54 protein-coding genes and 1 pseudogene (1 of these 55 running past the window's edge) are annotated in these 57,671 nt (G+C 43.3%); 41 read left to right on the top strand and 14 right to left on the bottom strand.

The window, feature by feature from the left end:
• The 5 genes from ACKI4H_RS06925 to ACKI4H_RS06905 form a co-directional block, all read left to right on the top strand.
• On the top strand, positions 1–314 hold the end of the coding sequence (locus tag ACKI4H_RS06925; protein ID WP_407304717.1) for a cysteine hydrolase family protein. 319 nt of this gene lie to the left of the window's left edge; the window shows 314 of its 633 coding nt (coding positions 320–633); its start codon lies beyond the left edge, outside the window; the stop codon is at positions 312–314.
• Between the two features lie 96 nt (positions 315–410).
• A complete protein-coding gene (locus ACKI4H_RS06920) occupies positions 411–1,436 on the top strand; it encodes an ABC transporter substrate-binding protein (protein ID WP_407304716.1) in 1,026 nt (341 codons plus the stop codon).
• A 902-nt stretch (positions 1,437–2,338) separates the two neighbouring features.
• Positions 2,339–2,779, top strand: coding sequence for a CopG family ribbon-helix-helix protein (locus ACKI4H_RS06915; protein WP_407304714.1), 441 nt, complete (start codon positions 2,339–2,341; stop codon positions 2,777–2,779).
• A 12-nt stretch (positions 2,780–2,791) separates the two neighbouring features.
• Positions 2,792–4,603, top strand: a complete 1,812-nt coding sequence (gene atzF, locus ACKI4H_RS06910) for an allophanate hydrolase (RefSeq protein WP_407304712.1) — start codon at positions 2,792–2,794, stop codon at positions 4,601–4,603.
• Entirely contained in the window at positions 4,600–5,622 is a 1,023-nt protein-coding gene (locus ACKI4H_RS06905; protein WP_407304711.1) for an ABC transporter substrate-binding protein, read from the top strand. Before atzF ends, ACKI4H_RS06905 begins: the two co-directional genes overlap by 4 nt.
• Before the next feature lie 74 nt (positions 5,623–5,696).
• On the opposite strand, the gene ACKI4H_RS06900 is transcribed toward ACKI4H_RS06905, so the two are convergent.
• From ACKI4H_RS06900 to ACKI4H_RS06880, 5 genes are all read right to left on the bottom strand, one after another.
• A complete protein-coding gene (locus ACKI4H_RS06900) occupies positions 5,697–6,026 on the bottom strand; it encodes a DMT family transporter (protein ID WP_407304710.1) in 330 nt (109 codons plus the stop codon).
• Positions 6,027–6,033: 7 nt separating this feature from the next.
• Complete coding sequence (locus ACKI4H_RS06895; RefSeq protein WP_131269028.1) at positions 6,034–6,921, bottom strand: hypothetical protein; 888 nt, start codon at positions 6,919–6,921, stop codon at positions 6,034–6,036.
• Positions 6,918–7,925 (bottom strand): isopenicillin N synthase family dioxygenase, encoded by a 1,008-nt coding sequence (locus ACKI4H_RS06890; RefSeq protein WP_407304709.1) that lies wholly within the window; start codon positions 7,923–7,925, stop codon positions 6,918–6,920. Before ACKI4H_RS06890 ends, ACKI4H_RS06895 begins: the two co-directional genes overlap by 4 nt.
• 72 nt (positions 7,926–7,997) lie before the next feature.
• On the bottom strand, positions 7,998–8,891 hold the full coding sequence (locus tag ACKI4H_RS06885) for an ABC transporter ATP-binding protein (protein ID WP_407304708.1): 894 nt from the start codon (positions 8,889–8,891) through the stop codon (positions 7,998–8,000).
• The gene (locus tag ACKI4H_RS06880; RefSeq protein ID WP_407304706.1) at positions 8,891–9,835 is read right to left on the bottom strand and encodes an ABC transporter permease; all 945 of its coding nucleotides are present in this window, start codon (positions 9,833–9,835) and stop codon (positions 8,891–8,893) included. Before ACKI4H_RS06880 ends, ACKI4H_RS06885 begins: the two co-directional genes overlap by 1 nt.
• A 377-nt stretch (positions 9,836–10,212) precedes the next feature.
• Here ACKI4H_RS06880 and ACKI4H_RS06875 point away from each other — a divergent pair, with 377 nt between their 5' ends.
• From ACKI4H_RS06875 to ACKI4H_RS06865, 3 genes are read left to right on the top strand one after another with little or no spacing between them, the layout of a single operon-like run.
• Positions 10,213–11,457 carry an efflux RND transporter periplasmic adaptor subunit gene (locus ACKI4H_RS06875; protein ID WP_407304704.1) on the top strand — a complete coding sequence of 415 codons (1,245 nt, stop codon included), beginning with the start codon at positions 10,213–10,215 and terminating at the stop codon, positions 11,455–11,457.
• Complete coding sequence (locus ACKI4H_RS06870; protein WP_407304702.1) at positions 11,454–12,677, top strand: ABC transporter permease; 1,224 nt, start codon at positions 11,454–11,456, stop codon at positions 12,675–12,677. Before ACKI4H_RS06875 ends, ACKI4H_RS06870 begins: the two co-directional genes overlap by 4 nt.
• The gene (locus tag ACKI4H_RS06865) at positions 12,670–13,377 is read left to right on the top strand and encodes an ABC transporter ATP-binding protein (RefSeq protein ID WP_407304701.1); all 708 of its coding nucleotides are present in this window, start codon (positions 12,670–12,672) and stop codon (positions 13,375–13,377) included. Before ACKI4H_RS06870 ends, ACKI4H_RS06865 begins: the two co-directional genes overlap by 8 nt.
• Before the next feature lie 357 nt (positions 13,378–13,734).
• Here the strand turns inward: ACKI4H_RS06865 and ACKI4H_RS06860 are convergent, their stop codons facing one another.
• Both ACKI4H_RS06860 and paaZ read right to left on the bottom strand, forming a co-directional pair.
• Positions 13,735–15,204, bottom strand: a complete 1,470-nt coding sequence (locus ACKI4H_RS06860; protein WP_407304699.1) for a spinster family MFS transporter — start codon at positions 15,202–15,204, stop codon at positions 13,735–13,737.
• Positions 15,205–15,393: 189 nt separating this feature from the next.
• Entirely contained in the window at positions 15,394–17,508 is a 2,115-nt protein-coding gene (paaZ, locus tag ACKI4H_RS06855) for a phenylacetic acid degradation bifunctional protein PaaZ (RefSeq protein WP_407304697.1), read from the bottom strand.
• Between the two features lie 261 nt (positions 17,509–17,769).
• Between paaZ and paaA the strand changes: the two genes are divergently transcribed.
• The 12 genes from paaA to ACKI4H_RS06795 all read left to right on the top strand — a co-directional run bounded on the left by paaA (position 17,770) and on the right by ACKI4H_RS06795 (position 28,844).
• Positions 17,770–18,714 carry a 1,2-phenylacetyl-CoA epoxidase subunit PaaA gene (paaA, locus tag ACKI4H_RS06850; RefSeq protein WP_407304696.1) on the top strand — a complete coding sequence of 315 codons (945 nt, stop codon included), beginning with the start codon at positions 17,770–17,772 and terminating at the stop codon, positions 18,712–18,714.
• Between the two features lie 32 nt (positions 18,715–18,746).
• Positions 18,747–19,037, top strand: coding sequence for a 1,2-phenylacetyl-CoA epoxidase subunit PaaB (gene paaB / locus ACKI4H_RS06845; protein WP_284067908.1), 291 nt, complete (start codon positions 18,747–18,749; stop codon positions 19,035–19,037).
• 17 nt (positions 19,038–19,054) lie between these two features.
• On the top strand, positions 19,055–19,810 hold the full coding sequence (gene paaC / locus ACKI4H_RS06840) for a 1,2-phenylacetyl-CoA epoxidase subunit PaaC (protein ID WP_407304695.1): 756 nt from the start codon (positions 19,055–19,057) through the stop codon (positions 19,808–19,810).
• 28 nt (positions 19,811–19,838) lie between these two features.
• Positions 19,839–20,339: a 1,2-phenylacetyl-CoA epoxidase subunit PaaD gene (gene paaD / locus ACKI4H_RS06835; protein ID WP_131269247.1), complete on the top strand. Its 501-nt coding sequence runs from the start codon at positions 19,839–19,841 to the stop codon at positions 20,337–20,339.
• A gap of 65 nt (positions 20,340–20,404) precedes the next feature.
• A complete protein-coding gene (locus tag ACKI4H_RS06830; RefSeq protein ID WP_407304694.1) occupies positions 20,405–21,463 on the top strand; it encodes a 2Fe-2S iron-sulfur cluster-binding protein in 1,059 nt (352 codons plus the stop codon).
• Between the two features lie 38 nt (positions 21,464–21,501).
• Positions 21,502–22,272, top strand: coding sequence for an enoyl-CoA hydratase-related protein (locus ACKI4H_RS06825; protein WP_407304693.1), 771 nt, complete (start codon positions 21,502–21,504; stop codon positions 22,270–22,272).
• The gene (gene paaG / locus ACKI4H_RS06820) at positions 22,272–23,063 is read left to right on the top strand and encodes a 2-(1,2-epoxy-1,2-dihydrophenyl)acetyl-CoA isomerase PaaG (RefSeq protein ID WP_407304692.1); all 792 of its coding nucleotides are present in this window, start codon (positions 22,272–22,274) and stop codon (positions 23,061–23,063) included. The genes ACKI4H_RS06825 and paaG overlap by 1 nt, the downstream gene beginning before the upstream one ends.
• A 3-nt stretch (positions 23,064–23,066) precedes the next feature.
• Entirely contained in the window at positions 23,067–24,620 is a 1,554-nt protein-coding gene (locus ACKI4H_RS06815) for a 3-hydroxyacyl-CoA dehydrogenase (protein ID WP_407304691.1), read from the top strand.
• 11 nt (positions 24,621–24,631) lie between these two features.
• A complete protein-coding gene (gene pcaF / locus ACKI4H_RS06810) occupies positions 24,632–25,843 on the top strand; it encodes a 3-oxoadipyl-CoA thiolase (protein WP_407304690.1) in 1,212 nt (403 codons plus the stop codon).
• Positions 25,844–25,903: 60 nt separating this feature from the next.
• A complete protein-coding gene (paaK, locus tag ACKI4H_RS06805) occupies positions 25,904–27,196 on the top strand; it encodes a phenylacetate--CoA ligase PaaK (protein WP_407304689.1) in 1,293 nt (430 codons plus the stop codon).
• Between the two features lie 62 nt (positions 27,197–27,258).
• On the top strand, positions 27,259–28,200 hold the full coding sequence (locus ACKI4H_RS06800; RefSeq protein ID WP_407304688.1) for a PaaX family transcriptional regulator C-terminal domain-containing protein: 942 nt from the start codon (positions 27,259–27,261) through the stop codon (positions 28,198–28,200).
• A gap of 44 nt (positions 28,201–28,244) precedes the next feature.
• Positions 28,245–28,844, top strand: coding sequence for a gamma carbonic anhydrase family protein (locus ACKI4H_RS06795; protein WP_407304687.1), 600 nt, complete (start codon positions 28,245–28,247; stop codon positions 28,842–28,844).
• A 317-nt stretch (positions 28,845–29,161) separates the two neighbouring features.
• Here ACKI4H_RS06795 and ACKI4H_RS06790 read toward each other — a convergent pair whose 3' ends face one another.
• Positions 29,162–30,097 carry a LysR family transcriptional regulator gene (locus tag ACKI4H_RS06790; protein ID WP_407304686.1) on the bottom strand — a complete coding sequence of 312 codons (936 nt, stop codon included), beginning with the start codon at positions 30,095–30,097 and terminating at the stop codon, positions 29,162–29,164.
• Positions 30,098–30,217: 120 nt separating this feature from the next.
• Between ACKI4H_RS06790 and ACKI4H_RS06785 the strand changes: the two genes are divergently transcribed.
• The 12 genes from ACKI4H_RS06785 to ACKI4H_RS06730 all read left to right on the top strand — a co-directional run bounded on the left by ACKI4H_RS06785 (position 30,218) and on the right by ACKI4H_RS06730 (position 42,012).
• Positions 30,218–31,546: an MFS transporter gene (locus tag ACKI4H_RS06785; RefSeq protein ID WP_407304685.1), complete on the top strand. Its 1,329-nt coding sequence runs from the start codon at positions 30,218–30,220 to the stop codon at positions 31,544–31,546.
• 33 nt (positions 31,547–31,579) lie between these two features.
• Positions 31,580–33,109: a M81 family metallopeptidase gene (locus ACKI4H_RS06780; protein WP_407304684.1), complete on the top strand. Its 1,530-nt coding sequence runs from the start codon at positions 31,580–31,582 to the stop codon at positions 33,107–33,109.
• 618 nt (positions 33,110–33,727) lie between these two features.
• Positions 33,728–34,612, top strand: a complete 885-nt coding sequence (locus ACKI4H_RS06775) for a transporter (protein ID WP_407304683.1) — start codon at positions 33,728–33,730, stop codon at positions 34,610–34,612.
• Between the two features lie 28 nt (positions 34,613–34,640).
• Complete coding sequence (locus tag ACKI4H_RS06770) at positions 34,641–35,975, top strand: acetamidase/formamidase family protein (protein WP_407304682.1); 1,335 nt, start codon at positions 34,641–34,643, stop codon at positions 35,973–35,975.
• Between the two features lie 61 nt (positions 35,976–36,036).
• A complete protein-coding gene (locus ACKI4H_RS06765) occupies positions 36,037–37,239 on the top strand; it encodes an aromatic ring-hydroxylating oxygenase subunit alpha (protein WP_407304681.1) in 1,203 nt (400 codons plus the stop codon).
• Between the two features lie 11 nt (positions 37,240–37,250).
• A complete protein-coding gene (locus ACKI4H_RS06760; protein ID WP_407304680.1) occupies positions 37,251–37,604 on the top strand; it encodes a hypothetical protein in 354 nt (117 codons plus the stop codon).
• Positions 37,605–37,616: 12 nt separating this feature from the next.
• Positions 37,617–38,090, top strand: a complete 474-nt coding sequence (locus tag ACKI4H_RS06755; RefSeq protein WP_407304679.1) for a nuclear transport factor 2 family protein — start codon at positions 37,617–37,619, stop codon at positions 38,088–38,090.
• A gap of 45 nt (positions 38,091–38,135) precedes the next feature.
• Positions 38,136–39,407 (top strand): styrene monooxygenase/indole monooxygenase family protein, encoded by a 1,272-nt coding sequence (locus tag ACKI4H_RS06750; RefSeq protein WP_407304677.1) that lies wholly within the window; start codon positions 38,136–38,138, stop codon positions 39,405–39,407.
• A complete protein-coding gene (locus tag ACKI4H_RS06745; RefSeq protein ID WP_407304676.1) occupies positions 39,394–39,918 on the top strand; it encodes a flavin reductase family protein in 525 nt (174 codons plus the stop codon). Before ACKI4H_RS06750 ends, ACKI4H_RS06745 begins: the two co-directional genes overlap by 14 nt.
• Positions 39,915–40,685 carry an SDR family oxidoreductase gene (locus ACKI4H_RS06740; protein ID WP_407304675.1) on the top strand — a complete coding sequence of 257 codons (771 nt, stop codon included), beginning with the start codon at positions 39,915–39,917 and terminating at the stop codon, positions 40,683–40,685. Before ACKI4H_RS06745 ends, ACKI4H_RS06740 begins: the two co-directional genes overlap by 4 nt.
• A complete protein-coding gene (locus tag ACKI4H_RS06735) occupies positions 40,682–41,014 on the top strand; it encodes a non-heme iron oxygenase ferredoxin subunit (protein WP_407304674.1) in 333 nt (110 codons plus the stop codon). Before ACKI4H_RS06740 ends, ACKI4H_RS06735 begins: the two co-directional genes overlap by 4 nt.
• 5 nt (positions 41,015–41,019) lie before the next feature.
• On the top strand, positions 41,020–42,012 hold the full coding sequence (locus ACKI4H_RS06730; protein WP_407304673.1) for a 2Fe-2S iron-sulfur cluster-binding protein: 993 nt from the start codon (positions 41,020–41,022) through the stop codon (positions 42,010–42,012).
• Between the two features lie 37 nt (positions 42,013–42,049).
• Here ACKI4H_RS06730 and ACKI4H_RS06725 read toward each other — a convergent pair whose 3' ends face one another.
• Both ACKI4H_RS06725 and ACKI4H_RS06720 read right to left on the bottom strand, forming a co-directional pair.
• Entirely contained in the window at positions 42,050–42,697 is a 648-nt protein-coding gene (locus ACKI4H_RS06725; RefSeq protein ID WP_407304672.1) for a response regulator transcription factor, read from the bottom strand.
• Positions 42,688–44,169, bottom strand: coding sequence for a PAS domain S-box protein (locus ACKI4H_RS06720; protein ID WP_407304671.1), 1,482 nt, complete (start codon positions 44,167–44,169; stop codon positions 42,688–42,690). The genes ACKI4H_RS06725 and ACKI4H_RS06720 overlap by 10 nt, the downstream gene beginning before the upstream one ends.
• Before the next feature lie 406 nt (positions 44,170–44,575).
• Between ACKI4H_RS06720 and ACKI4H_RS06715 the strand changes: the two genes are divergently transcribed.
• The 3 genes and pseudogenes from ACKI4H_RS06715 to ACKI4H_RS06705 all read left to right on the top strand — a co-directional run bounded on the left by ACKI4H_RS06715 (position 44,576) and on the right by ACKI4H_RS06705 (position 47,431).
• Complete coding sequence (locus ACKI4H_RS06715) at positions 44,576–45,349, top strand: glucose 1-dehydrogenase (RefSeq protein ID WP_407304670.1); 774 nt, start codon at positions 44,576–44,578, stop codon at positions 45,347–45,349.
• A 335-nt stretch (positions 45,350–45,684) separates the two neighbouring features.
• Positions 45,685–46,318, top strand: a pseudogene (locus ACKI4H_RS06710) (carboxymuconolactone decarboxylase family protein).
• A gap of 60 nt (positions 46,319–46,378) precedes the next feature.
• A complete protein-coding gene (locus tag ACKI4H_RS06705) occupies positions 46,379–47,431 on the top strand; it encodes an NAD(P)-dependent alcohol dehydrogenase (RefSeq protein ID WP_407304668.1) in 1,053 nt (350 codons plus the stop codon).
• Between the two features lie 131 nt (positions 47,432–47,562).
• Here the strand turns inward: ACKI4H_RS06705 and ACKI4H_RS06700 are convergent, their stop codons facing one another.
• A complete protein-coding gene (locus tag ACKI4H_RS06700; protein ID WP_407304667.1) occupies positions 47,563–48,030 on the bottom strand; it encodes a DMT family transporter in 468 nt (155 codons plus the stop codon).
• Between the two features lie 11 nt (positions 48,031–48,041).
• On the bottom strand, positions 48,042–48,470 hold the full coding sequence (locus ACKI4H_RS06695; RefSeq protein ID WP_407304666.1) for a DMT family transporter: 429 nt from the start codon (positions 48,468–48,470) through the stop codon (positions 48,042–48,044).
• A gap of 134 nt (positions 48,471–48,604) precedes the next feature.
• On the opposite strand from ACKI4H_RS06695, the gene ACKI4H_RS06690 reads away from it, so the two are divergent.
• Entirely contained in the window at positions 48,605–49,537 is a 933-nt protein-coding gene (locus ACKI4H_RS06690; protein ID WP_407304665.1) for a LysR substrate-binding domain-containing protein, read from the top strand.
• Positions 49,538–49,827: 290 nt separating this feature from the next.
• Here ACKI4H_RS06690 and ACKI4H_RS06685 read toward each other — a convergent pair whose 3' ends face one another.
• Entirely contained in the window at positions 49,828–50,829 is a 1,002-nt protein-coding gene (locus tag ACKI4H_RS06685; RefSeq protein ID WP_407304664.1) for an NADP-dependent oxidoreductase, read from the bottom strand.
• 1,072 nt (positions 50,830–51,901) lie between these two features.
• Entirely contained in the window at positions 51,902–52,945 is a 1,044-nt protein-coding gene (locus ACKI4H_RS06680) for an AraC family transcriptional regulator ligand-binding domain-containing protein (RefSeq protein ID WP_407304662.1), read from the bottom strand.
• Between the two features lie 195 nt (positions 52,946–53,140).
• Here ACKI4H_RS06680 and ACKI4H_RS06675 point away from each other — a divergent pair, with 195 nt between their 5' ends.
• From ACKI4H_RS06675 to ACKI4H_RS06655, 5 genes are all read left to right on the top strand, one after another.
• Entirely contained in the window at positions 53,141–53,461 is a 321-nt protein-coding gene (locus tag ACKI4H_RS06675) for a 2Fe-2S iron-sulfur cluster-binding protein (protein WP_407304661.1), read from the top strand.
• A gap of 76 nt (positions 53,462–53,537) precedes the next feature.
• On the top strand, positions 53,538–54,944 hold the full coding sequence (locus ACKI4H_RS06670; protein WP_407304660.1) for a cytochrome P450: 1,407 nt from the start codon (positions 53,538–53,540) through the stop codon (positions 54,942–54,944).
• Positions 54,945–54,977: 33 nt separating this feature from the next.
• Entirely contained in the window at positions 54,978–56,198 is a 1,221-nt protein-coding gene (locus tag ACKI4H_RS06665; RefSeq protein WP_407304659.1) for an NAD(P)/FAD-dependent oxidoreductase, read from the top strand.
• 20 nt (positions 56,199–56,218) lie between these two features.
• Positions 56,219–57,001 carry an acyl-CoA thioesterase gene (locus ACKI4H_RS06660; RefSeq protein WP_407304658.1) on the top strand — a complete coding sequence of 261 codons (783 nt, stop codon included), beginning with the start codon at positions 56,219–56,221 and terminating at the stop codon, positions 56,999–57,001.
• A 346-nt stretch (positions 57,002–57,347) separates the two neighbouring features.
• The coding region (locus ACKI4H_RS06655) for an NAD(P)-binding protein (protein ID WP_407304656.1) at positions 57,348–57,671 on the top strand (324 nt) is incomplete at its 3' end.

Here is a 57,671-nt window from a genome sequence, read left to right as displayed (position 1 = left end):
AAATTAAACCCATTTCTGGAGAGCCTATTATTGATAAGCCAGGGTATTCGGCATTTGCTTATACAGATTTGGAACTAATATTAAAAAACCGTGATATTAAAAATTTAATGATTACAGGTGTGACGACGGAAGTTTGTGTGTCGAGCACCTTTAGGCAAGCGACCGATTTAGGTTTTTATTGCATCACCGTTCAAGATGCATGTGCTTCGGCAAATGAAGATTTACATCAGGCTGCACTCAAAATGATTGAAGTCGAAAATGGAATATTTGGGCAGGTAATGGCTACTGAAAATATTCTGAATTTTTCCCATTAAAATTAATTTAAATTAAAACAGGTTGTGGAATAGATTTTGCTTAAATCAATATTACGAATTTTAAATAAAGTAATATTGATTTAAGGGGTTGTAAGTATGTCTAAGGCAAAATCTATTTTATTCTCTGTTCTTGCAAGTATCTTACTTGTTGCGTGTGATAGCGGTAATAAACAAAATCTCCCAAGTGAAGCGGCTAACAAATCAGCTGCTGAAGTTAGCCCTAAAATTAAAATTGGCTATAGTGATTATCCAGGCTGGGTGGCATGGCAGATTGCCATTGATAAGGGTTGGTTCAAAGAAGAAGGACTGGATGTCGATTTTGAATGGTTTGATTATTCTGCTTCGTTAAATGCTTTTAGTGCCAAACAAATTGATGCTGTAACGATCGCACATGGTGATAACTTAATGGTTGCAGCAAGTGGTGTGAATGGTATTCTTGTCTTAGCGACTGACTTAGGTAAGACCAATGATTTAATCATTGCAAAACCGGGTGTTGAGCTTAAAGATTTAAAAGGAAAGAAAATTGCTGTAGAAAAGGGTCTTGTAGATCATTTACTCTTAGACAGTGCACTAAAAGATTTAAATATTAAAAATACAGAAGTGAATTTGGTGAATACTGCCACCAATGAAATTCCACAAGTATTTACCTCTCCTGATGTACAGGTTGCTGCATTATGGCAGCCAAGTGCGAATCAGGCGTTGAAAAATGTACCTGGCTCTAAAATTATCTATTCTGCTGCAAATAAACCGGGCATTATTTATGGCGCATTAACTGTTAATTCTGAAAACCTAATGCGTAATCAGAAAGAATGGAAAAAAATCATACAGATTTGGGATCGTGTAGTTGCCTATATCGAAGATCCAAAGACACGTGATGAAGCTATTCAAATTATGGCAAATAAAGCAGGTGTGTCTGCAAAACAATATAGTGAATATGTGAATGGTACAGATTTCTTAAATATTAAAGAGAATCAGGAAGTATTCAAAAAAGGTGAGAACCTAACTTCAATATATGGCTCTAGTTATCATGTAAATCAATTTAATTTAGAACAGGGAGCCTATACGAAGCAATTGGAAGTAGATAGCTTAATTAGCCCAGTTTTACTTGACCAAAAAGAGTAAATATTTAAATAGGTTGTTATCCAATTAAAAGACTGTTTTTTAACGGTCTTTTAATACTTCAATTATTTTTTACCAATTATCCAAATCACCAACGCTACCATAGCCGGAATTAAAGCTCCCAAACTCATTGGCAAAGCACTATGACTACCACCCAAATCCATAGCTCGACGCTAGAAAAGCTAAACCAAACTGACAAATACCAGCAGTGCCGCCCCCCATACCCGCGTGTTCACGCGCTGCACCCATTGCCAGTGACATTCCATTTGCACAAAGCAAACTTACAAAACTAATAGTAATAAACCAAAGCGGAATAAAATATAGCCACGCTTTGATGCACTAGTGAACCTGAATGGTGCAATGGAGTACAATTTTTAGGCACTTTTGAGCGATGAAAATAGCCCTCATTCTTTCCAATCTCGCTTCGGTGGGGCTTTTTATATGCCATTGTGACTTAATTCACTTAATTTTATATTTTGGCATGCTTTCTGCTTTTATTTATATACAACATAATAGAGGAGAGCCATTCATTTGATCACTCAACTACAATCATCGGTTAACCCATCATGTATAAAAGAATTAAAGTACATGAACAATAAAATGAAATAACCGGTGAGTTAATCAACTCAGCTTAATTCCAAGCAAGCCCCAGCTCAGCGTAGTGGGGCTTTTTTTTTGCCATTTTATCCAAGTTTTCCATTCCAATAATAAAAGCCAAAACTGGCACGCTTTCTGCATTTCATTAAGTAATACAAAACGAAGTTTTGGTAATACCCCACAGGAGATGCACATGAACGCTACCAAACAGAAAAAAGCCTTGCATCCATGGAAACAATTTTTAATTGAACTTTTAACGGCACGCGCCGGTTTATACGTGAAACAGGATCACCCGAGAGGATAACACTGTGCCAAAACAGAAACTGGCACGCATCAGTATTACCGTGCCTGAACAAACGCTGAGTGCTCTCGATCAAAAATTTGTAGAGCAGCATTATGAAAGCCGTTCACAAGCCATTGTCGACATGATCAATAAGCATTTAATTGCCGATCATATCCAACATAACGCGGTGATGGTCGGCACCTTGACCTTACTTTATGACGTGAGCCTAAAGCCCTTGCGTACACAACTGATTGACCTGCAACAACAGTTTTTATCCCAAGTCATTAGTTCACTGCATATTCAGCTCGATGACGAAAAAATTTTACAAGTGATGCTGATGCAGGGTGTCAGTGATCAACTACAGCACATCAGCCAACAGTTTATTGCTTTAAAAGGGGTCATCAAAGGGCATTTGGAGATGATGGATGCCGTGATGCCGCCCATTCCACAAAATGATGAAAAATAAGGAAGACTGACCATGTCAAAGTTATGGACCCTTCAGGATTGGAAAACCGCGTATTTAACGCAAAAGATGCAACTCAGCGATTTAATTCAGTATGTCGAAACATTTAATAACGATGATCATGCCTGGATTGAAATTGCTTCAGCCGCACATATTCAGGCACAAATTGATGCCTTAAAAGATCAATCTGCACAAAATTTACCACTCTACGGTATTCCTTTTGCTGTCAAAGACAATATTGATGTTGCAGGTTTTCATACCACTGCCGCCTGTAAAGAAGCCGCTTATTTGGCAACAGCAGATGCCAGTGTGGTCGCTCGCTTAAAAGCCGCCGGGGCAATTGTGGTGGGTAAAACCAATCTCGATCAATTTGCCACAGGTTTAGTCGGTGTACGTTCACCTTTTGGTGCAGTAAAAAACAGTTTTAATCCGGAATATATCAGTGGCGGTTCAAGCTCAGGATCTTCTGTGGCAGTGGCCAATGGTCAGGTGCCATTTAGTTTAGGCACAGACACCGCAGGTTCAGGTCGTGTCCCGGCCGGACACAACAATATTGTCGGACTAAAGCCAACCAAAGGCTGGTTCTCAACGACAGGTTTAATTCCGGCTTGCCGTAGCATTGATGTAATTTCGATTTTTGCATTGACTGTCGATGATGCATGGCAAGTTGCTCAAGTCATGCAAGGTTATGACGAAACCGATGAATATTCCCGGGTACATCCTCAGAATGTATCGAGCCAGTTTTCAAAAAGAAAAATTGCCATTCCGGCACAACTTGAATTTTATGGTGATGTCGACAGCCAAAAAGCTTTTGAACTGGCTGTAAAACACGCCCAATCATTGGGTTATGCAGTTGAAGCAATTGATTTTAGTGTTTTTAATCAACTGGCATCCGCACTGTATAACAAAGCCTGGGTGGCTGAGCGTACCAGTGCCGTAGAAAAAATGGTGCCACGTGAACAGGCACATCCTGTGATTGCCCAAATCATTGCTCAGGCAGATCAGTTTACTGCTGTAGATATGATTGAGGCTGAATATGAACGGGCGCAATTGGCGCGCCAGATTAATCTGGTGTTATCAGATTTTGATGCCTTGATGGTGCCCACTGCACCGACCATCTATACCATTGCTGAGGTTGAAGCCCATCCAATTGTGAAAAACTCACATATGGGTGCCTATACCAACTTTGTGAATTTCGCAGATCTTTCTGCCTTAGCTTTACCCAATGTAATTCGAGAAGATGGCTTACCCAGCGGTGTCACCTTTATTGCTCAGGCATGGATGGATCAGGCTCTGGCGCATTTTGGTCAAACCTGGCAACAGGCGCTAAATCTACCACTGGGCACATCCAATCTGCACTATGAAAAAATTCAAAATATAGCTTCTCAACATTCAGTCAAACTGGCAGTCGTGGGTGCCCATCTTAGTGGTATGCCGCTGAATTTTCAGCTCAGCAGCCGCGGTGGCACTTTATTGCAGAAAACCAAAACGGCATCCAACTACAAACTGTATGCACTAAAAAATACCACGCCGCCAAAACCAGGCTTGCAATGCACTCAAAAGGGCAGTCAAGCCATTGAAGTTGAGGTCTGGGATATTCCGTTTGCCTTATTTGGACAAATTGTGGCGGAAGTGCCTGCACCACTGGGCATTGGGAATGTGCAACTGACGGATGGAACTTGGGTGAAAGGCTTTATTTGCGAGGGTTATGCCTTGGCAGATGCAACAGATATCAGTCATTTCGGCGGATGGCGTGACTATATTCAATCGGTCAAAATGACCAACACCAAATTTAAATGCACTTGTATCGGGGAAGTATCACAATGATTAAAAAATCTTTTATTTCAGTTGCCGTACTGAGCACTGTATTTTTTACCGGCTGCGACAACACTGCAAAAATTCCTGTATCTCAAGCCAACGCTGAAGGTAGTGTGAACACTAAACCGATTACCATTGGTTATAGTGACTGGCCGGGTTGGGTGGCTTGGCAAGTCGCGATTGAAAAGGGCTGGTTGAAGGAGGCAGGTGTCAATGCAGACTTCAAATGGTTTGATTACTCGGCGTCACTGGCTGCTTTTGCAGCGAATCAACTGGATGCAGTCATGGTCACCAACGGCGATAACTTGGTCACAGGTTCTGGGGGCACCAAAGGCGTGATGATCATGGCAACGGATTATTCTTCGGGAAATGATGTCATCATTGCGAAAAATGGCATTAACTCCATTCAGGATTTAAAAGGCAAAACCATTGCCACTGAAAAAGGCTTAGTCGATCACTTGCTATTATCGACCGCTTTAGATGATGCAAAAATTAGTTTAAAGGATGTAAAACTGGTCAATACCATGACCAATGAATTGCCTCAGGTCTTTGCCACAGGGGATATTGATGCGATTGCAGTTTGGCAACCGGTTGCCAATCAGGCGTTGGGCGCAGTGGCAGGTGGCAAAGTAATTTTTAGCTCTAAAGATAAACCGGGTTTAATTTACGATACCTTAACGGTCAATCCTTCACACTTAGAAGCCAATAAAGAACAATGGAAAAAAATCATCCAGATATGGGATAAAACCGTTAAATATATTAACGACCCCGCAACGCGTGCGGATGCGGCTGCAATTATGTCTAAACGGGTCGGTGTAGATGCAAAAGTCTATGAACAATTTATTAATGGCACGCACTTGCTCGACCTGGAAGCAAACAAAAAAGTATTTACCCCGGGAACCGGATTTGATTCAATTTATGGCTCAAGTTATCACGTCAATAAATTCAACGTCAGCAATGGTATTTACACCACCGAAATGAATGTTGACAGCCTGATTGTGCCCACTTTGGTGCAAGAACTGAAATAGGCATGACCTGAAGCCTTAAGTGCTTGAGCTAAAAAATCCCCGATCCGGGGATTTTTTTTATTTACATAAAAAGCTTAGAGTTGTGTACTTTTGGAAAAGACATTAATAATGATAATGCCCACAATCATAAAAGCCAAACCAATGAAGGCAGGAATATCAAGGTGTTGCTTATAGACCAGCAAACCTACTGTCGAGATTAAAATAATGCCGGCACCTGACCAGATGGCATAGGCGATACCCATTGGAATGGTTTTCATGGTTAAAGACAGGAAAAACAGGGCGATGGCATAACCAATAATCGTGGCCATCGCAGGCCAGAAAATGCTAAATCCATTCGATGCTTTTAATGCAGACGTTGCAATGACTTCTGCAATAATCGCAATAGATAAATAAATAAAAGACATAGGCCACCTACAGGGTTAATTTAGCATGATGCAAAAGGTGACTTTGTTCCGACTTTAACCAGTGTTCACTGTCGGGTGTAGTGAGGGTCTGCTTTTGAAACAGGTAATTTGACTGATAGAGATCAATGTCAAAAATCAAATCAATTTGACGTCCGTTTAACCAGATACCTTGCTTTAAAGTTGAATCATCGATGCAGTCAAAACCGTCAAAGTTAAATGGCTGATCGCTTTGCCCGGATGAGGTTGAATAAGATTTTGTGTGACCATCGGTGCCTATAGACACTTCAAAGCTTTCAATCTGTTCAATAGTATGGGTTTCCAGACCATCTGCAGCTAGATCCAAATGACACACAATGTTTTGTATTTCCGGCAAACGTGTCAGCGTATAAGCCACATGCTGATCGCAAATGATCAAGCCCCCATCCATTTTGAGCTGTTGACCTGTTTCAACATCAACTGCCGTTTTTAATCTTAAGCCTAAATACAGACCTGAATGGACTTGCTGACGCCAGTCTTCCACATATACATTGCTGGGTGAAAACTCCAAAATACAGTTGCCAATAGCATGTAACCTAGCTGGCTCAGGCCATTGCACATGGTTCTGGTAATTTGAGCTGTCAGCGACCTGCCATAAAAGCAGGGCTTGCGCCTCATCCCAGAGCGTATTACCAATCCAGCCCTGACGTTCATGGACAGGGGTTTCGGTACGATGTTTTAAGCGTAAATCGATGGTGAAACTGCGTGATTGAAACCAATATACCAAGGTGTCTTCATCAGTCAGGCCATTAAAAAAACTAATACTCTTCCGTCTGAATGCCCCATATAGGTAAGCTGGGATTGGGCCACCAGTCATTTGGCTTTCAGGTATGTGTTGCAAAATTTCGAACAGGTTCATGCCATTTGCTCCGCTTTTTCATCTAAACCGAATGAAGACAGCGGTACTGCATTTTTTAATACCAGTTCACCCGAGGCAATCCGTTGCTTCAAATATTGAAAGGTTTGCGCCGTTTGATTAAATAAATGCTCACCCCCAATTAAAGCGGAATATCGAGGAACATCTGTTTCCACAATAGGCTCAATCACGGTGTCGTAATTGCAGGCACAAAACAGCGGGAAGGAATAACGCTCTTCACCGACTTTTTTAACCCGATGCTTGGTGGCCAAATATTTACCATTGGACAAAATTTCCATCATGTCGCCAATATTCATCACCAGGGTATTTTCAATGAGCGGAATATCCAGCCATTCACCTTGTTTATTCAATACTTGTAAACCCGGCGCCGTCGGTAAAAGCAAGGTAAAGCACTCATAATCGGTATGTGCCCCAATTCCTGCGGCATCCTTGATCTCGGGATTGTAGGGATAATGAATTAAGCGCAACTGGCTCGGCGCATCAGTAATTTTGGCATCAAAGAAATCTTCATTGACACCCAATGCTAAAGCAAAACTGCGGAAAATCTGTTGGCTAATACCCCGTAAATGCTGGTAATACTGACTCACGATGCACTTAAATTGTGCATTATCGGGCCAAAGGGTAGGCCCGAGTAGTGGACAGTCGCTTTTTGCACCTTGATAATCATAATTAACATCAAAGGCTTCCTTTAAATCATAACTCTGGCCAGAGAACTGTTCTTCTCCAATCGGTACATAACCGCTATGATTTTCCGATAAACCAATATAACGCTGCATTTTAACTTCAAGATCTTGCTTAAAATACGCTTTAGCCATCTGAATTAAATCTTGAGCATATTCAAAATTAAACTGTTCACCCGTTAAATATAAAAAACCGGTGTCTTTACAGGCTTTATCCAGAGCTGCCGCGACTTCAAGCCGATCGGAGCGTGCAGAACTTTGCAGTTTTGATATATCAACAAGGGGGAGTACATAGTGCGTTTGCATCGCAATCACCTCAATTGTTGGTCGTCCAACACAGCGTGAAAACCTTTGGGTCGTCCCATAGGCCTTGAAGATTTATTTTGTGGTGCTAACTTTGGTCATACGTGGAATAACCGGTAAATCTTCCAGTGCAGGATCAAGTTGTTCTTCTTGTGCATGCACCAGAAAGTCGACACGTTCACGTAAGCGTTTAAATTCTGGGGTAAGTAACAGTTCGGGCGAACGCGGACGCGGTAAATCCACTTCAATGATTTCCTTGATTTCACCCGGATTAGCTTTGAGCGCTACAATACGGTCAGCCAGTAAAATCGCTTCATCCATATCGTGGGTGACAAAAATAATGGTGATGTCGATGTTTTGCCAAAGATCCATTAAATGACGTTGCATTTTTTGCCGTGTATGCGGGTCAAGTGCACCAAAAGGTTCATCCATTAATAAAATCTTCGGTTCATTGACCAAAGCACGGGCAATCGCAACCCGTTGTTTCATTCCGCCAGACAGTGCATTCGGATAATGGTTTTCATATTTTTCCAGACCAATAATATTGATCCATTCGCGTGCGCGCGCTTCAGCACTAGCATAACTTTGACCTTTCATCTCCGGGCCAAACATGACATTTTCTTTTACCGTTTTCCATGGAAAGAGCGTGTAGCCCTGAAAGACCATGCCACGCTCTGGACTTGGACCATGAATCGGCTGGCCATCGACCAAAAGTTCACCACTGCTATAGTCATCAAGCCCCGCCACGACACGGCTAAAGGTTGATTTTCCGCAGCCCGATGGCCCAATCACACAAATAAATTCGCGCTTATGAATCTTTAAATCGAGTTGATTTAAAACAGTGCGCTTTGCTTTAGCTGTTCCAAACACTTGGCTGAGTTTTTTTGCTTCTAAAATAACCGGGCGGGCATAGATGCGCTCGAAATATTGCTGTGCATCAAATTGTTGTGACTTTAATTCTGTTGTCATTATTTTGCTCCCGCTTTCCACTTAAACATGCGTTGTCCGAGTTTCATTAAAATCACATCGCATAACAGTCCAATCACCCCAATAATCAAAATCGCAGCATAGACATTGGCGAAGTTTTGATAACGTGCTTGTTGGGTAATAAACCAGGTGATCCCTGAAGTTGTACCAATCAGCTCAGATACAATCAGGTAGGTCCATGCCCATCCCAAAAGCACGCGTAAATCTCGGTAAATATCAGGTAATGCAGCAGGAATCACCACATGAAATAGACTTTTAAGTTTATTGGTTCCTAAAGTATATCCGGCTTCAATCAGACCCCGATCGACCATCCTTGTTGTATTGGCAATAATTAAAATTTGCTGGAATAAAGTTCCAATCACAATGATGGCAATTTTTGGTGCATCGTTGATCCCTAAAATGGCAACGGCCAAGGCACCAAAAGCGGGAGCAGGCAAATAACGGAAAAATTCAACAAAGGGTTCGGTCAGCTGTGAAATAGTGGATGAAAAACCGCATAAAATTCCCAGTGGAATACCAATCAATGAGGCAATAAAAAAAGCAGTAAAGACAATTTTAATACTGTGCCATAAGCTTTGATAAAACCAGGGAGCATCCGCTTGTAGTGGTGGTGTAACAAATGCAGTGACTAAGGCTTTGGCAACTTCATGGGGTGCAGGTAAATAAATTGGGTTGACCAATTTTCCTTGTGGTGGGGCTAATCCGGCATTCACTGCATTTTGCGCTTCACTATAGAAAGTGTTTTTATCGACACGACTGCCCACTTGTAAATAGGTCACGCTGCCTGAATCGGTAATCTGTACCTGTGGATGCCAAATAAACGGTAAATAGCTGACGGCACACCAAATCAAAATGGGTATCAGGAAAGAACACAAGCCGAGTAAAAGCTTGTTCCTTTGACTGAGTTCTCTTGCAACATAACTCATCTATATTTGCCCCAATATTACTATTTTTGTAAAACGTAATATTGTTAAGCAAAATGAATGCCAGAATAGTGATTTCACTGCTGAGCTATTTTAATTTACTGTTTGATTGAGTAGTATATAAAAGATATTCGATGTCCCTAAGAATGGGTTTTCAAGCGTGATGAATTTATCGTACTATCTCATCATTTAAAGCGTAGTTGAGTAAACCCTGTATTCTGAGACAGGAAGTAGGCTGGATTTAAATTAAAAAAACAGAGCTGAAACTTAGGGGGTGACAAAGCCCTAGAAAACGAATAAGAAAATTTTAGGTCTTTATTAAAGTATAAAAGTATAGGATACAGCTGCTCTGCCAATTATTGCAGTATGATGCTTTTAAAATGAACTGGAGAGGCTCGTTGCGCATTGTTCACTATAAATCTGTGGTTATTATCCTGTTGCTCATACTTGCAGTGGGATTTGCTCTGTTTCGATGGTGGCAGGGACCGCTCTTGCCGGCTTATACCATAGCGTCGACGCCCCTGGTGCAAACCGTGGTGGCAACCGGACGAGTAACGACAGTGTCACGTGCGCAGATTGGCAGTGAAATTACCGGTGTGGTCCTTGAGCGGCTTGTGCAGGAAGGAGATCAGGTTTCACCAGATGACCTGTTGGTGGTGCTGAAATCGGATGAGCTACTTGCCCAGGTACGAGAGGCCGAGGTCGCACTGACCGAACTGGCAACCAGCAGACGTCCACAGGCAGAGGCAGAATTGGCCACTGCCAAAGCACAGCTAGAACAAGCCAGCCGAGAAGCAGCACGTAGACGTAATTTAGAGGTTGGAGTACTGTCAGCTGAAGAAATAGAGCAGGCAGTAGAAGCGGCACGAGTTGCCCGAAATAATTTCGAGTTAGCAAGTTTAAAAGCAGCAGTCCTGGCACCGGGTCAAGTCGAGGAAGCAAAGCTTCGTGAGCAACTTGTGGCAGCACAAGCTCAACTAGCCAAAACCAAAATACGTGCTGAAATTGCAGGTATGGTACTGACACGCGATGTAGAGCCGGGCGATTTGGTACAGCCCGGCCGGACATTATTTAGCATTGCACTCAATGGCAATACAGAAATTCGAGTGCCGCTAGATGAAAGAAATTTATCACAGCTTGCCTTGCAGCAAAATGCAGCAGTGATTGCCGATTCTTACCCGGATCAATCTTTTCCTGCCCGTATTAATTTTATTGCGCCGAGTATTGATCCACAGCGAGGTACGGTAGACGTAAGATTAACGGTCGACCCGGTACCTGATTTTCTGCGACAGGACATGACAGTGTCGGTAAATATCGAAACTGCCAGGCGTGATCGAGCATTAACCATTCCCAATGACGCTTTAAGCAGCATAAAAGACAATAAGGCCATGGTACTGTTGGTGCGTGATGGGAAAATACACCATCAGCAAGTCACCTTAGGTTTACGTGGTCTGGCCATGTCACAAGTTGTTTCAGGTTTGAGTCAGGGTGACCATGTACTGGCTGATACCGAATCCTCATTAAAAGAGGGAGCGCGGGTCCGCTTAAAACTGCAAAAAACAGTATCGAATAATCAGACGGACGATACAGACAGCAAAAATGAATTGCCGGTGAACTTCGATTGAAAAACTTTTTCGGGCGGCTTTGGACAGAATGGACAATCGCAATCAGTTTTTTGCGCGAGGGTCGTGCACAGTCCATCATGATCACTGTGGGCGTCGCAGTGGGTGTCGCGGTAATCGTATTTATTACCGCTTTAATTCAGGGATTACAGTCGAATATTATCGAACGTACTTTAGGCACTCAGGCGCATATCCGTTTGCTGTCACCGGATGAGGTGAACCAGATTGTGCGGCCTGCAGCCGGGACTGTACAGCTACTGCAGGAAGATAAACGGGCACAGCGGCTACGCTCGATCAACAATTGGCAGCAGATTGCCAAGACCTTGGATCAGTTACCGGTATTGACTGCCGTATCTCCCGTGGTGTCCGGTCCTGCTTTTGTCCAGCGCGGTGATGCAGTCGAATCGGTCTCACTGGTCGGTATCAATCTAGAGCGTTACCAACAGATCATTCCACTGAAAGAATATTTACAGAGTGGCCAGTTACGCGTGGGCGCTGACGATGTCCTGATTGGCAGTCAGTTGGCCAAAGATCTGGGGGTACAAGTCGGGAGTAAGTTACGGCTGGATACCGGTCAGGAGAACAGTGCAGTGGTCAATATCTCCGGAATATTTGAACTGGGGGTACGTGAACTGGATGCGCGCTACGTCTATCTAGACTTGAAACAGGCCCAATCGTTACTCAATCTGCCAGGCGGTATCACAGTTATCGACCTGACCATCCCAGATATTTTTGAGGCAGATGACATTGCTGCACAGATCGGACGCTTGACCTCATTAAAAGCCGAAAGCTGGATTGAAACCAATGCCCAGCTCATGAATGCAATTACAGCCCAGAGCCTTTCGACCAACATGATCATTGTTTTTGTGGCGATTTCGGTAGCCTTTGGGATTGCCAGTGTGATGTCGGTCAGTGTGGTGCAGCGCACCCGTGAAATTGGTATTATGCGTGCGACGGGTGCGACCCAATCACAAATCTTACGAATTTTCTTGTTCCAGGGTGCAATATTTGGCTTGCTCGGTTCGGTTCTAGGTAGTGCGGTGAGTTATGTGCTGGTCTGGGTATTTAATACTTTTGGTCCAGGATTGTTTCATATTCCTATGTCTAGCGAGCTGGTGCTGCTGGCAGTGTTACTGGCTACAGTGACTGGGGTTCTGGCTGCGGCCGTCCCATCGCGTCGGGCAGCAGCACTCGATCCTGTGGAGGCAATTCGTCATGTCTGATCAGTCTCAGGAAGTATTGCGTCTAGAGGCGCTACGTAAATCTTATAATATTGGCCAGCCCAATGAGGTGGAAGTGTTACATGGGATTGATCTGTGTATTGAGCGCAACGACTTTGCCGCGCTCATCGGGCCGTCTGGTTCGGGTAAAAGTACCTTGTTGAATATTCTTGGCTTGCTGGACAAACCTAGCAGCGGGGAGCTTTATTTACTGGGTCATGCGACAAGTAGGATGGATGATGTCGGACGCACAGCGCTACGCGGCAATAGTATCGGTTTTGTATTTCAGTTCCACCATCTGATTCAGGCTTTTACTGCCTTAAATAATGTTCTCATGCCGTTAATGCTGACCCAGGGTAAGCCGAATAAACAAGCCTTAGATCGAGCACATGAATTACTGGCTGCGGTGGGGCTGGATAAGTTCGCTGACCGTAAACCCAATGAACTTTCGGGTGGTCAGCAACAGCGGGTGGCCATTGCCCGGGCACTGGTCACTGAGCCGGCATTACTGTTAGCCGATGAACCCACCGGGAATCTGGATACCCAGACCGCGGCTGAAATGTTTGAACTGTTCCGTAAAGTACATCGCGAACGCAATTGTGCAGTGCTGCTGGTGACCCATGATCCTCGCCTGTCTGCGACCTGTGATCGCACCATTAATCTGGTGGATGGTCTGATTCAAAGTGATTCGCTGAATAATTAAACCAGATTTATTCTCCTCATAAGGTCAAAGGCGAATTTAAAGTGAGTGATCTGTAAAAAGTAAATTATCACAAAGATTATCTATCGCTAAATACCGAATAAGCTGAGTTCAACACAAAAAGTTAAGTAAAGAAAAAGCCTTTGAAGTTGCAAGATTTTGTTATAAAACAAAACCTGCAACAACAAAGGCTTTTCTGAGGTTACATTACTGAAATATTCTATTTAATTGATGTGTCTGCAAAAATTTTGAGTCCAGATTAAAAATTGCCCCCTGATCTCCGATCACACGCTAAAGCCTTTGACTGATCTGACATCAGGCCTAGCACTGTACTGTGCCACCAATCAGGGTTCAGATTCTTCAAGCATTATTACAATCGGATGATTCAACTTTTTGGGTTGGGTTTTCCAACTCCATACTCTCTCTGTAATACTGGCATCCCTTATACAACAAGAAGATACCGATCACACCTGCAACCGCATTCACAATTGAAATGGAATTTCCCACCATGGTGGTATTCTGGAAATATTTATCCGTAATTAAAGCAACAGCTGTAGTTCCTACACCCAGGGCAATCATATTTGAAACAAGCAGGAATTTGGCGGAAACTTGTGCACGTAGCTGATTCGGGGTCAGCATTTGGGTGGCTGCCGCAGAGGCTGGAATCGGGAAGGTAGAGAAGAACATGGCCACAAAAATCAGTGCAAATGATAAATACATGTTGTCGACCTGGGTAAACAATACACTTGGAACAATTAAGGCTGCACAGCCGATTGCACCGGCACGGATAGCAGCATCACTGTAGCCACGTTTCGAGAAGAAGTCGATCAACCAGCCACAGAACAAGGCACCAGAGGTATTGGCTACTAAAATGATGCTACCTAATATATAACCGGTCTGGCTGGCATCTAAACCGAAGTTACGCATGTAATACGCAGGTGCCCAACCCAGAAGTGAATACAACATCATGGTATAAAAAGAAAAACCAATAAAATGACAGAAGAAAGTCTTCTTATGCGTCTTAATAAAGCCAATCGAGTTTTTGAAGGAAGCCTTTACAATCTGACCATCTTGACCCACTTTCATACCCTTACGGGCAGGCTCACGTACCGTTAGAACCATAAGGAGCGCAAGCAATACACCGGGTAAGCCTACAATCATAAAGGTCAGTTGCCAGGTTTTGATTTCGCCAATCACCGGTAAAGCCACAAAGCTGACATCTTTTAACAGGCCAATCACATAGCCACCAATCAGGAAAGCTAAACCTGAACCAATAAAGGCACCAATCGCGTAAACACCGAGTGCACGGCCTAATTTCTCTTTAGGAAATAAATCCGCAACAATTGAATAAAATGCGGGAGAAAGTGCGGCTTCCCCGGCACCCACACTCAAACGTGCCAGAAACATTTGAATGAAATTTTTACTTAGGCCACACGCTGCAGTGGCCAGACTCCAGAAAGCAATACCTGTCGCAATAATTTTAATCCGGGACTTTTGATCAGCTAGCGCGGCAATAGGAAGGCCCATAATGGCATAAAACAACGAGAAGGCCAGACCTTGTAACAGGCTAAACTGGGTATCACTGAGCATTAAATCGGCTTTAATCGGTTCAATCATTAACGATAAAATTTGACGGTCTACAAATGACAAAATGTAAGCCAACATACAAATCACCACCACATACCATTGATAGGTACTACTATCTTTGGGTGGCTGAGTCTGTTCAGAAACAGGCGATCCTTCTTCTACAGAGCTAGGCTCAAAACTTTGATTTTCGGGTTGAAGCGTCCTTTCAACCATTTCTATTTCCAGCGATTTATCATTCATCATGCAACATCCTGTGCTGATTGTTTAAGGCATTTTGATACTTTTAAACTTTATATTATTTTTATTATGTATCGTATTTTCTAATTTAGGGTTTAATTTTAATTACGTCAATCAATTTCCATAAAAGGATACTATTTATTTTATTGTATAAAAAAAAGGAATCATAATGATTCCTTTTTAGTTATTTAAACATCAATCACCACGTTCAACCAGGGTCAAAATATCATAGGTCGCGACCAGCTCATTGCGCTGGTTTTTAACTTTAATATCCCAGACCACCACACCATGGGGTTTCTGTGCCGGATCACGCAGTGTTTTAGGTGTTTTCTGCTTACAGGTCAGTTCAACCTGAAGGGTATCGCCAATTTTAACAGGTTCCACGAAACGCAGGTTGTCCATGCCATAGTTGGCAATGACCGGACCTTGAGCGGCATCGACAAATAAGCCGGCCGCAGCAGAGACCACGAAATAGCCATGGGCGACGCGTTCACCAAACAGCGATTCCGCAGCAGCGATTTTGTCCATATGCGCATAGAAGTGGTCACCGCTCAGACAGCCAAAGTTGACCAGATCGGCTTCTGTAACGGTACGTCTTGCGGTCAGCAAACGTTCACCAATACGCAATTCATCAAATGATTTTTTAAAAGGATGTACTCGGTCTTCAAAGACTTGAGCACCAGCAGTCCAGCTATGACCAACTTGGGTCATGGCATTTGGTGAGCCTTGAATCGCAGTACGTTGCATATAATGTTTGACTGCACGCAGACCGCCCAGTTCCTCCCCACCACCGGCACGACCTGGTCCGCCATGAACCAGTAATGGTAATGGAGAACCATGTCCGGTACTTTCTTTGGCACTTTCCGCATCCAAAATATGCACACGACCATGCCAAGGTGCAATTTTGCTGAGCAGTTGTTCAATGTTTTCATCGGTATTGCGTACGATGGATGCGACCAGACTACCTTCGCCACGTGCGACCAGCTCAGCAAGTTGAACCAGACCGGTATATGGCATTAAGGTAACGACAGGGCCAAACGCTTCTACCTTATGAATATTCTGTGCCTGTTCGGGTGCTGTGCAGACTAAAAGCGTAGGCGGATAACAGGCAGACTTTTCAGTATTTGGTACTTGAAGAATAAAGTCCTGACGCAAGTGACTACCGAACACAATCTCTGCATCCTGGCTTAGTTGTTCAACTTTTGCAGCGACATCATGTTTCTGTTTAACGCTGGCCAAAGCGCCCATGCTGACGCCTTCTTGAGCAGGATCACCCACCACGACTTTTTTCAGTTTCTCAATCAGTCTGGTCTGTACGGTGTCCAAAAGTGCGGCCGGAACAAAGGCACGACGAATTGCGGTACATTTTTGTCCGGTTTTGCTGGTCATTTCACGGAAGATTTCACGGACAAATAAATCAATGCTTTCGTCATTGGCCTGTTCGGTCAAAATCGCGCTGTTGACCGAGTCTGCTTCCATGGTGAACGGAATAGAGTAGGCATTTAAGTGGGGGTGAGAACGCAGTTTTTGCCCTGTTGAAGCCGAACCAGTAAAGGTCACAGTATCTTGAGGATTTAAATAATCAAATAAATCATAGATCTGTCCGCAAATAAGCTGCAGTGAACCTTCTGGCAAAAAGCCGCTTTCATGAATGGCTTTGACCACGGCGTGGGTCAGCTCGGCACCTTCAGTTGCCGGTTTGACAATACAGGGTACGCCTGCCAGTAGTGTGGGTGCAATTTTTTCCAGCATGCCCCAGATCGGAAAGTTAAAGGCGTTGATATGTACGGCTACACCGGCTTTGGGACTGAGAATATGTTTCGCGCCAAAGTTACCTTGCTTAGAAAGAGGAATCCAGGCATCTTCAACCAACGCTGTTTCATCACTCAGTTCACGGCGTACCAAACTCGAATAGGCATATAAGGTTCCAATCCCGCCTTCAATATCAATCCAGGCATCTTTACGGGTACAGCCTGTCGCCTTGGCAAGCTGGTAAAATTCTTCTTTGCGTTCCATCAAATACTGTGCCACTTGCTTCAGTGCATTGGCACGTTGATGGAAAGTCCATGTAGCAATAGTCGCGCCTTTTTGTTTGGCATACTTCACCACAGCTTGGGTATCGATACCCTGACTGCCGACCTGATAAACAGCTTCACCACTAATGGCATGATACACCGTCCGTAAATCGGCTTGAGCTGTGTATTCCTGACCATAGATCAGTGAGCTTAAGCTTTTGATGGCAATAGGATTATTTCGTGACTCAGTATCTTGATAATCCATTGCGCTTGAGCCGCTAGCTAACTCTAACATTGTAAAACTCCATTTATGATACGTTTTAAAAAGTATTTTAATTTTGATGTTTCATAATTTGTGATTAAAAAGCTGAAATGTCAATCACAAATATCGGTTTAAAAATGATTAGCAATAAAATAAAAATTATATTCATATAAAAAACATAAACTTATCTAAATTAAGCTTTTAAAATTAAATGATACTAATAAATATATATTGATTTTAATTGTGTATCGTTTTAATTTGAATGTATCAACACTTGGGATAAGTGAGGGAACAATGAATAATCAACAACAAATTTTTGATCAAAAGATTGGAAAGGATATTTCTATAGAGCCGAAGGACTGGATGCCGGATGCTTATCGTAAGACTTTGATTCGTCAGATTGGTCAGCACGCACACTCTGAAGTGGTGGGCATGTTGCCGGAAGGCAACTGGATTACCCGTGCACCGACTTTGAAACGTAAAGCAGTGCTGATGGCCAAAGTCCAGGATGAAGCCGGTCATGCTTTATATCTCTACAGTGCTGCAGAAACCTTGGGTGCGGATCGTGACGACATGATGGATAAGCTGATTGCCGGCCGCATGAAATATTCTTCAATTTTTAACTATCCGACCCTGAGCTGGGCTGATGTTGCAGCGATTGGCTGGCTGGTGGATGGTGCAGCGATTGTCAATCAGGTTGCACTGTGCCGTACTTCTTATGGTCCTTATGCACGTGCCATGGTACGCGTCTGCAAGGAAGAGAGTTTTCATCAGCGTCAGGGCTTTGAAGCCATGATGCAATTGGCCAATGGTACGCCGGAACAAAAGCAATTGGCACAGGATGCCGTAAACCGTTTCTGGTGGCCAGCACTGATGATGTTTGGTCCAAGTGATGATAATTCACCGAACAGTGCACAAAGTATGCAGTGGAAAATCAAACTATTCAGCAACGATGAGCTACGTCAAAAATTTGTCGATAACACCGTATCGCAAGTCTTGCAGCTTGGGTTAACGGTCCCCGATCCAGACCTCAAGTTTAATGAAGAAACAGGACATTACCAATTTGGTGAAATCAATTGGGATGAGTTTTTTGCGATTCTTGCAGGCAAGGGACCTTGTAACCATGAGCGTATTGAAGCACGTCGCAAAGCTTGGGAAGGCGGCAAGTGGGTACGTGACTCTGCAGCAGTCTATGCACAAAAACAGCAGAAATATTCAGAAGCACAAAAAGTTGCTTAAAAACAGTTTGGTCAATATAGGGAAATTTGCTCATGAATAACAAAAACAACTGGTCACTTTATGAAGTGTTTGTCCGGAGTAAACAGGGTCTCAGTCACCGTCATGTCGGCAGCCTGCGTGCATCGGATGATGAAGTCGCGCTCCAAAATGCCCGTGATGTCTATACCCGCCGTAATGAAGGCATCAGTATCTGGGTGGTCAAATCCGAATTGATTACCTCTTCACAACCAGATGAAAAAGCAGAATTTTTCGAACCATCACTGGATAAGGTCTACCGTCATCCAACCTTTTATAACATTCCGTCTGGTATCGAGCACATGTAAAGGGAAAGGGGAAGATTATGAAAAATCAAGTGTTGGCAGAATTTCTTTTACATGTGGGTGACAGTCAACTGATCCTGTCACATCGTTTGGCAGAGTGGTGTGGTCATGCACCTGAACTGGAGCTGGATATTGCCTTAGCCAATATTGGGCTGGATTTGCTCGGTCAGGCACGTACCGCACTCAGTCTGGCGGGTGAAGTGGAAGGGCAGGGCCGTGATGAAGACAAACTGGCTTATTTCCGCACAGAGCGTGAATACCGTAATTTGCTGCTGTGCGAACAGCCGAATGGTGACTTTGCCCAGACCTTGGTACGCCAGTGGTTGATGGATCACTACCACGCTTTATTGTTTAGCGCCTTAAGTGCAAGTCAGCATGCAGAACTAGCTGCCTTTGCAGTGAAGTCACTCAAAGAAGTGAAATATCACCAGCGTTTTTCCACCACCTGGATGGAGCGCTTAAGTTTAGGTACAGCAGAAGCACATGAAAAAACCCAGCAAGGTTTAAACCAGTTATGGCGTTTTACCGAGGAACTTTTTGTACTGACGGCTGATGAAAAACAGTTGGTCGATACCGGTGTAATTCCAGATCTTGAAAACTTAAAAGCTCAGTGGCTGGAGACGATTAAAGCCGAATTAGCTCGATTTGAACTAAGCCTGCCAGAGCTGGGCGCTTATCGGAGTGGTGCTAAACAGGGTTTACATACAGAGCATCTCGGTTTTGTTTTGGCCGAACTGCAATATATGCAGCGCTCATATCCAAACATGAACTGGTAATTCGGCACAATCACAGGGAGTGAGTCGCATGAATCTGATTCGACACGTAGAAGATCAATGTTGGGACGTTTTGCAGCAGGTTTCTGATCCAGAGATTCCAGTATTGTCAGTGATTGATCTGGGCATGATTCGTGGCGTCGAGCTGAATCAGCAGGATGAAATTGTGGTGCGACTCACGCCGACCTATAGCGGCTGTCCGGCCACGGATTTATTAAAAGCAGAAATTACCCAGGCTTTCGAGGCGAACGGTTTGACGCCAGTCAAAGTCATTGTTGATCTGTCTGAAGCCTGGACCACGGACTGGATGAGTGAATCGGGCAAACACAAATTACAGCAGTATGGTATTGCACCGCCGCAAGGCCAGTCACATAGCTGTGGTACGCATGTCGCTTTAACAGATGGCATCACCTGTCCACAGTGCTTAAGTAACAACAGTAAATTATTAAGTGAATTCGGTTCGACCGCCTGTAAAGCCTTATATCAATGTCGGGACTGTTTAGAAACTTTTGACTATTTCAAATGTATTTAATGTCTGGTCTAGCGTCTGCATGAACACAAAAAAAGAAATAGCCAAAACGAAAGAGGGATTTTCCAATGAGCCAATTTATACCATTAACCATTAAATCTATTCAGCCACAAACCGAGCAGGCGATCTGCATTGCATTTGATCTCGCACCTGAGCAGATGGATGCTTTTCAATATCAACCGGGTCAGCACCTTACCATTCGGCATTTAACCGATGACGGCGAACTGCGCCGCTGTTACTCCATTTGTAGTGATACTCAGGAAGACATGAGTATTGCAATTAAAAAAATTGATCAGGGTCAGTTTTCAACCTGGGCCAATGAGCATCTCAAAGCGGGCGATGTTGTAGAAGTGATGCCACCACAAGGGGTGTTCTTCCAAAAAGCAGCCAAGACTGGTGGTCAAAATTATCTAGGCTTTGCAGCCGGCAGTGGCATTACGCCAATTTTATCCATTGTAAAGTCGGTGTTAAACCGTCAAGCGGACGCAACATTTACCCTGGTGTATGGCAACCGTTCCTGGAAACAGACCATGTTTTCTGAACAGATCATGGACCTGAAAGACCGCTTTAAAGAACGTCTGCAACTGGTGAATATTTTTTCACGTGAACTGAATGATAGTGAAATCTTTAACGGTCGGATCAACGCAGACAAATTACAGCAGCTGTTTCAGGCGAATCTGATTTCAGCAGATACCGATCATTGTTTTGCCTGTGGGCCTGAAGAAATGATGGCAGCGGTTGAAACGGTATTACCGATTTGGGGTATTCAGTCGAGCAAGATTCACACTGAACGCTTCAATACCGGCACTGCACCGCGAGCAACCGCACAGCAAATTGAAAGCCGCAGTGAAGAACGCGTCAATATTATTCTGGATGGCCGTGAGCTGATTATTGAAGTATCCAAACAGGATGACAGTATTTTAGATGCTGCGCTACGTGCCGGGGCAGACCTGCCATATGCCTGCAAGGGCGGCGTCTGTGCAACCTGTAAATGTAAGGTGTTAGAGGGTCAGGTTGAAATGACTGTGAATTACAGTCTGGAAGAAGATGAAATCCAGAAAGGTTATGTACTGAGCTGTCAGGCACGTCCGACCACAGCCAATGTACGTCTGAGTTTTGATGAATAAGCACGGAATTAATCGCTGAGCACAGCAGGAGTTCAAGGATGACCTACATTAAAACCAGCTCACCCAAGCCAGGTGTGGTACTGATTGAGCTGAATCGCCCGGAAAAGCGCAATGCCTTAAACAATGCCACCTTGCAAGACATTGCAGCCTGTTTACAGGACTTGGAAACAGAGGCTGCTGTGAAAGCCGTGGTCATCACCGGAAATACACAATGCTTTGCTGCCGGTGCTGATTTAAATGAGCTGGCGCAGTTAGATGTGGTCAGCATCCAGCAGGATCAGCGCCCCTTGCTTTGGAAAAAAATTGATGAATTTTCCAAGCCTTTAATCATGGCCGTGAATGGCTATGCCTTGGGTGCCGGTTTTGAGTTGGCTTTGCATGGTGACATGGTGCTGACTGGAGAAAATGCCCAGTTCGCCTTGCCTGAGATTGGTTTAGGGATGCTGCCGGGTGCCGGTGGAACCCAGCGCCTGGCCCGTCTGGTCGGTCAGCAATTGACGATGCGCTGGGCCATGACCGGTGAAATGATTTCGGCACAGACTGCATTGCAACATGGCATTAGCAGCCAGGTTTGTCCGGCAGAACTGACCGTGCAATACGCACTGGAACTGGCAGAAAAAATTGCCAAGCAGGCACCGCTCGCCATTCGTGCCATCAAGCAATCTTTGAAGTCTATTCATGAAGTGACTTTAAGTCAGGGACTTAAATTAGAGCGTCAACATTTTTTCTGGCTGGCTGCAACCCAGGATCGCCAAGAAGGCATTAATGCATTTTTAGAAAAACGAAAACCAGAATTTAGAGGTGTGTAATGGAATATCAAACAATTATTGTCGAAGAAAAAAATGCAGTGGGCTACCTGACCTTTAACCGTCCAAAACAGCTCAACAGCTTTAATGAAACCATGCATCAGGAAGTCTCCAAGGTCATCAAGGCTTGGGCCAAAGACAGTCAGATTCGTACCGTGGTGATTTCAGCTGAAGGTCGCGGTTTCTGTGCCGGTCAGGATTTAAATGACCGTGTGGTTGATCCGAATGCCGATGCACCGGACTTAGGCCTGTCGATTGAAAAATACTACAACCCTTTGATCAAGCTGATTACTGAAATGCCAAAACCAGTAATTTGTGCGGTGAATGGTGTGGCAGCAGGGGCAGGCGCCAATATTGCCTTGGCTTGTGACATTGTGATTGCCGCAAAATCAGCCTCATTTATTCAAGCCTTTTGCCGTCTTGGCCTGGTCCCGGATTCAGGCGGTACCTGGTTCCTGCCGCGTCTGGTCGGGCGTGCCCAAGCAATGGGACTTGCCATGCTCGGCGATAAAATTCCGGCTGAACGCGCAGTACAACTCGGCATGATCTGGCAGGTGGTTGAAGATGAGCAACTGCAAGCAGAATCGAGAAAATTGGCAGAGCATCTGGCGCAGCAACCGACCTATGGTCTGTCACTGATTAAAAAAGCCATTCATGCTGCGGCTGAAAATAATCTGGATCAGCAGTTAATTCTAGAGCGTGATTTACAACGTTTGGCAGGTCGATCAAGTGACTATAAAGAGGGTGTACAAGCCTTTATGCAGAAGCGTACGCCTGAATATAAAGGATGCTAAATCATGCAACAGATCAATTTAGAGCAAGTAAAAGTTGCTGTGGTCGGTGCTGGGACTATGGGGATTGGCATTGCGCAACTGGCAGCCATGCATGGACATCCGACCTATGTGTTTGATGTTGATAGCAGCAAAGTTCAGAGTGCTTTAAGCGCTTTTGAAACACAGCTCGGCAAGCGGGTACAAAATGGCAAAATGACCCAGCAATTGCTGGAGAGTACCTTAGCAAACTTGATCGTGGCAGAGGATATTCAGCAGCTTGCCGATGCGGGCTTAATTATTGAAGCCATTGTCGAAAAGAAAGAAGTAAAACAACACCTGTTTCAGCAGCTCGCTGCCATTTGCCCGGAACAGACCATTTTTGCATCTAATACTTCATCGATTTCCATTACCGCAATTGCTGCTGCAATTCCGCATCCGCAGCGGGTGATTGGGCTGCATTTCTTTAATCCGGCACCCGTGATGAAGCTGGTCGAAGTGATCCGCGGACTGAAAACCTCAATAGCCATTGCCGATGCAGTATTGGAATTGATGAAGGACTGGAATAAGGTTCCAGTCAGAGCCAAATCGACTCCCGGTTTTATCGTCAATCGTGTCGCGCGCCCGTATTATGCCGAAGCCTTTCGTGCCTTGCAGGAAAATGTCACCACACCGGAACAGCTTGATTTTATCATGCGTGAATGTGGCCGTTTTGCCATGGGACCCTGTGAACTCACGGACTTGATTGGACAGGATGTTAATTTTTCGGTGACGCAAAGTGTCTATCAGGAGTTTTTCTATGAGCCACGCTACCGGCCATCCTTGATTCAAAAAGAACTGGTCGATGCAGGCTGTTATGGCCGCAAGTCCGGTCAGGGTTTTTATGATTACGCTCAGGCCAAGCCTATACCAGCATATGAATTGCCTGTCAGTTATGCCAAGTCGCTGAATAAGCTCAAAGTCACGGTAAAAGGTGAATGGCTGCATTCATCAGCACTGATTGAACGTTTAAAACAGGCATCTCATGTGGAACTCAGTTTTCAGGCGGCACAACAGAATGAAATCCTGATTGGTGATCTTTCCCTGCGTTTGTCGCTTGGAGAGTCGGTTGAACTGGCTTATCCGCATGACCTGGTGGTGTTGATGGACTGGCATGCAGACTGGAGCAGTGCTCAGGCGATTCCAGTGGTGACATCACCGGCTTGTAGTGAAAAACAGCGTCAAGCGGTAGAGCTACTCTTCATAGGTATGAATGTGATACCCATTTGGACTAAGGATCATCCAGGTCTTTATGTTATACGTAGTATCACCATGCTGGTGAATGAAGCATGTGAGGCCGTATTGCATGATATTTCATCAGAACAAGATATTGATTCTGCTATGAAATATGGCGTTAATTACCCTTGTGGTCCATTTGAGTGGGCAGATAGAATTGGGTATTACACAATTTTACAGATCTTGGAAAATATGTATCAAATTTATGGTGAAGATCGCTATAGAACGAGTATATATTTAGCAAAGAAAGTGGTGCAGGGACATGCACAGAAAACTCAGCAGCAACCATTACGCGTTGCTGGCTAAAAGGAAAAATCATGGAACAGGTTTATATTTTTGATGCAATCCGTACCCCGATCGGACGCTATGCCGGTGCTTTAAGCAGTATCCGTACTGATGATCTGGCTGCCTTACCCATTCAGTATTTAAAGAACCAGCATCCAGATTTGCCTTGGGCTGAACTGGATGAAGTCATTTTAGGTTGTGCCAATCAGGCCGGTGAAGATAACCGTAACGTTGCCCGTATGGCTACTTTGCTCGCAGGACTGCCTGAATCTGTTCCGGCAATCACCGTGAACCGCTTATGTGCTTCAGGTCTGGATGCCATTGGACTGGGAGCACGTGCCATCAAATCGGGTGAAGCACAATTTATCTTGGCTGGTGGGGTGGAATCCATGAGTCGTGCACCTTATGTGCAATCCAAACCCACGACTGCCTTCAGCCGTATCCCTGAAATCTATGACACTACCATTGGCTGGCGCTTTATCAACCCAAAATTTAAAGCGCAGTTTGGGGTCGACAGCATGCCGGAAACTGCAGAGCATGTGGCCGAGAAATACCAGATTAGCCGAGCAGATCAAGATTTATTTGCCTATCACAGCCAGCAGAAAACTGCAGTAGCACAGCAGAAGGATATTTTTGCCGAAGAAATTCTGCCAGTAGAGGTGAAAGGTCCGAAGAAAACCACGCTCACCATTTCCCAAGATGAGCATCCCCGTGCAGAGACCACTTTAGCAAACCTGACCGCTTTGAAAACACCTTTTCGTAAAGAAGGCGGTTCAGTCACTGCTGGCAATGCTTCGGGTGTCAATGATGGTGCAGCTTGCGTATTGCTCGGGAATCAGCAGTTTGCCGAGCAGTATGGTTTGAACCCGAAAGCCAAAGTGATCGGGATGGCCAGCGCCGGTGTTGAAGCCAAATATATGGGCATTGGTCCGGTACCTGCTGTGCAGAAAGTCTTAAAGCAGACCGGACTCAGTCTGGAACAGATGGACGTGATTGAGCTGAATGAAGCTTTTGCAGCGCAGTCACTGGCAGTGATTCGTGAACTGGGTCTGCAAGATGATGATTTGAGAATCAACCCGAATGGTGGAGCCATAGCCTTGGGGCATCCACTCGGCATGAGTGGCACGCGTCTGGTGATCACGGCCATGAAAGAACTGAAACGTCGTCATGGAAAATATGCACTCTGCACCATGTGTGTTGGTGTCGGTCAAGGTGTTGCCCTGATTCTAGAAAATATGGATTAAGAACATCATTCAATTAATGAAATAAATCGTGGTCAGGATGACTGCGTCAGGAGTAAAAAGATGAATAACAATGCAATGGAAAAAATTGAAACAGTATCGGTTGATGAGTTACGTAGTGTCCAGCTTCAGCGTATGAAAAAGACCCTACAGCATGCTTATCAGAACAGTCCGGTTTATAAAAAGAAATTTGATGATGCGGGTGTGCATCCAGATGATTTTAACTCTCTGGAAGACCTGGCTAAATTCCCGTTTACCACCAAACAGGATTTACGCGATAACTATCCTTTTGGCATGTTCGCTGTGCCACAGGAACAGATCGTACGAGTGCACGCATCTTCTGGCACCACCGGTCAGCCTACCGTGGTCGGTTATACCCAGAATGATATCAATACCTGGTCTGATGTGGTGGCGCGTTCTCTGCGAGCTGCAGGTTTGACCAGCAAAGATATCATTCAGGTGTCTTATGGTTATGGTCTGTTCACGGGTGGTCTAGGCGCACATTATGGGGTTGAACGCTTGGGTGCAACCGTAATTCCAATGTCAGGTGGACAAACTGAACGTCAGGCGCAGCTGATTCATGACTTCAAACCGACGGCACTGATGGTCACCCCATCTTACTGCCTGAATATTATTGAGGCACTTGAGAAAAAATTTGGTACAGCCAAAAACTGTTCAATTAAAACTGGAGTCTTTGGTGCAGAACCGTGGACCAATGAGATGCGTAAGGAAATCGAAGAACGTCTTGGGATTAATGCCTTGGATATTTATGGCTTATCTGAAGTCATGGGCCCCGGCGTGGCGATGGAATGTCTGGAATCTAAAGATGGTCCAACCATCTGGGAAGATCATTTTTATCCGGAAATTATCAATCCTGAAACCGGTGAAGTGCTGGAAGATGGTGAACTGGGTGAGCTGGTCTTCACCACCATTACCAAAGAAGGCATGCCGGTGATTCGTTATCGTACCCGTGATTTAACCCGGTTATTGCCAGGGACAGCCCGAACCATGCGCCGTATGGATAAAATTGTGGGGCGCAGTGATGACATGATGATTATCCGTGGCGTGAATGTATTCCCGTCCCAGATTGAAGAGCAGATTTTACAGATCCAGCAACTCATCCCGAACTATCAAATCCATATTTGTAAACATGGACATATGGATACATTGCATATCCGTACCGAAATGCGTAAAGATAGTAGCGATATTATGGCACATCAGCTGGCAACTCAGCTTAAAGGGCAGATTAAAACCATGGTGGGTATTAGTGTCAGTGTGGAAGTGTTGCCAGAAGGCACTCTGCCACGCTCTGAAGGTAAGGCACAGCGTGTGTTTGATATCCGAAAGTCTGCATAAGCTCTACGGGATGATCGGTCTATGACTGGTCATTCAGTTTTTAAAAGGTAAAGTTAAACGAAATGAATCCGAAATTAAAACAAAGCATCGATGACTTTATTCGCAATGAAGCACTGAGCGGGACTTCATTAATCATGACTATCTTTGGTGACTGTATTTTTCACCACGGTGGCATTATCAGTCTGGCCAGTTTAATCCAGTTGATGGACGTCTTTGGCTTTAACGAGAGATCCGTTCGTACTGCCGTATTTCGCCTGGTTCAAAATGGCTGGCTGGTTTCGGAGAAAATTGGTCGAACCAGTTATTATCGGGTGACTGAAAGCAGCCGTCAGCGCTTTATTATGGCAGATCAAAAAATTTACAGTTTTACTCATCAGGAATGGGATCAGAAATGGGATCTGGTGCTGCTGAGTTCGGTTGAACTGGAAAATAAACTGCTCTTAAAAAAAGAACTGGAATGGCTGGGTTTTGCCAATATTGCCACCAATGTCATGGCTTATCCGGGTTGTGATCACCACAAACTGCAAAACTTGCTGTTAAATTTAAAAATGACAGAGCAAGTGGTGGTATTTAAAGCAGAAACTTTACTGTTATGGCAGGAATCTTACCCAACTGTAAAACGCATGGTAGAGACGAATTGGCCGGTTCAGGAGTTGTATCAACGTTATGAAAAATTCATTGCGGTGTTTAGAGAGTTTTTTCATCTAGTCGAAAATGAAGATGAGTTCGATTCGGTACAGGCCTTTCAACTGCGAATTTTACTCATTCATCAATATCGTCGCATTTTATTAAAAGATCCAAACTTGCCATTTGAATTATTACCATCAAACTGGTTATCCATCAGTGCCCGAAACTTAAGCAGTAACTTGTATCAAACCGTGGTGACTGCGGGTGAAGAATTTTTCATGGATATCGCACGGACTTCAGAAGGCTCCATGCCCCCTGTGCATCCGCAATTTTACAAACGCTTTGGTGGTTTGCGTCAGCAAGAAATCAGCTATTAAAGTAATTAATTATTCAAACCATCAGATTTTAAAGGAATAAAAAGATGCCTTGTTATGCTATAGATGGTGTGATCCCTGTGGTCAGTCCGCAAGCTTATGTGCATCCGACTGCAGTGCTCATTGGTGATGTTGTGATTGAGGCGGGGGTCTATATTGGCCCTTTCGCGGCCTTAAGAGCCGATTTTGGTGGAATTCGTATTCAGAAAAATGCCAATGTGCAAGACTCATGCACCATTCATGGTTTTCCCGGCAGTGTGACCTTAGTGGAAGAATATGGTCATATTGGACATGGCGCAATTTTACATGGCTGTATTATTCGCAAAAATGTGCTGGTCGGAATGAACAGTGTCATTCTGGATGAAGCAGAAATTGGCGAAAATAGTATTATTGGTGCCAATAGCACGGTCAAAGCCAAAGCCCAGATTCCTGAAAATTCACTGGCTCTCGGTAGTCCAGCCAAAGTGATGCGTAGCTTGGAGGCGAAAGAGATTGCATGGAAAACTAAGGGTACCGAACAGTATATTGAATTGACACAGCGCTGTTTGTCCACCATGCACGAAGTTTTACCCTTGTTGGAAGATTCAGCAGATCGGCTCACCTATCAACACTTCAATGCGGAACATGTTATCAAGCCTAACAGTTGATTTTTAAGAGCAGCGAAAACAACATTTCAACAGAGATATTTTTTCAAGCTGCCCGGATTAACTGACAACCTGGGTATTTGGTCTGCCTAATGGGGTTAATTTATTCAGGATATAAGCTTCATTAGAACGAAGCTGTATGATTATCATTGCTCTAACTTAAAAAGCGTCTCTATGGTAATTGATCACTTTATTCTTTGAGACCATGCATCTTGGTTTCCCTCAAAAGCTTTGGGCGATGATCTGATATTTTTTCTTTTATGGCCTTAAAGATCTGAATACTTCAAGGCTGATATAAAGAATAAAGCGATTTTCAAGCATTAAGTCAGATTGAAACTGGAACGAATACGCTCAATCAACAAATGATTTGATTCAGACAAATGCATGTTCTTCCGCACCATCAGCTGAGTTTGTGCAGTATTACAGAGTTCTGAATCGATGGTGAGTGACACCGCCTGACCATCTTTTATTGCATCTGCGATATCTGCATAGCGCATGGCGGAAATGCCATGTCCAGCCACGACATAATTTTTTAAGGCATAGATAGAATTGGTGGTCAGACCAATATTCAGACTCACCTGTAAACGTCCCATTTCACTGTCGAGTAACTGACGAAATCCATGGCCTACGGGCATTAAAGCAAATTTATAGGCTGAGATTTCGGACAGACAAACGCTACGTTTTAGTTCAGCCAAAGGATGACTAGAGGGCACAGCTAAAATAAATGGTTCTACTTTATGGGCAATGGTGCTGATGTCTGCATGAAATGGAGGATTATAGGCCAGTCCCATATGCGCCAGACTATCAACAATATGTCTTACGACATGATTGCCACTCATTAATTCTAACTGAATTTCAAGATTTGGATACTTATGATGCACGTGTCGGAGTACATCATAAATCATGTGTTGCATATAACTTTCACTGGAGACAAGGTTGACTTTGCCGAGTTGAGAAGATTGCAACTGAAATAAACTGTCAAATAACTCATTTTCACGGTTTTTATTTTCTTTGAAATACTCAAGCACCAAATAGGCTGCATCGGTTGGAATAATATGTCGCCCTTTGCGCTTAAATAATTGTATTTTTAATTCGGCTTCAAAGAGTTGAATTTGTCGGCTCATGGCTGACTGTTCAATATTCAATATATCTGCAGCTTTACGCATAGAGCCAAACATCATAACTGTATAGAAATAACGCAAACGTTTTTCATTGATTCCGTTCAAGGGCGCAAGGAATTGCAAGTTTCTGTCCATAAAACTACTGATGCCTTAAAAGCATCAGTATGCCTAATAAATTACATTGTTATCAAGTTAACTGCATGTTTACATGACTTTGGCAAGAATAAAAAAGATCTGGATAAAAAGGAGTTTTTGATGGACTTAAATAAAGCTGACCCAAAGCGGCTAGATACAGTTTATAAAAAAGTGACCTGGCATTTACTGCCATTTCTATTACTGTGTTACTTTTTTGCCTACCTGGATCGAATCAACATTGGATTTGCAAAATTACAAATGCAGCAGGAGCTGGGTTTTAACGATGCTATTTATGGCATGGCAGCCGGAATCTTTTTTTTAGGCTATGTGCTGTTTGAAGTGCCCACCAACCTCTATTTTGAAAAAATAGGTGCAAGGAAAACCATTACCCGCATCATGATTTTGTGGGGCCTAACCTCAATGTCGATGCTGTTTGTCACCACCCCGCAGATGTTCTATGTCTTACGCTTTCTGTTAGGTGTATTTGAGGCTGGATTTGCTCCGGGCATGATTTTCTATCTGACCTACTGGTACTCTGGCGCACGCATGGCACGGGTGATGGCGATTGTGATGCTTGCCGGGCCTTTGGCTGGCATGTTAGGTGCGCCTTTATCAACCCAGATTATGGGTGCTTTCCATGAAAGTCAGGGCCTATCCGGCTGGCAATGGTTATTTTTGTTAGAGGCTATTCCTACCGTAATGTTGGGCATCGTGGCCTATTTTTACTTAACCGATCATCCCTCGCAAGCAAAATGGCTTTCCCAAGAGGAAAAAGCCTTGTTAGTGAGAGAGATTTCCCAGCATCAGGCTGCAACCAGTCATAATAATTTTAAGGCCGTATTAAAAGATCCATGGATCTATTTCATGGCATTGGCCTATTTCTCGATCATTTGTGGAATTTACGCCATTGGTTTCTGGCTTCCCTCTTTATTGAAATCGGCTGGTATACAGAATTTGCAAATGATTGGCTGGTTGGTTGCGATCCCTTATTTATGTGGTGCCATTTTCATGACCATTTTTGCCCGCAGTTCGGATAAATGGCAGGAACGTAAATGGCATAGTGTGGTACCGACGGTATTGGCTGGAATCAGTTTAATTTTGTCAGTCATCAGCGGGAATTTTATCCTGTCATTTATTGCGATCTGTACCGCGACCGCCTTTATGTTTAGCGCCTATACAATTTTCTGGTCAATTCCATCCAAATATTTAACCGGTACAGCGGCGGCGGGGGGAATTGCACTCATTAACAGTATTGGATTGCTTGGTGGCTTTGTCAGTCCCAATATTATGGGCTTGGCGCAAACGATGACTCAATCTTTACTTGCAGGCTGGATCGCCATTGCACTGATCATGATTTTGGGCGGTCTCATCTTAATTTATGCTTTTAGCTTAAAAAAGGAGAGAGAGCCTGAAGCGATAACATCAGCCAGTCTCCTCACAGATGAATAAAACTGATTTTTATAAGATGCAGGACGATAAATCATGAAGAAAATTATCATTGCGGGCTTTCAACATGAAACCAATACCTTTGCACCGACTAAAGCAAGGTATCAGGATTTTGTACAGGGTGGAGGATTCCCCCCGCTCACTCGAGGTGCAGAAATCCTAAAATTTCGTGAGCAAAATATTCCAATTGGTGGCTTTATTCAGGAAGCAGAACAGTTAGGTTATCAACTCTTACCGGTGATCTGGGCAGCTGCTTCGCCCTCAGCACATGTAGAACAGGACACTTATCAACGTATTTGCGATGAAATAATAGCTGCCATTCATAATATCACTCAGGTTGATGCGATTTATCTGGATCTGCACGGCGCTATGGTGGCTGAACAGGTAGATGATGGTGAAGGAGAATTGTTAAGGCGTATCCGTGAAGTAGTAGGTCTGGACATTCCTGTTATTGCTAGCCTGGACTTTCATGCCAATGTGACTCAAGCGATGTTTACACAGAGTGATGTACTCATGTCATATCGCACCTATCCGCATGTCGATATGGCAAAAACCGGACAACGCTGTGCCCAATTGCTGGAGCAAATATTTCAGGGTAAAAAACTCCATAAAAAAATGTATAAGCTGCCGTTTTTGATCGCCTTAAATGCGCAATGCACTGAGCTGGAGCCGACTCAGTCCTGTATGACCTTACTCGAACAGCTAGAACAAAAGACCTCTGTCCAGATGAATTTCACGCCCGGTTTCCCAGCGGCAGATTTTGCTGAATGTGGCGGATGCATTTGGGGCTATAGTGAAAGCGCTTTGCAGTTAGAGCAAGCAATGCAAAGCTATATAGCGCATGTGCTTCAACAAGAACCCCACTGGAATATGGAATTTTTATCACCTGATCATGCTATCCAGCAAGCACTCAAATTAATTCAACAAGAGAAGAGTGTAACAAAGCCTATCGTGATTGCAGATACTCAGGATAACCCGGGCGCTGGCGGTGATTCTAATACCACTGGTATGTTATATGCCTTGTATCGTCATCAGGTTAAAAATGCATTGATTGGCTTAATTGCTGATCCAGTGCTGGTGCAGCAAGCTTATCAGCTTGAAGTTGATCAGCACTTTCATACGCAATTGGGCGGAACATCGGGTATCACAGGAGATTTTCCATTCGCAGGTGGATTTAAAATCAAAGCCTATAGTGATGGAAAATTCAGATATGCCGGACCCATGATGCATGGGGTTGAGGCGGATATTGGTCCGAGTGTATTACTGGAAATAGCAGGCATTGAAATTGCGGTCAGTTCCTATAAAGCCCAGTTACTGGATCGTAATATGTTTAAAATTTTTGGCATAGCACCTGAAGAAAAATCGATTATAGTGGTGAAAAGCTCTGTACATTTTCGTGCCGATTTTCAAGATATGGCCGCTGCTATTTTAGTTGCGAAATCTCCAGGTGCTATGCAAGCAGATCCGAATGATCTCCCTTGGCAAAAGATTAATCCTGACATACGGCTAGTGCCTTTGGGAGAAAGTTTGGCGCAACATGATCAGCCATTACGTTGGAATATTTAACGCAAAGCTATTTAACAGACTAAATCTACTATGATTGAGTCTATTTCTCGATAAGATCCATATTCTTGATGTGAGGGTAGATCAATCCAACTGACTTTTGCAGATCTTGACCAAATTTAGGAGCTTTAATAGACCACCTCGGCTGAAATCTGCAAGAGCTAGCCGAAAATGGACAGGAATCCAGAATTTCATTCAAACTCAAAAAATACTTATAAATCCAATTAGAAACTTGTAGTAAATTAGACTTCTTGCGAAAGTTAATTTAACAGTATGCAGTTCACCATTCCAGTAATTAAATTCATTCTTAGATCAATTCGCAAGTGGTCTAATGCTCATCCACATGCTTCTTTAAAAAATCATTCCATCACAATTCAATCAACTTGGCTCCATAAATAGGTATATCTACCTATATAAATAGGCATTTTTATATGCTGCTCCCCATACTTCTCATTATTGTATTAGGGCAGTTTAAGTATCAGTACTTAACTTCTGCCTAATCAGAACACTGATTCATCCTTATATTTCACAGGCATATTCTCGGACTAGATTAAGTCATGCGCTTAGTGGAAGTTAAAGCTTCTATTAAGGAAGACTTAACGATCTGAGGAATTGCTGCAAATGACAGCTAAACATCTAAAATCAATAGTATTAGCCACAAGTCTTTTGGGCTGTACGCCATTTGTAGTTGCAGCTGAAAATGGGGGAAGTGCTTATCCTGATGGTACGGATAGCTTTTTAGGGGGCGCAATGCCACCTCCAGGTACCTATTTGATCAATTACAACCAATTTTATTCGGCAGACAAATTCAAAAATGATCATCCTGTATTTGATGATTTCAAACTCGATACCTTCGCAACCGTTGCACGCGGTATTTATGTCAGTGATAAAACCTTTCTGGGTGCCAACTGGGGCATGCATGCCTTCCTGGTCTATGCCAATGCCGACATCACCTTAGGTGGCGGGCAGGATGAAAAAACGGCTTTAGGTGATGTGATTATCGATCCATTTCTATTGGGTTGGCATCAAGGCGACTGGCATGTCTCTACCGGGGTAGATTTTTATATTCCTGTCGGTTCTTACAACAAGAATAAACTTGCCAATATTGGTCGTAACTACTACACCATTCAACCGATTGTGGCAGCCACATATCTCAACAAACAAGGTATCGAAGTTACCACCAAGTGGATGTACGACATCAACTTTGAAAATAAAGATACCCAATACCAATCAGGCAATGCTCTGCATGTGGACTACATCGTAGCAAAACACATGGGACCAGTTGCAGTCGGTCTAGGTGGTTATGTTCATCGCCAGCTTGAAGGTGACTCGGGTGAAGGCGCAATTCTTGGTGACTTTAAGGCCAAAGCAGCCAGTATTGGACCACAAGTGCGCTACCAATTCGCTAAAGGTATATCGGTTGCTGCCAAATACCAAAAAGAATTTGACGTTGAAAACCGACCTGAAGGTCAAAAGTTTGCATTCGATATCACTATTCCTTTTTAAGACCAACATATTGCAGTAGGGGAAAATTATGAAAATTGAAAATCAAGATTATGCCGCTGGTAGTAAAAATGCAGTTGATTATCTTATCGTCAATGAATACTCAGGCGGTATTGTCGGGCCGAGCCAGCGCATGCTGGGTCCACTGCAAAATGGCGGTACCTTAAAAACAGGTACACCACCGGGCTGTTGGGGTCCAATGATTACACCTGCATTCCAGGGTGGTCATGAAGTAACATTGCCAGTATTTATCGAAGGTGCAGAAGTTGGCGATGCTGTTGCGCTCAAAATCAAGAAAATGAAAGTAACATCGATTGCGACCTCTTCAGGTGTGATGAGCTTTGTTGAAGGTCGCTATCATGGCGACCCGTTTGTGGCGAAATACTGTAGCGCATGTGGTACAGAACAGCCTGCAAGTTATGTTGAAGGCATTGGTGAAGATGCGATTCGCTGCAAAAATTGCGATGCAGAAGTCAGCGCCTTTGAATTTTCCCACGGCTATGTAATTGTGCTTGATGAAGAAAATAAAGTCAGCTTGACGGTTAATCAAGAGATTGCTAACAAACTTGCCGGCAATGCCAATGAATTGTCTGCGCTGCCTGAGCATGCGGCACAACATTCAATTTTATCGCTTGCACGTGCAGACATGCCGGGTGTTGCAGCACATATGCGTCCATTCCTCGGCAATATTGGTACCACACCAACACGTGACTTGCCGGACTCGCACAACTGTCATGACTTTGGTCAGTACCTGATTAATGCACCACACAAATTTGGCATGACTGAAGAGGAATTGCTTGCAGCAAAAACCGACGGCCATATGGACACCAATTCGATTCGTCCAGGATGTATTTTGATCTGTCCGGTCAAAGTGCCAGGGGCAGGCGTGTACATGGGCGACATGCATGCACAGCAAGGTAATGGCGAAATCGCAGGTCATGCAACAGACGTCTCAGGTGAAACAGAACTTCAGGTTGAAGTCATTAAAGGCTTAACCATTGATGGTCCAATCCTGCTGCAAGCGGCAGATGATCTGCCACCGATGGCACGTCCATTTACCAAAGACGAAAAAGCCAAAGTCAAAGCACTCGGAGAACGTTGGGGTCAAACTGAAATCGAAGAGAGCGGTCCAATCACCTTTATGGGAACCGGTAAAAACCTGAATGATGCCACTGAAAACGCCTTAAACCGCGCGGCGAAAACCACAGGTTTAAGCTACGACGAAGTCATGAACCGTTGCACGATTACAGGTTCAATTGAAATTAGCCGTTTGCCGGGCATGGTACGCGCAACCTTCCTTTGCCCAATGCCAATTCTTGAAAAACTCGGAATCGCTGACCTCGTTCGCGAGCACTACCAAATTTAATTGAACAGGCAGTGGCTGAGCCACTGCAAATCTAAAACTATAACTTGAAAAGGAATGTCAAATGAACAGTGAATCTAAATTACGTTGGGGCGAGTTATACCCAGAACTCGGCATTGAACCCATTCCCACAGAACCGTGTATTTCTCCGGAAATTTACCAAGAAGAAATCGACAAAGTATTTTCAAAAGTATGGCTAAAAGTGGGTCGCGTAGAAGAAATTCCAAAGAAAGGCGATTACAAAGTTAAGCGCATTGATTTTGCTAAAACCTCTGTGATTTTAATGCACGGCAAAGATGGGCAAATTCGTGGTTTCCATAACATCTGCTCACACCGTGGCAACAAAGTTGTGGTTGAAACCGACAATGAAACTTTCGGTTCAAGCAAGGCTGCAGTGGTGACTTGCCGCTTCCATGGCTGGGTTTACGATGCTAAAGGCGATTTAATCAATGTTCCTGAAGAAGAGAAATTCACTTCTTGTTTCGATAAAGGTCATAACGGTCTAGCACCGGTACGTACTGAAGTCTGGGAAGGCTTTATTTTCATTAATTTAGACAATGAAGGCACCCAAAATGTTGAAGAATTCCTGGGCGGTATGGGCACGCATTTGGGCGGCTATCCATTCCATGAAATGGAAGAATGCTTTGCTTATAACACGCTGCTGAACTGTAACTGGAAAGTGGCACATGACGCATTTGCTGAGGCTTATCACGTCGCGACGATTCACGCGGGTTCATTCCCAAATGTCTTTGCATCTGGCCTGCAAGAAGTACAACTATTTGGCGACCACCGTACCTGTGCAGTCTGCTTAACTAAAAATGCCAACCCTAAACCAGCTGCGGCACTTTCCGGAGAAATTACCGGAGCATCACTGGTCAATCACTATGAACGTACGCAACTCCCGAGTTCAGTGAACCCAAATGACCGTGATGATTTTTCATTCGAGTTATCCGTGATCTTCCCGAATATTTTGGTGCATGTGACAGAAGGCGTGTGGTTCACCCATCAATTCTGGCCAGTGGGTCACAATCAAACCCGTTGGGAAGGTCGTTACTACTTACCGAAAGCGAAAAAATATTCTGAACGTTGGGCACAAGAGTTTGCACAAGTTTTACAGCGTAATGCATGGCTAGAAGATACTGCAACGATGGAAGATACCCAACAAGCACTTGAATCTAAAGCAAAGAAAGTCATGCATCTACAAGACGAAGAAATTCTGATTCGTCATGGTTATCACGTACTTGAACAATACCTCAACCGCGCATAAGGAGAATTTGCATGACACAACTTATTTCACAACTTCCTGCTGATTTTGCTGTTCTTGAAACTTTTGTCGCAACATGGGCTTTGGGCACTTCCAAACAACGTCATCAGCAACGATTGCAATCGACTTCGGCTGAACTGCAGGCATTCTACGATGCGATTTTGCCTGAAATGCGCAAATTATTGGCCGCACTCGATGAATATGAATTGGGTACTTTGCCTGAAGAATTACACAAGTTGTATTGGCTAAGCCTAAGTTTCGCAGAAGTTGCACCGCATATTGAACTGTACAAAGGCTCAGTTGGCGTACCTTATGCCTTTGAAGAAAAACGCTTTATTTATGAAACAGGCGATGTAGTAAACGTTTAAAAGGACTTGAATATGAGCCAGCACAATCTGGAAGCACGTTTACACTATCTAGAAAGCTGTGAGGCGATTCGAAGTCTGGTGGGTCGGTACGCTACAGCGGCCGACCAACGCAATAATCCCCAAATTTTACAGCATTTATTTCATAGCGATGCCGTTTGGACTGCCAATGGTTTTGGTGAATATCAGGGTCGTCAAAATATTTTAGATGCATTGTCGAGCATTGCTGAAGCGCAGATTTTATGGAGTCTGCACATTATGGCTATGCCTGATATACAGATTATTGATGAATGCAATGCAACCGCAAGTTGGATGCTTTGGGAAGTCTGTCACTTTGCCCAAGCTACGGCTGAAAAGAATCAGCCTGCATCAATGAATTGTTTGGGTGGTTTTTATCATTCTGTCATTCGCCGAGATGAAGACGGGATTTGGAAATTTGAGCGTGTTGAACTCAACCTGACATTTACCCAACCGTATCCAACGGCGTAAATACAAGGTCTGCAGCAATCACAGCATTAAAGAGGAATTTATAAAATGAGAAAAATTGCAATTATTGGTGGTGGGCAAGCAGGTTTATTACTGGCGTTCTCATTAATTGAAAAAAAATATGATGTGACTTTATATGTAGACCGGCCTGCGGATGAACTTTTGCATGGCCGTATGGTGAGTACCACCATGTTTTTTGCCAATACTTTAGAAGTCGAACGTAAATTGGGTCTGAACTTCTGGGATGGTAAGGCTCATCACGGACAAGCCATTCATGTTGACTTCCGTGCACCAGATGGCAGCGTTGCACTACCATTGACGGGTTTTTTACATGAAAATAAAGGTATCGCGATGGATCAGCGGACCAAGTATCACCGCTGGTTAGAAGAATATCCACGTCGTGGCGGTAAGTTGGTTATTCAAAATGTCAGCCCTGAAGATTTAGAAGTAATTTCCACTGAAAATGACTTAACCATCCTGGCGGCAGGCAAGGGCAATATCACTAGCCTGTTCAAACGCAATGAATCCCGTTCAGTGCATCAGGCTCCGCCACGCAAACTGGCTGCAGCTCTCGTAGTCGGTGATGATTTATGCGGTGCTGACAGTTGGAAAGGCTTACCATCACAAAGCTTGCACTTCAATTTTGTTGCAGGTGCAGGCGAATACTTCAGTATGCCATTCTATAGTCATACCCATGGTCCATGCCGTAGCTTCCTGTTTGAATGCGTACCAAATGGCCCGATGGATATCTTTGATGACGTGACTAGCGGCGAAGAAATGCTGCAACGCATGAAAGAAGCAGTAGCCAAAGTCACACCAGACCAAAACTTCCGCATGGTCGACAATATCGAACTGAGCGATCCGAATGCCTGGTTAAAAGGTGCGTTCCGTCCGGAAGTCCGTCATCCGGTCGCGACTTTAGAAAATGGTGCGGCGATTTTGGGCATCGGCGATACAGTGATGGTGAATGACCCGATTGCCGGTCAAGGTGCGAATAATGCCACCCGTATGGTGGAGCATTATTTACAAGCGATTCTTACGCATGGTGATGAAGCCTTTACTGCTGAGTGGATGACCCAAGTCTTTGATGAATTTTGGGAATATTCAGGTCGCTATACCACTGAATTTACAAACCTGTTGCTGAATCCACCAAGTGAAAGCCTGCTTCAGGTCTTGGGTGCTGCAGCACAAAACAGCATCATTGCTGATGATTTCATGGGACACTTCAACCATCCACGTGGTTTCTGGCCAGCGGTCGATGGTGCGGAAGGCGCAAAAAGATATCTGTCACGCAAGGAGTTTAATCATGCAGCTGCCTGAAGTGTTATGGCAGGATGTTGATCTTGCTGAAGCGAAATCGCTTCGGCAGGCCTTCGGGGGCTTTGCCACCGGTGTTGCGATTGTGACCTGTCTGGATCAACAGCAGCAACCTGTCGGACTGACTATTAATTCCTTTAGTTCAGTTTCTTTAGACCCCGCACTCGTCTTGTGGAGTCTGGTGAATCACTCACCCAGTCGTGAGGTATTCGAATCTGCTGAATATTTTGCGATCAATATTTTAGGTGCAGATCAGCAGGACATTGGCTTGAACTTTGCCAAGCCAATTGCGGATAAATTTCAACATGGCGTGTGGAATATTGAACATGCTAAAGCACCAGTACTCGAAGGCTGTGTAGTGCAATTTGTTTGCAAAAATGAAAAGCAGATTGAAGCGGGGGATCATCAAATTTTCCTTGGCAAGATTGAGCAATGCCGTCACAGCAACCAGCGACCATTACTGTTCTGTAAAGGACAGTTCAACGAATGGCCACAGTATCAGGAGGTTTCATGACTGATCTAAACAATAAAGTAATCTTGGTCACTGGCGGCGCAACCCATATTGGTCAGGCGGTGGTTTCTGAACTGACGACTTTGGGCGCTGAAGTCATTATTGCCGATATTAATGAAACTTTGGGCCAGCAAGTTGCGACTGAGACCAAAGCGACGTATGAATATCTTGATTTGGCAAACGATGACAGCATTCAGGCCTTGGTGAGCAAGCTGAAACAAGTCGATATTTTGGTCAATCTGGCCTGTCTGTATGAGGATCATGGTTCACAGTCGACCCGTACCGACTGGCAAAAAACCTTCAATGTTACGGTGTTTGGTCATGCGGCACTGGTACAAGCCTGCCGTCCATTGCTGAAAGCCAGTTCAGATGGTGCAGTGATCAATATCAGCAGTGTCAGTGCCCGTATCGCGCAAAAAGAGCGTTGGGTTTATCCGGCATCTAAAGCCACTTTGGAGCAATTGACCAAAAGTATGGCTTTGGACCTAGCAGTAGATCATATACGCGTGCATGCCTTGTCACTCGGTTGGACATGGTCTGTTCCAATGCAGATGATTTCAGGTGGTGATCGTCCAAAGACGGATCGTATCGCAGGTCGTTTCCATGTACTTGGTCGTATTGCGGATGCAGAAGAAGTCGCACAAGCCTTAAGTTTATTATGTAGTCCAAAAGCTAAATTACTCACCGGTAGCACCATTCATGCCGATGGCGGTTATCACACCCTGGGGCCTGAAGCGACAGATTCACCGATTGAGGAGTTAAGCGCATGAATATTCAAATGACCAATATTGCCGAAAAGCTGCTATGCCTCACCTCGGATGTTGAACAAGGCGAAGGTTTACAGGTCATGATTGAGGGTTATCCACCACTGGCTGTTTTCCACCTAGAAGATGGAGAATTTTACGTCACTGATGATACTTGTACCCATGGTGATGCATCTTTAGCTGATGGTGAAATTGATGGCTGTGAAGTGGAATGTCCATTTCATGCCGGCGCTTTTGATATTAAAACCGGCGAGCCGTGCGGTGCACCGTGCAGTATTCCACTCAAAATCTACCAGTCCATTGTGCGCAATGGTCAGGTCTATTTGGTGGAGTAAGCTGTATGTATAAAATTCAAATTGAAGGACAGGGTGAGTTTCACTGCGCAGCCGATGACGTACTATTACGTGGCGGTTTACGTGAAGGGCTGGGCTTGCCTTATGAATGTAATGCAGGCGGCTGTGGCACCTGTAAAATTGAAGTACTTTCTGGTGAGATTGAAAACCTGTGGGCAGATGCACCGGGCCTGTCTGATCGCGATAAACGTAAGGGACGTGTTTTGGCTTGCCAATGCCGCCCAAAATCGGACTGCGTCATCAAAGTTCGCTTAGATGAGCAATGTATACCGAAAATCTTGCCAAAACAGCAAGCAGTAACTTTGAAGCATGTACGGCCCATTACCCATGATATTTTGGAAGTCCATTTACAGGCAGATACGCCTGCGCAGTTTATTCCGGGTCAATACGCATTGCTTTGGGTCAATCAGGAATTACTGCGCGCCTATTCGATGTCCAATTTACCCAATGACGAAGGACTGTGGGTCTTTCAGATTAGACGTGTACCGGATGGCAAGCTGACCAACCTACTGTTTGATGAGCAGCAGCGTCAAGATGCCTCAATTCAAATTGATGGTCCTTATGGCTTAGCACATTTGCAAGAGCAGCCACGTCCGATTGTTTGCGTTGCAGGGGGATCAGGTCTGGCACCCATGCTGGCGATTGCACGTGGTGTCGCAGTCAATCCACATTTACAGCATCAAAAAGTCTGGTTCTTCCATGGCGGACGTGAACAACGTGATTTGCTGACCGAAGCACAAATGCGTGAGTGGACTGAGCTTGGTGCACGCCTGAACTATATCCCTGCAACCTCATCCGAGCTGATTGAGGGGATTCGTTCCGGTTTTATTCATGACGTGATTCATGATGTCTTAGGTCAACAATTGCTTGAACACGAAATTTACTGTGCGGGCCCACCGCCGATGGTGAAATCCATTGAACAAATGGCACATCAAGCAGGAATTCCGCAGCAGCAAATTCACTTCGATCGCTTCTTCTAAATCTTAATTCGACTTTTAATCTTGCCAGCAGATGATTTTAAACCATCGCTTGCAAGGTTTTATCTCGACACATCAACACCATATTGACGATCTGCGCAATTGACTCGGTGCCTAGTTTTTGCCGGATATGGGTGCGATGAATCTCGACAGTTTTATGGCTGATATTCAGCATTTGAGCAATATGTTTACTCGACAAGCCATCGACCAACAAATTAATGATTTCATTCTCACGTGGAGATAGAGATTTCAATTTAGATTTTTGTAATTCCCTTTTTTCAGCCGCTAAAAAGTCAACTTCTGCTTGCTGTAAACAAGATTGGATTTGATTGAGCATATGCTGCGGGTTAAACGGTTTTTCCAAAAAATCGAATGCACCTGCTTTCATGGCATTAACAGACATCGGAATATCGCCATGACCGGTCATAAAGATAATCGGCATACTGATCTTTTGCTGATTCAGCTGCTGCTGTAACTGTAAGCCACTCATCCCACGCATCCGCATATCCAGAATCAAGCAGGCAGGCGTATGAGGGCGTTGATAACTTAAAAATTCCGTCGCGCTATTGAAGGTTTTGCACTCAAGTTGGACAGACTCCAAAAGCCAAGTTAAAGAATTACAAATGTCTTGGTCGTCATCAATGACATATACGATTGGTTCTGCGACATGAGGATTGGTCATATACATTTTGCACGCTCCTGTGCTGCCAAAGAAATATTAAAAATGGCGCCTGATTCGCCCTCACAAACCCATAAATAACCTTGATGGTTTTCGATGATGCTACGAGACAAGGTTAATCCTATGCCCATACTGTCAGTTTTACTTGAATAAAAAGATTCAAATAATTGCTCAGGATTTTGTCCTTGTAGCCCTGGACCATTATCAGCGATCGCAATTCTGGCGTGTTGATGGTGCTGCCAAGTACGGATAAAAATATCGCGCTGACCTTCAGGGTTTTTTTGTAGTGCATCGACAGCATTAAAGACCAGATTAATAATAACTTGACTGAACAATGTCTCATCAGCAGAAATACTCATTGGAGACACACCCAATTCATAATGAATAGTGCATCCACCTTGATCTGCTTTGAGATTAATGAGCGGATGTAAATCCTGAATCAGACGATTCAATGAGTGGATTTTAAAATTCGCTTCACCTTTTCTCAAGAAGCTACGCATACTGTGAATAATGCCATTCACGCGATGGGTTTGATTTAATGCAGCATTCAGGGCATCAATGGTTTCCTGGGTATTCGCTAAACCGTTTTGGATACGAATAATACTCCCACCGACATAATTATTGAGTGCCGCCAAAGGCTGATTCAACTCATGTGCCAATGCAGTCGAAAGTTCGCCCATCGTTTTGCAGCGTGACATATGACCCAATTGTTTTTCTCGAGCCCGCGCTGTATTTTCAGCTTCGATACGTTCAGTAATATCCCGGTAATTAATTAAAATGCCTTGAATGTCAGGATGGTCGAGTAAATTTCTGAAAGTTGCTTCATGATGGCGCCACTTACCATTATGGTGCATGATTTTGTAATGGATCGTTCCCACATCATCATCTAAAGGGTGTTTAAACAGCAACTGTCTTACATCCATCCGATCATCGGGATGAATCACGCTTAAAACATTTTTATTGAGGACAAAACGGTCACGATATCCCAAAATACGCTGTAGGGAAGGGCTGGCATAGAGCAATTTTCCTTGGGTATCTAAAATTGCAATGCCATCTCCAGAGTTTTCGAGCAACATCTTAAAGTATTGGTCTTTAGATTGAAGCTGATACTGGTATTTCTTGATTTCACTGATGTTGCGGACGAGCGCTAGCATTTTGGGTTTGTGCTCGATCTCCACAATTTTCAGACACACCTCAACAGGGATATGACGCAGATCTTGAGCCTGAATGAGCCACTCAAATGTGATGGCTTCATGACTAGCAGCCTGATGGACTTTCCTCAAAGCATGTTGAAAATCAAAACCATGACTATGTGCACTGATCTTTTCCACACTCATCTGGGTTAATTCGGATTTGCTATAGCCCGTCAAGGCTTCAGCTGCTTCATTGGCATCCATGAAATCGATACTGTCTATATCATGAACAAAAATTGCATCACCAGCTTTGTCAAAGATGGTTTGATAATAATTAACACTTTTCATTTCGGGTCCTTACGCTAGATGGCATCCTGCTATCTGGTAGAGGGAGTATTTCATTCCATTTAAACATTTCTAGTTTTGTCTTTCATATTGAGTAGAATTTCAAGATTATGCAATACGACTAAAAGTCTAATTACATACTCAAAAAGTATAAATCCAATCAGAAAACAAATATGTTTAAACTTATAGATGTATAAGCAAGATGTATTCCATAACTTCTTGACTTGCAGTTTTTAATTAAATCTCTAGCTTCCTTAAGTCATTTAAACAAGGGTAATAAAAATTACAATTAAAAACAAATCCTGATGCTTAATATTACTTTTTAGAACGCTAAAAATTTATGATAAAGATGAAGCGCTGGCTTCATAAAATAATGTGACTATAGTATCAATAAAAGGTACGCATTATCATGCAAAATTCTCTATTAGATTTATCAGACAAAGTAGCTTTGGTTACGGGCGGTGCAGCAGGAATTGGTCATGCCTGTGCTCTCGTACTTGCTCAAGCAGGGGCTAAGGTCATGATTGCTGATCTAAATCAAGCCATGGCCAATCAGGCCGCTCAAGAAATCTATGAAAAAACAGGAAGTGAGGTTCAGTGTGTGGCCTGCAATATTCTAAAAGATAACGATCTTGTGAATGCAGTGGAAAGTACCCGGAAAGCTTTTGGCGCTATTCATATATTAGTGAATAATGCGGGTGGTGGCGGTGGCGGCCGGGAATCACCTTCAAAAATTACGGTTGAGGATTTTATAAGGGACTTCAAATTAAATGTATTTGCAGCCTGGCGACTTTGCCAGCTAGTTGTTCCCTATATGAATGAAGCCGGATATGGCTCAATCGTCAATATTACCTCCATGAGCTCCATTAACAAAAGCCCAGCCATGAGTGGCTATGCCTCTTCAAAAGCGGCCCTTAATCATATGGGCGCTAACTTGGCCCACGATTTTGGACCTGTGGTCAGAATCAATGCCGTCGGGCCAGGAGCAGTACGTACTGCTGCATTAGCAAAAGTACTTACGCCGGAAATTGAAAAAAAAATGTTAGCTCATACTCCTTTACAACGACTAGGTGAAGCTGAAGATATTGCAAACGCAGTATTGTTTTTTGCTTCTCCAATGTCTTCCTGGGTTTCCGGGCAAACATTATTCGTAAATGGTGGAGGAGAGCAAACTCTTGACTAATTTTTAAAATATAAACTTATTATGTATTTTAATCATTTAGTTTATAAAGATTTGCTGACATTTTCATTATGACACTCAAGGTGGAAGGATGGATTAACCATTAATATTTTTTAATGCAATTCAGTCCATCTGTTAAAGCTATCGAATCGCGCATATCCTGTTTCATTTTTATACTGTTTTACTCATGTTTAATCCTTTGTCCTCTTTTATACTATTTTAAAAATATCCACGCCTGAGTTTTTTATTTAAATTGAGGCGGCAGATGCTTGATTGACACATGATTGTAATTAAAAAATGATCCAACTTTCTTTGTCATCAAAGAAGGAGGTTAAGCAGTGCAAAAATCTTTATTGCAACAGCAACAGGCAATAATACCGATTGCTGCTTATGCTGCAAATGGTGACATATCCAGGCTCAGCCAGGCATTGAAAGATGGCTTGGATCAGGGCCTAAGCATTGCAGAAATTAAGGAAATTTTAGTTCAGTGTTATGCCTATGCCGGCTTTCCACGAAGCTTGAATGCGCTTGCTGCATTTATGCAAGTGTTAGAACAGCGTAAGGTGAATGGTATTCATGATGTAGAAGGTAAGACCAATAACATCTTACCCAATGATTATCAGGCACTGGAATACGGGACCCTGAATCAGACCCGCTTAGTTGGGCAACCTGTCAAAGGTGCATTATTTGAGTTTGCACCCGCCATAGATCAATATCTGAAAGCCCATTTATTTGGCGATATTTTTTTCAAGGGATGTGTTGAGCTGGCAAGATCGCGAAATTGCCACATTGAGTATGCTTTCGGCCTTAGATGGAGTAGACAGCCAGCTTCAATCCCATCTTCATATTGCACAAAACCAAGGGGTTAGCTCCCAGCAGTTTAAAGAAATACAAGAGATATTAACTGAAAAAGTAAGTCCCCAGATCGGTCAGCGCTTTCAAAAAGTTTTAGTTAGTTTTCAAAATCAATAAAGCAGAATAAATTTTTATTTATCAATTTTTTATCCTGCACCTACTATATGAGGCAACAATATGAACATCGAAGTATTAGGATATGCCGCACATTCACCGCAAAGTCCTTTGGTACCCTTTAAGTTTGAACGCCGAACACCACGTGAAGATGATGTGGTGATTCAAATTGAATATTGTGGTGTTTGTCATTCTGACTTACATCAGGTCAGAAATGACTGGGGATTTAGTTTTTATCCCTTAGTGCCGGGTCATGAAATAGTAGGACGTATTACGTCGATTGGTTCTAAAGTCACAAAATATAAAGTGGGTGATCTGGTCGGAATTGGCTGTATGGTGGATTCATGCCGGACTTGTTCAGCGTGTCATGCAGGGCTAGAACAGTATTGTGAACAGGGGAATATTCAGACTTATGGCAGCCTGGATCGTTATGACCAGCGTCCAACTTATGGGGGTTACTCACAAACAATCGTTTGTGCTGAAGATTTTGTATTGAAAGTACCTGAAAATCTGGATATTAAAGCTGTACCTCCACTGCTTTGTGCCGGGATTACCACCTGGTCACCTTTGCGTCACTGGAATGTTGGAAAGGGCAGTAAAGTTGCCGTCGTGGGCCTAGGTGGGCTAGGGCATATGGCAATTAAGCTGGCCAATGCCCTAGGTGCAGACGTGACATTATTTACCCGTTCAGTAAACAAAGAGCAGGATGCAAAACAGTTAGGTGCTCATAATGTAGTGCTATCCACAGATGAAGCTCAAATGAGTTCAGTCGAGAATCAGTTCGATTTAATTATAGATACTGTACCTTATAATCATGACCTGGAGTCTTATATTCCAACGCTCACCTTAGATGGAACTATCGTACTGGTTGGATATCTGGGAGAAATTAGTGCAAGTTCAGTTCCACTGATTATGGGAAGAAGGTCGATTGCAGGTTCGATGATTGGCGGGATTAAGGAAACCCAAGAGTTACTTGATTTTTGTGGAGAGCATCAGATTGTTGCTGATGTGGAGATGATTGAAATGCACAATATCAATGAAGCTTTTGAACGTATGTTAAAGAGTGATGTAAAATACCGTTTTGTGATTGATATAAAAACCTTATCTGAAAATTAATTTTCTAGTTTCTGTGGTGCAGTCCGACATACCCATGCACCACATGATCAATGCCTGACTGCTATAAAATAATCTCTGTATTAAAACAGAGTCAGAGTAATTTTATTTCAAAGAATTCTGCTTACTCAGCATTAAGGGCTATCAGCTTGAGCCACAGCGATACTATTACTTTTATAAATAAAAAATAGTGCAATAGCCAATAAGACAAGTGCAGCTAATCTCGAACCATCCAGAGCGATCACAGTATTATTAAACCAACCAAAGTTATCAATGAGCAGGCTCATGAGCAACTGTCCGCTAATGACGGCGACCGTAGTAGCAGCAGCCCCCAGTCTTGGCATGGCAAACACGATGGTTAGCATATAAGCCACACCAAAGAATGCCCCGGTTAATTGCCATCTCGGTACAGTGAATAAATTCATCGAATATTGTGGCTCAAAGAAAAAACCCAGCAAGAAGCTAAGTATGGTTCCCATGACAAAGGTTAACCATGCACTTTCAAGTACCCCAACTTCTGCACCCAGACGACCATTAATTGATGATTGGGCACACAATACGGCTCCGCCAATGATGACAACTAATAACATTATATAAATCATGGACAACCTTCTTAATGGATAAGCCAGAGTGCGGCCAAAATGGCAACGAGTGCCGCGATACGATACTTATCTACAGCTCGCTTACGGCTGCCCAGTAACCCCCAGTGATCAATTGCAAGACTCGTGGCAATTTGGCCAAACAAGATACCAACCATGGTTAAACCCACGCCAATATGGGGTGTAGCGATCGTAAGTGAGACTACATAAATGGGGCCTAACACGCCTCCAGCCAGCAGCCAGCGCGGTTGCTTGAACATCAGACTAAGCCGAGGACGACTGAAGATCAGAAAAAATGTCAACAGGATTGAACCTACAGCAAAGATTCCTAATGTTGCCCAGATATATCCGATTTTTTCACCGAGTGGACCAAGCAAGCCAGCTTCGACAGAGAGCCCCATACCAGCCAGGACCACTAATGGAAAAATCCATAACTGCTTCATATAATATTTCTACGGAAGATAAAGCGAAATTGTATTTAGTTGCTTTAAAAGCCACAATTGATCCAATTATCAAAACATAATTGTTAAAATAACAATAATTGAAGTCTTAAATCATTTTTAGAGGCCTGTAAAGAATGCAACTAAATGCATTGCGTTATTTCGTCATGGTAGCGACTACTGGCAGTTTTGCTACTACAGCCAAGCATTTCCAGGTTCCTGCCTCATCAGTGTCTAGGTTTATATCTAAACTCGAAAAGGAAATTGGCCAACAACTGTTTTATCGTAATACCCGATCTGTGCGACTTACAGAAACAGGAGAACAGTATTATGTCCAAATCAGGGAAGTGCTAAATACCCTTGATCTGGCAAATGAAGAAGCTGCAGGTAAGGGTTCAAGTGTACGGGGAGTCGTGCGAATTAATACAGCTGTTGCACTTGGCCGGCTGCATATTGCCCAAATTGTGAATAAATTACATGATATCTATCCAGAACTTTCGATTGAATTGATACTGACAGATGCATTCATTGATCCTGTACAAGAGGGGGTAGACATTGTGATACGTATTGGCTTATTGCAAGATTCGGCACTTATTGCACGCAAGGTCGGTGATCAGAAAAATGTATTGTGTGCCAGTCCTGAATATCTTAAACAATATGGTATCCCTGAATCCCCTCAGGATCTCATAAAACATTTATGTCTGGTTTATAAAGGGTTCTCGGGTGCTCAATGCTGGTATTTCCGCCGGCAACATGATGAAAAACCAATCGCGGTACAGCCGCAAGGGGTTTTAAAGAGTAACAATGCAGAAGTGCTACTTACAGCGGCATTAGAAGGTCGAGGTATAGTGCTATTTCCTACTTGGATATTTGCGCATGACTGTTTTAAAAACAAAAAACTTATTCAGCTACTCCCTGAATGGACGGGTACAGCGGATCCCTTCACTCTTGAGATTAATCTGGTATCACCCGAAAATAGGATTCGATCGCAAAAAGTCAGAACCGTACTCGATTTTATGCTAAAAGAAATTGGCGATCCGCCGTATTGGGATAACATCCTTGATTTTTAAAAACTTGCTATAATATAGGGTTAATTTTTCTTAGAATAATTTTAAATAGTTCCGAGTCTTATAAGAGCTTCGTCTATTTTTCAGATTTTTGAGAGCAATTAAACATGTAAGCTGGAAAATATTGGTTGAAATCCAAGAGACTCTGTTACTCCAGTAGTGGATATTAAAACGGGCCAAAAGACTTCCGATCAACAACCTGAGAATTTGCTTTTATTGTTAAAATTGCTTTTCTATTGATTCCGTCCGTTCAGTTGAACTCAGGTTTATCAATAAATAGCAGTCTGTTTATTCTAGTACTGCGTCATTTTTATGATGACCTTACCTTTGGCATGTCCAGTATTTACATATTGAAGTGCTTCTTTGATTTCTGAAAAATCATATTGCTTATCTATGACAGGATTGATATTTCCTGCTTCCACTAATTTTGAGATTTGAGATAGCTGGTCACCATTGGGTTGCATAAATAAAAATGAATACCTAATGCCACGTTTTTTAGCTTTATTTCGGATTGACCAACTTAAAAGTGGAATAACTGATTTTACTAACCAGTTAGCGGGTAGGGTTTCAGCAAAAGTACGGTCAGGTGGTCCTGAAATACTGACAATATGGCCGCCACGTTTAAGAACATTCAGTGACTTATCCAGAATTGCTCCACCTTGGGTATCTAAAACCACATCATAATCTTTAAGCTCTTGCTCAAAATCTGCCGTTTTGTAGTCAATGACTATATCTGCACCTAATGCTTTAACCCAATTTGTATTTTTACTGCTGGTTGTGGTCGCGACGGTTGCACCTAAATACTTGGTAAGCTGGATCGCTAACGATCCGACACCACCAGAACCCGCATGAATCAATATTTTCTGTCCTGACTTAACTTTTGCAATTTCGACCAGTGCTTGCCATGCGGTTAAAGATACCAGAGGTAGCGATGCCGCAAGCTCCATAGAAATATTTTTAGGTTTTAGAGCCAGTGAGGATGGTTGCACGATTGTATATTCGGCAAAAGCACCATTCTGATCAGTCTTGGCATACACTTCATCTCCCACTTTAAACTGAGTAACATAGGTTCCTACCTGAACAACAATCCCAGCAAAATCATTGCCTAGAATATATGGAAAATGAACAGGCAGTATTGCTTTGAACTCCCCTTGTAACACCCGTAAATCAATAGGATTAATACTTGCCGCATGAACCTTAACAAGTACAGTATTTTCGGTAATAGCGGGTTTAGGTTGTTCATCCAGTTGAACATTATCAATTTTACCGTAGCGTTGAATATAGGCTGCTTTCATGTGGGACCTCTATATATTTTGAATTTCTTATATTTAGAAAAAGTAAAGCGGTATTAAGCTTTCAGGTTTTGCTGAACGCATGTGTTGCCTAGGCATGCTTCAAATCTAAGAGTCTGCATTCTGTACAGCATAGGGCGGGCTAAAAACATGCCTGAGATGAATGCAAATCTAATAGTTGAATAGGGCCTGTTAACATTGCAGAAACTGGATATATCGAGTGGCACTACCTATTAGTTTTTTCAATCTTGCGAATGCTCAATATAAATACCAATCTATAGGAGTCTTGCCTGAGGTTGTATTCTCTTTCTTTGGAATATTTGCTTTTGTTTGTGACTTGATCATTTGTATCTTTAACCTTTGTGGAACGTATGTATCTTTACCTAAAAGGAGAAAGGAACTGACCTATATCCAGCTACAGTTATCAAAATTAATCTGGAGAGATAAAATTACGATATCTAAAATAGAGAATGGTCACTTTACTGGCTCATTTGACTGACATATTTGAACGTGTGTTGGATGCAGGACTGCAGTTCGAAATTAAGCCCAAGAAGATGGAATACCGGATTAGATAAGATGTGGGGATCACAAATTAATGACAGGATTGATCTGCCAGATGAGATAAAGCACATAGATGTATCTGCTCACTGTTAATGAATACGGTTGCATGGCAGCGGTCAGGAAATGTAAGCTAGAACCGCACAAAACCTCGTTTTCACAGAATCTGGGAAACTACATTGGTGAGTGCTTTGATAAGAAATAGAGATACGCACTGGAAGAACTTTGCACTACAGTATTTGCCAGGTCTGCGAGAAAATTTATATCGCTACTGTTGATATAACCCCTTGTTAATCCATCCATAGACAACAGGATAGCGCTTAAGACGAGTGACAGTAAGGAATTCCCGAAATTATCCAATCTGATTAAACTGCTAAAGGAGTATCGTCACGATAAAAGCGCAAATTTGAATACAGACTTTTATGTGCTGAATGAATGACCCTTGATCTGTTTTAGAAGGTCTCTATATATAGTAATTTATTAAAGAATTTAAATCGGAAAAATTAAAGTTCCAATATTATTTTTTATTTTGGAAGCGATACTCGCTGGGTGGCAGATCAAACCATCGTTTAAACGCTCGTCGAAAATTTGCACTGTCATGATAATTAAGGAGGGCGGCAATCGCATCGACAGATAATTCACTCTCAAGTAAATAGCTGCGGGCTTGTTCGGACAGAATAGAATCTTTAATGTCCCTAAAACTGGTGCCATCGAGGGCAAGTTTACGTGCCAAGGTGCGTTTACTCATGAATAAGGATGCCGCTATCTGTTCCTCGCTAAGTTCATGTAAAGAGCTCGACAGCATCATTTTTTTAATCATATACACATAGCTCTGCTTGCTCGGTTTGAGCTGCTGCAGCATGTTTTCACATTGTTGCCTCGCGAGCAGATAACTGTCTTGATTGGCAGAGGCATTGGGAATATTACACAGGTTTAGAGGAAACTCGGCTTTGATCTCGGGAGCGGCAAAAGAATAATGTCCCGCTAAATAGTGATGATAGGCTTGGCTATAGTTCGGTTCTGCATGTGCAAAACAGATTTTAGCCTCATGGATGGGGCGTCCGACAATGAATTCAGCACATTCAAATAAAATCACTGCACAGGTTTCAGCCAATAGGCGATGCACCTGTTCAGAAAGCTGAATATCAAAATGCAATGACATATTGACCGAATGTTCATTATATTCAATGCTTAAACGCGCGAAACTGATGCGTGTAGGAATAAATTCCTTAAAGGCTTTTAGAGCCATCAACAAATTGGGACTACTGTTGACCAAGAATCCCATGGCACCATGCGTGGTTGGTGTCAAACGCTTACCCAAGCGTAAGCCAAAATCAGCATGTTTAGATAAAGTTGAGCTGTTCTGTAAAATCTGTACCAATTGTCTGGCGGTCAGTAAAGTGTCATCCTGCATGAATTGCTCAGTGGTGAGCTGAGTAAATTGCAGCAACTGCGATAATTCACGAATATTCAGTGCCAATTCTCGACCAATGAGCCGCGCATAATTGGATGGAATATTAGAAATATCGAGATTTTCATCCATCCATATATTGTTTTTCATTTCGTATACATTGACATCCTGTCGTAGCGATTAAGCAAGTTACACCTAATTTTTTCTTTGAATTTTCTATGTGTCTTCTAATGACCCTATCTTGTCAAAAAATGACCTGCTTGAGTTGCCTTTATAGCATTAGGTTGTAGTCATCCAAATAAAAACCGATGAATAGCACATTCATACCTGTGAAGGAGAATAGAAATGGGAAAGATTACATTTGTTGAGCATGATGGAACAGAGCATTCTGCTGACTTGGAGGCAGGTAAATCACTCATGCAAATTGCCATTGATCACGGCATACCAAGCATTGATGCCGATTGTGGTGGTGAATGTGCTTGCGGCACCTGTCATGTGATTTTAGAAGAAAAATGGAGTGCTCAAGTAGGGACTGCATCAGCCAGTGAATTGCAAATGCTGGATCTTAATCCTGAAAAGACCCACACATCCCGTTTGGCTTGCCAAGTGCAGGTATCAGAAGACATGAACGGCATGCGTGTACAATTGCCTGAATATCAAATGTAAATCATCATGATCTCTCATAAGATCTCTGTGCAATCATTTCATATCGATATCAAAAATAAAAATAGGCAAGAACAACATGACTCAATTTGAAGCAGTATTAAATAAAGTCAAAAATGAAGCATCCAATCGACTATCGCCATGGATTCCCATGGATATGCAAGTCAAAGGCGTGCACTTGTTTAAACGCACCAAACGTTTTTTAACCCAGAAAGACTACTTTCCTGAATTTGTAGAACAGCCGATTCCGGATGTCTCCACGCTTGATCTAAAAGAGATTGATTTAAGTAATCCATTTTTATTTAGACAACATCAATGGAAAGCCTATTCGAAACGACTGCGTGATGAATGTCCGGTGCATTATCAAGCCAACAGTCCATTTGGCCCATTTTGGTCGGTGACCCGTTATAAAGATATTGTCTTTGTCGATAAAAACCATGAGTTGTTTTCGGCAGAGCCACTGATTTTAATTGGTACCGCACCGATTGATGTTGAAACCTTTATTGCAATGGACCCACCGAAACATGATGAGCGTCGTCAAGCAGTGCAAGGCGTGGTGGCGCCAAAAAATCTGAAAGAAATGGAATCCTTGATTCGCACACGCACCGCAGAAGTACTCGATAGCTTACCGATTGGACAACCTTTTGATTGGGTACACACCGTTTCGATTGAACTGACTGCGCGGATGTTGGCGACCTTACTCGATTTCCCTTACGAAGACCGTTTAAAACTGGTGTATTGGTCAGATCTCTTTTCATCTTCACCACAAAGTACAGGGGGAGATAAGGACTTGGATGAGTCTTTTGTGGGTGTAGCGGATATGGCCAAACATTTTGTTGCGCTTTGGCATGATAAAGCAGCACGTTTAGCTACAGGTGAGCCCCCGAGTTTTGACCTCATTACCTTAATGCAAAGCAGTGATGCCACACGTGATTTGATAAAGCGTCCTATGGAATATTTGGGCAATCTTGCATTGCTCATTGTTGGTGGCAATGACACCACCCGTAATTCAATGAGTGGTGGCGTGCTGGCATTACACCAATTCCCTGAGCAATTTGCCAAACTGAAAGAAAACCCAGGCTTGATTCCGAATATGGTGTCAGAAATTATTCGCTGGCAAACCCCATTGGCGTATATGCGCCGTGTGGCAAAGCAGGATGTCATGCTCAATAGCCAATTTATCCGTAAAGGCGACAAAGTGGTGATGTGGTATGCCTCAGGCAACCTCGATGAACGCGCGATTGACCGTCCTGATGAATTTATCATCGACCGTAAAGATGCCCGTAATCATTTGTCATTTGGCTTTGGCGTGCATCGGTGTATGGGCAACCGTTTAGCCGAGATGCAGCTACGCATTTTATGGGAAGAAATTTTAAATCGTTTTGACTATTTAGAGGTGGTGGATGAGCCTGAGATTGTGCAATCCAATTTTGTCCGTGGCTATTCAAAATTAATGGTTAAGCTCACAGCAAAAACTGAACAATAAACGCGATTCACGATTTAAAAAAGAGGGCATGTGATGCAAAACCTGAAAGCAGTGATCATTGGTGCAAGTCATGCAGCGGCGCAGCTGAGCGTCAGCCTACGTCAAGAAGGCTGGGACGGTGAGATCGTGATGATCGGGGATGAGCCACATTTACCCTATCATCGACCACCATTATCCAAGACCTTTTTATCTGGTGATAAAACCATTCAGGATTTGCTGATCCGCCCAGCTACATTTTATGAAAAACAGCAAATTGAGTTTTTACACGGTCACGTGGTTTCAATAGACCGTGAGCAGAAAATGTTAAAGCTTGCAAATGGATCACAGATTTCTTATGCCAAATTGGCCCTCTGTACAGGTGCACGGGTCAGAAAACTCGACATAGAGGGCAGTGAACTCAACGGCGTTTACTATGTACGAAATGCGACTGATATTGAAGCCATACAACAGCATATCCAAAGCGCAAAACATGCGGTGATGATTGGTGGCGGCTATATTGGCTTAGAAACAGCGGCTTCATTGAGAAAGCAGGGGATCCAGGTTTCTCTGTTGGAAACAGCACCACGCATTTTACAACGGGTGACTGCGCCAGAACTATCCAACTTCTATACGAGAATACATCAGGAACAAGGTGTCAAAATCTACACGAATATCTGTGTGGAGCGTCTCGTGGGCTCCACACAGGTTGAAAGTATTTTATGCGCAGATGGCAGCACTATACCGGCAGATTTGGTCATTGTCGGTATCGGTGTGCATCCTAATATAGAATTGGCTCAAGAAGCAGGTATTGAAGCAGAGAATGGCATCGTTATTGATCAGTATTGCTGTACCAATGACCCTGATATTGTCGCGGCTGGCGATTGTACCAGTCATTTTAACGTGCATTATCAACGCCAGCTTCATTTGGAATCAGTGCCGAATGCCAATGAACAGGCCAAAGTCGCTGCCGCAACCCTATGTGGAAAAGCAAAACAGTACAATGCATTGCCTTGGTTCTGGTCAGATCAATATGACATCAAACTGCAAATTGCCGGCTTAAATCACGGCTATGACCAGCTGGTGATCCGTGGAGATCTTCATAACAGCAATAGCTTTACAGCCTTCTATTTTAAAAATAAACAATTGATTGCTGCAGATTGTATTAATCGTCCTTTAGAATTTATGATCAGTAAAAAAATCATCAATGACAACATTCAGATTGATCCTGCTCAATTTGCCGATGAATCGATTGATCTCCAGCAACTGACACAATAAAACCAGAGAAAAAGACGGATATGGACAAGCCCACTTTAGTCGAGATGTTTCATTCATTGACAACAGAACAAGTATTTACCCCGCCTGAACATTGGCGCCAAGGGCGAACGGCTTATGGTGGTTTTTCATCGGCAATGGCGCTTCAGATTGCACTCAATCATATCCCTAATGAACGACCCCCTTTAAAAGCGGCACAAATTGCATTTATTGGTCCGGTCACCGAGCAGGTATCCTTTCAGGTCGACACCTTAAGACAGGGCAAATCTTCGACCCAAGTTGCTGTGGACGTACGTGTTGATGATGCAATTGTATTAAGGGCTGGTTTTACTTTTGCGAGTCCGCGAGAAAGTAGCATTCATCACCACTACGTTGAATGCCCTCAAGTTGAACCACCTGGACATTATTCATCTATTCCGAAAAACCTGCCAGTTCCGAATTTTTTTAAAAATTTTGATATTCGTTTGGTCAGTCAGTCGATGTTTTTTTCAGGGGGTGAAACGCCTGAACTTTTGGCTTGGGTACGTTTAGAGGGTTTAAACAATATTTCAGCTGAAGTCGCTTTACTGTTAATTGGTGATTGTCTACCACCGGCATCAACCGTGTGTTTTAAAACCTTGGCACCGATCAGTTCAATGAATTGGACCGTTGATTTTACCCAGCCTGCAGGGCACAGCGAATGGTATCTGGTTCGGTCCTTCAGTTTAGTCGCGGCAGGAGGATATTCATATCAAAGCATGCAAGTGTGGAATGAAACAGGCGGATTATTAATAGTAGGTACTCAAACAGTCGCTATTTTTGCTTAGAGTTCAAAACATAAATTGATTTTTTTATCAGAATTTATTTTTCGATATTTATAATATTAAAAAAAATGCATTAGTTGGCTAAAGACTAGTTCAAAGTTAAGTTATTAAAGTAATTATAAAAATCCATTATTTAACTTATGCTTACCAAAATATAGTTCATAAATTAAAAAATATATATCAATCAAATAATTATGAATTATTTACATAAAATTAAAAAAAATATTACTGGATGAACCTTAGTTTTCTATTCCTTTATGTTCTGCATTTATGAGTTTTATGAAATTTACTTAGTCGTTGCCTAACTATACTTATCTACCTATAGATTGTGTTAGCAAATGGTAGAGGTATGTTTCCAGAAGATGAAGTTGAACGTGAATCGATGGAGTTTGACGTCGTCATCGTAGGCGCAGGACCGGCCGGTCTGTCTGCAGCGATCAAGATCCGTCAACTTGCAATTGAAAACAACCTGAATGATCTGTCCGTTTGTGTCGTGGAAAAAGGCTCCGAAGTCGGTGCACACATCCTGTCCGGTGCGGTGCTTGAACCGCGTGCCATGAACGAGCTGTTCCCGGACTGGAAAGAACAGGGTGCGCCGTTAAATGTGCCGGTGACTGAAGACAAAACCTTCTTCCTGCTTTCAGATGAAAAATCACAGGAAGCGCCGCACTGG

The organism is Acinetobacter sp. (assembly GCF_045628685.1).
GTDB lineage: Bacteria > Pseudomonadota > Gammaproteobacteria > Pseudomonadales > Moraxellaceae > Acinetobacter.
Note: the sequence above shows the minus strand (reverse complement) of the source record. Positions and strands in the feature narration are given on the sequence as shown.

Coding starts and splice junctions, on each gene's coding strand:
- ACKI4H_RS06920 (WP_407304716.1), top strand. CDS start 411: ATGTCTAAGGCAAAATCTATTTTATTCTCTGTTCTTGCAAGTATCTTA.
- atzF (WP_407304712.1), top strand. CDS start 2,792: ATGTCAAAGTTATGGACCCTTCAGGATTGGAAAACCGCGTATTTAACG.
- ACKI4H_RS06905 (WP_407304711.1), top strand. CDS start 4,600: ATGATTAAAAAATCTTTTATTTCAGTTGCCGTACTGAGCACTGTATTT.
- ACKI4H_RS06900 (WP_407304710.1), bottom strand. CDS start 6,026: ATGTCTTTTATTTATTTATCTATTGCGATTATTGCAGAAGTCATTGCA.
- ACKI4H_RS06895 (WP_131269028.1), bottom strand. CDS start 6,921: ATGAACCTGTTCGAAATTTTGCAACACATACCTGAAAGCCAAATGACT.
- ACKI4H_RS06890 (WP_407304709.1), bottom strand. CDS start 7,925: ATGCAAACGCACTATGTACTCCCCCTTGTTGATATATCAAAACTGCAA.
- ACKI4H_RS06885 (WP_407304708.1), bottom strand. CDS start 8,891: ATGACAACAGAATTAAAGTCACAACAATTTGATGCACAGCAATATTTC.
- ACKI4H_RS06880 (WP_407304706.1), bottom strand. CDS start 9,835: ATGAGTTATGTTGCAAGAGAACTCAGTCAAAGGAACAAGCTTTTACTC.
- ACKI4H_RS06875 (WP_407304704.1), top strand. CDS start 10,213: ATGAACTGGAGAGGCTCGTTGCGCATTGTTCACTATAAATCTGTGGTT.
- ACKI4H_RS06865 (WP_407304701.1), top strand. CDS start 12,670: ATGTCTGATCAGTCTCAGGAAGTATTGCGTCTAGAGGCGCTACGTAAA.
- ACKI4H_RS06860 (WP_407304699.1), bottom strand. CDS start 15,204: ATGATGAATGATAAATCGCTGGAAATAGAAATGGTTGAAAGGACGCTT.
- paaZ (WP_407304697.1), bottom strand. CDS start 17,508: ATGTTAGAGTTAGCTAGCGGCTCAAGCGCAATGGATTATCAAGATACT.
- paaA (WP_407304696.1), top strand. CDS start 17,770: ATGAATAATCAACAACAAATTTTTGATCAAAAGATTGGAAAGGATATT.
- paaB (WP_284067908.1), top strand. CDS start 18,747: ATGAATAACAAAAACAACTGGTCACTTTATGAAGTGTTTGTCCGGAGT.
- paaC (WP_407304695.1), top strand. CDS start 19,055: ATGAAAAATCAAGTGTTGGCAGAATTTCTTTTACATGTGGGTGACAGT.
- paaD (WP_131269247.1), top strand. CDS start 19,839: ATGAATCTGATTCGACACGTAGAAGATCAATGTTGGGACGTTTTGCAG.
- ACKI4H_RS06830 (WP_407304694.1), top strand. CDS start 20,405: ATGAGCCAATTTATACCATTAACCATTAAATCTATTCAGCCACAAACC.
- ACKI4H_RS06825 (WP_407304693.1), top strand. CDS start 21,502: ATGACCTACATTAAAACCAGCTCACCCAAGCCAGGTGTGGTACTGATT.
- paaG (WP_407304692.1), top strand. CDS start 22,272: ATGGAATATCAAACAATTATTGTCGAAGAAAAAAATGCAGTGGGCTAC.
- ACKI4H_RS06815 (WP_407304691.1), top strand. CDS start 23,067: ATGCAACAGATCAATTTAGAGCAAGTAAAAGTTGCTGTGGTCGGTGCT.
- pcaF (WP_407304690.1), top strand. CDS start 24,632: ATGGAACAGGTTTATATTTTTGATGCAATCCGTACCCCGATCGGACGC.
- paaK (WP_407304689.1), top strand. CDS start 25,904: ATGAATAACAATGCAATGGAAAAAATTGAAACAGTATCGGTTGATGAG.
- ACKI4H_RS06800 (WP_407304688.1), top strand. CDS start 27,259: ATGAATCCGAAATTAAAACAAAGCATCGATGACTTTATTCGCAATGAA.
- ACKI4H_RS06795 (WP_407304687.1), top strand. CDS start 28,245: ATGCCTTGTTATGCTATAGATGGTGTGATCCCTGTGGTCAGTCCGCAA.
- ACKI4H_RS06790 (WP_407304686.1), bottom strand. CDS start 30,097: ATGGACAGAAACTTGCAATTCCTTGCGCCCTTGAACGGAATCAATGAA.
- ACKI4H_RS06785 (WP_407304685.1), top strand. CDS start 30,218: ATGGACTTAAATAAAGCTGACCCAAAGCGGCTAGATACAGTTTATAAA.
- ACKI4H_RS06780 (WP_407304684.1), top strand. CDS start 31,580: ATGAAGAAAATTATCATTGCGGGCTTTCAACATGAAACCAATACCTTT.
- ACKI4H_RS06775 (WP_407304683.1), top strand. CDS start 33,728: ATGACAGCTAAACATCTAAAATCAATAGTATTAGCCACAAGTCTTTTG.
- ACKI4H_RS06770 (WP_407304682.1), top strand. CDS start 34,641: ATGAAAATTGAAAATCAAGATTATGCCGCTGGTAGTAAAAATGCAGTT.
- ACKI4H_RS06765 (WP_407304681.1), top strand. CDS start 36,037: ATGAACAGTGAATCTAAATTACGTTGGGGCGAGTTATACCCAGAACTC.
- ACKI4H_RS06760 (WP_407304680.1), top strand. CDS start 37,251: ATGACACAACTTATTTCACAACTTCCTGCTGATTTTGCTGTTCTTGAA.
- ACKI4H_RS06755 (WP_407304679.1), top strand. CDS start 37,617: ATGAGCCAGCACAATCTGGAAGCACGTTTACACTATCTAGAAAGCTGT.
- ACKI4H_RS06750 (WP_407304677.1), top strand. CDS start 38,136: ATGAGAAAAATTGCAATTATTGGTGGTGGGCAAGCAGGTTTATTACTG.
- ACKI4H_RS06745 (WP_407304676.1), top strand. CDS start 39,394: ATGCAGCTGCCTGAAGTGTTATGGCAGGATGTTGATCTTGCTGAAGCG.
- ACKI4H_RS06740 (WP_407304675.1), top strand. CDS start 39,915: ATGACTGATCTAAACAATAAAGTAATCTTGGTCACTGGCGGCGCAACC.
- ACKI4H_RS06735 (WP_407304674.1), top strand. CDS start 40,682: ATGAATATTCAAATGACCAATATTGCCGAAAAGCTGCTATGCCTCACC.
- ACKI4H_RS06730 (WP_407304673.1), top strand. CDS start 41,020: ATGTATAAAATTCAAATTGAAGGACAGGGTGAGTTTCACTGCGCAGCC.
- ACKI4H_RS06725 (WP_407304672.1), bottom strand. CDS start 42,697: ATGTATATGACCAATCCTCATGTCGCAGAACCAATCGTATATGTCATT.
- ACKI4H_RS06720 (WP_407304671.1), bottom strand. CDS start 44,169: ATGAAAAGTGTTAATTATTATCAAACCATCTTTGACAAAGCTGGTGAT.
- ACKI4H_RS06715 (WP_407304670.1), top strand. CDS start 44,576: ATGCAAAATTCTCTATTAGATTTATCAGACAAAGTAGCTTTGGTTACG.
- ACKI4H_RS06705 (WP_407304668.1), top strand. CDS start 46,379: ATGAACATCGAAGTATTAGGATATGCCGCACATTCACCGCAAAGTCCT.
- ACKI4H_RS06700 (WP_407304667.1), bottom strand. CDS start 48,030: ATGATTTATATAATGTTATTAGTTGTCATCATTGGCGGAGCCGTATTG.
- ACKI4H_RS06695 (WP_407304666.1), bottom strand. CDS start 48,470: ATGAAGCAGTTATGGATTTTTCCATTAGTGGTCCTGGCTGGTATGGGG.
- ACKI4H_RS06690 (WP_407304665.1), top strand. CDS start 48,605: ATGCAACTAAATGCATTGCGTTATTTCGTCATGGTAGCGACTACTGGC.
- ACKI4H_RS06685 (WP_407304664.1), bottom strand. CDS start 50,829: ATGAAAGCAGCCTATATTCAACGCTACGGTAAAATTGATAATGTTCAA.
- ACKI4H_RS06680 (WP_407304662.1), bottom strand. CDS start 52,945: ATGAAAAACAATATATGGATGGATGAAAATCTCGATATTTCTAATATT.
- ACKI4H_RS06675 (WP_407304661.1), top strand. CDS start 53,141: ATGGGAAAGATTACATTTGTTGAGCATGATGGAACAGAGCATTCTGCT.
- ACKI4H_RS06670 (WP_407304660.1), top strand. CDS start 53,538: ATGACTCAATTTGAAGCAGTATTAAATAAAGTCAAAAATGAAGCATCC.
- ACKI4H_RS06665 (WP_407304659.1), top strand. CDS start 54,978: ATGCAAAACCTGAAAGCAGTGATCATTGGTGCAAGTCATGCAGCGGCG.
- ACKI4H_RS06660 (WP_407304658.1), top strand. CDS start 56,219: ATGGACAAGCCCACTTTAGTCGAGATGTTTCATTCATTGACAACAGAA.